The sequence below is a fragment of the Photobacterium sp. DNB23_23_1 genome (assembly GCF_052873815.1).
This window is the reverse complement of sequence record NZ_JBNNXT010000006.1, coordinates 115,343-173,013: the sequence shown is the minus strand read 5'-3', so window position 1 is coordinate 173,013 and position 57,671 is coordinate 115,343. Positions and strand designations below refer to the sequence as shown.

Genomic DNA, 57,671 nt, shown 5'->3' with positions numbered 1-57,671 from the left:
AAGAGATGTACGATGCAGCCCAGAACCTGGAGTTTGAAAAAGCAGCTGAGCTGAGGGATAAAATTCACACCTATAGAGAGCAATTTATTGCCAATAGCTAGCTTTCGAGAGAACAGGGGCAGTAAAAAATAGGCAAAAAAAAGCCAACCGATAATGAGTTCGGTTGGCGTCATTGTTTTAGTGAAATAATTCCACAAACAACGTCAGTTGGCTAGGTTGACTCTCAGGAAGAGTCATATTTATTAAAGCAGTATGCGTGCCAACTTTTTATAGTCCTCTTTGATTGCACTTTTTTAAGGGCTTAACAGCAAAATTAGCCGTATATAGTAATTATTTGTGGATGTAATTCGCATTTTGCAAAGCAATATGCGATTCATAATGCTAAAATCTTTGTGTTAGCTATATTTGAGTAATAACAAAAGAAAAAGTCTCATCGTTTTTTTTCTTTTGTTTACAATTAGTAAAGATTGATAGGACTTGGAGGGGCAATGGAAAGCAGATCACATCAACGCTGTATTCTGATGGTTGAAGATACAGCATCAGTTGCAGCGTTATATAAGTCATATCTCAATCCTTTGGGTGTCTCCGTGACTATCGTTGGTACGGGGACTGAGGCACTAGAGTTCGTCAAAGAGGTCACGCCAGATCTTATCCTACTCGACTTGCGCTTGCCCGATATGGCAGGCATGGAAGTACTTGAGGTCGTTAAACAGGATAATCCGAGTATCCCCGTGGTGATTATGACGGCACACGGCTCGATTGATGTCGCGGTCGAGGCCATGCGCTATGGGGCAAAAGACTTTCTCATCAAGCCTTGTGAGGCTGATCGTCTTAGGGTTACCGTCAATAATGCTTTGAAAGACGAAGATAGAAAAGCAAAAGGCGAAACGACTCAGTCTGACTCAAAACAGTCTGGTGCCCAGTACCAAGGCTTTATTGGTAATAGTTTACCTATGCAGGCGGTTTACCGTGTTATTGAATCGGCAGCATCAAGTAAAGCGACGGTGTTTATTACTGGCGAGAGCGGTACCGGTAAGGAAGTGTGTGCTGAGGCGGTTCATGCCGCCAGTCCGAGAAATAATAAACCCTTTGTTGCACTTAACTGTGCAGCTATTCCGAAAGAGCTGATCGAAAGTGAATTGTTCGGCCACGTGAAGGGAGCCTTTACTGGCGCATCGACCGAGCGGCAGGGGGCGGTTGAGCTTGCTAATAAAGGCACGCTATTTCTCGATGAGCTTTGCGAAATGGATTTGGATTTGCAAAGCAAACTGCTCAGGTTTATCCAAACCGGGACGTATCAAAAGGTCGGCTCTTCCAAAACCAGTACGGTCGATGTCCGATTTGTGTGTGCGACCAACCGTAATCCATGGTTGGAAGTCCAGGAAGGGCGTTTCCGTGAAGACCTCTATTATCGTCTGCATGTCATTCCAGTGACTTTGCCGCCATTGCGTGAGCGAGGTGGTGATGTGTTAGAGATAGCCCATGCCTTATTGGCATTGATGTCTGTTGAAGAGGGTAAAGATTTCACTCGCTTTTCACCGGAAGTGAAAGCCCTGTTCGAGCAATACCATTGGCAAGGTAACGTTCGTGAGCTGCAAAACGTTATTCGAAATATTGTTGTGCTAAATTCTGGTCAAGAAGTCTCATTGGAGATGGTACCTCCACCAATTAACCAAGGTGGCGTTAAAATTGCATCACATCAACCTGTTGTTGCTGGAAATCCGGTGGGAGAGTTTCCTTCACAAGAGTCCAGCGTAACACCAATAACAGATAAGTCGCAGGTTGAGCCACTATGGATTGTTGAAAAGCGCGCAATTCAGGCTGCTATTGATGCTTGTGATGGCAATATTCCACGTGCTGCGGGTTTGTTGGAAGTTAGCCCGTCAACAATTTACCGTAAATTACAGACCTGGCAGGAAGCACAAGGTTAGTTGTAGGGAGAGAAATACATGACAACGACAATTAATGCTGAGACCATCAAGCGTATGGAAGATGAGGTCGGGCAGGAAACTCTGACATTACTCCTCAATGTATTTAGCGATGAATTGGAACAGTACCAGCGTCAGCTTTCAGAGCAACCGTCAATAAAACAGGTACGAGAGATCAGCCATGCGATCAAGAGTAGCGCTGCCAGCTTTGGCGCTGATGATCTCGCTGATATGGCACAGGAATGTGAATCCCGTGTCCGACAAGGACAAGATCAATGGATTCTAGACCACCTGCCTGAATTTAGGCAGATGGTAGAAGGTATGGCGATTGAGTATAAGCGCCTAGCCAGCCATGACAATCCTGTGAATTGCTTGTTTTAATTTTTCCCTGTCATGTCGCCATTGGTGGTTGTTTGATGCAAGTGAGGTAATATGCTGGTTGTATTTTTCATCCAGCTCTTCGCATTGTGTGTCAGCAAGCACGGTATCAATCTGTCGCCCTCCCATGGAGCGCTCACACCAAGTGAGCATCTGCGTTAGACTCATCATCCCTGCAGGACCTTTTTCTTTATCCAAGTTGGTCACGAACACAATTCGTGCTTGACTCTTTTTTAGGGCTTGCTCAATTTCCTTGAGCAGCAGTGGCGGCATAACACTGGTTAGAAAGCTGCCGGGGCCAAGAAAAATAATATCAGCTTGCTGTATGGCGATAACGGCTTCCTTGGTCGCTGGTACTGCCGGTTCGATATAAAGCCGCTGCGGCACATTAGCCAATTCGTCAACACTGGTTTCCCCACAGATGATCTCTCCGTTTGTTGTCATTGCAGACAAATCGGCTGGGTGCTCGGTCATCGGTACGATATGGGTTTTGACCTGGAGCATATCACGGATCAAGTTGATGGCTTCAAGTGGACGAACTGAGAGGTTGTCCAGTGCTTTAAGCATTAGGTTACCCAAGTTATGGCCGTTCAACTCGCCATTGCCACGAAAGCGGTATTCGAAAATCATCGACCCGACAGATGGTTCAGTAATGAGCTGATTGACACAGTTCCGGGTGTCTCCCCAAGCTATACCGCCTTGGCAAGCACGGATCCGACCGGTTGAGCCACCGTTGTCGGTTGTCGTTACAATTCCGGTTACATTCTCGCCAAATTCGGAGAGGGCAGAGAGTATACGGCCAAGGCCGTGGCCGCCACCAATGGCGACAATTTTGGCGTCTGTAATATTTTTCACTGTACTGGGATGTATCATCGGCTGAAAAATGTGAGCTAAATAGATACTTCGAAGTGTATCGCGTTAGTTGTAATGAATACAAACTATGTGCCTATGATGGTATATATGTCACGGAATGTGGGCGTAGAGAGGGTGAAGAAACGCCCTCAAGCATGTTGAGGGCCAATAGGTTAGTAGGCAGTTGAAGCGGTAAAAACGGTTAATGTGGTTGTTTCATTATGCTGATCAGGTAATCATAAGTGTCTGAACAACTAGGCGCACTGAGCAGCATTTGCTTTTCACTGGCTGGAACAGGAAGCAGTTCTAGCCAGCGCTGACACAGCCAGCTCAGATTATTAAACTGCTTGTTGTGGTGAAGGTCACCAAGTTCCGGGTGTTTATTGAACATTTGTTTGAGCTTTTCAGCAAGGATTTGCTGATCTTGACGAACTTCGGTTTCAGGCCAAGGCGGAATGAACTGGCAATCACCACAGAAAAAGCCTTCGTCATTTTCTTCCATATGATCTATCGTGAAATTTTCGTGTCCTGCCACAGTAACGATTAAACAACCGTTATTGGGTGAAATATCAAAGTCTTCAACAGTGACACGGGTACCAATTTGAAAGAAATGGTGGCCATGCTCATCTTGGTCAAACATACAAACACCAAAGCTATTACCTTCATGCATTGCGGCTTTGAATGCTGCCATTTGTGGCCCGGGAGCAATACGAAGAGGGATGCGTCCACCGGGTAAGACGTGGCGTTTTTGGAATAGTAGCGGTATGTAAGTTTTCATAGTCTAATCCGGTTGCTGATTGTCTGATGAAATAGACATTGCAAATGGGATACCAAAATTACATACCGCTTAAAATAGGTTTTCAGCGCGTTTGACTCTATTTATCTTTTTAAAATGCAAAAAAATACCAATAAGGCATTTGCATTTTGCGAATTATTTTTGATTCGCAATTATTTTCATCGCGTTATCGCTTGGTAGTAACTCTAAGTGGCTCTGCTCATCAAAGTACCAGCCTTTGATTAATCCTTTCTCCTGCATGTCAATAAAGCCACTGATCACAAGCTTGGCTTGCTCATGGGCATGGGTCGAATCGAGCCCTTCTTCACGTTGTAAGTAGAGGGCAATATCATCGATTGTCGCTGATTCAATAATATTGGACATAATGTCCTCACTTTATAGTCAGAAAATTTACGGGTATTACCTTTAGTAGTATTGTCGTGAAATCGGCTGAAAGGTAGAATGCAGCACGAAAAAAAACGAGAGTTTGCCTGTATGGCTATTCCTCTGATATTTTTATAACTTATACGCTGTTGTGCGCATTTTGGTTTTATCCTGTGCGGTACAATTGCCATGCTCCGAGCTTTTTTCACTAAGTGCCTCATTGTGGGGGATATGTGACTCAAGCCAGTGACTAGTTGTCACCAGGGTCGATAAAGAAATGAATCGGCCTCCCGTACTTGGAAAGGTGTTCCGTGGCGAAACAATTTGAAGATAATCACCATCGCAAGTTCTATTACTTGCGTTTGTCGGTTACAGACGTCTGTAACTTTAAATGTACCTATTGCCTGCCTGATGGCTATCACCCTCAACAGAAGAGAAGGCCATCCTTCCTGACGCTGGATGAGATTCAGCGTGTGACAGGCGCGTTTGCTGAGTGTGGCACGTCAAAAGTACGCATTACTGGCGGTGAGCCAAGCTTGCGCCGTGACTTTACCGATATCATCCGCACGGTTGCCCAACAACCAGGTATACGTAAAGTCGCTACGACGACCAATGGCTACCGTATGGCCAAACATGTTCATGAGTGGCGTGAAGCCGGTCTGACCCATATCAACGTGAGTGTTGATAGCCTTGATCCTAAAATGTTCTACCAGATCACCGGTGAGAACATGTTTAATCAGGTCATGGAAGGCATTGATGCGGCGTTTGATGCTGGCTTTGAACAAGTCAAGGTCAACACCGTATTGTTAAAAGATCTTAATTCCCAGCAGCTGCCGCAGTTCCTTGATTGGATCAAGACTCGGCCAATCCAGCTGCGCTTCATCGAACTGATGCAAACTGGTGAAATGGACGACTTGTTCAATAATCATCATGTCTCCGGTGTCAGTATTCGCAATTACCTGATTGCCAATGGCTGGGTGCTTAAGCTGAAAAGTAATAATGACGGTCCGGCACAAGTATTCTGTCATCCTGATTACAAGGGTGAAATTGGTCTGATCATGCCTTACGAGAAAGATTTCTGTAAGAGCTGTAATCGCCTGCGTGTTTCTGCATTGGGTAAACTGCACCTGTGCCTGTTTGGTGATCATGGTGTGGAGTTGCGCGATCTGCTTCAGCGTGATGAACAACGTGATGAGCTGATCGCCCGTATCCAAGGTGGTTTGGCAGAAAAAGCGGTCAGTCACTTTCTTGATGATGGCAATACTGGCATGACACCAAACCTTGCTTCTATTGGTGGCTGATCGCCACCTTTTCAAATTTTCTTTTTTGGGACAGACGGATGAACCAATTTACGCATATTAATGCTTCAGGTGAAGCAAACATGGTTGACGTGTCAGCAAAAAGTGATTCGGTCCGAGAAGCGCGTGCCGAAGCATTTGTGCATATGGCACCGGAAACTCTTGAGCTGATCGTCTCTGGCCAGCACCACAAAGGTGATGTATTTGCCACCGCTCGTATTGCCGGTATTCAGGCTGCTAAAAAGACATGGGATTTGATCCCGCTGTGTCATCCACTGCTGCTGTCGAAAGTTGAAGTTCAGCTTGAAGCAATTGAAGCAGAAAACATGGTTCGTATTGAGTCTTGTTGTAAACTGGCGGGTAAAACGGGTGTAGAAATGGAAGCGCTGACCGCAGCCTCTGTTGCGGCATTGACCATTTATGACATGTGTAAGGCTGTCCAAAAAGATATGGTGATAGGGCAAGTACGTCTGCTGGAAAAAACGGGCGGCAAATCTGGACATTTCAAGGTGGAATCATGATTAACGTATTATTTTTCGCACAAGTTAAAGAGCTTGTTGGTGTTGATCGTCTGGAAGTCTCCGCTGAATTTGCTACCGCTGAAGCGTTGCGTCAGCATCTGGTCGCAAAAGGTGACAAGTGGCCGTTAGCGTTGGAGCAGGGCAAGCTGTTGGTAGCGATTAACCAGACAATCAGTTCTCTGAATAGCGAAATTAAAGATGGCGATGAAGTGGCCTTTTTCCCACCAGTGACCGGGGGCTAGTCATGATTTCTGTTCAGTTTGACGATTTCTCCGTAGCTGATGAATATGAGCAATTATCCCAAGGGACAGATGCCGGCGCGGTAGTCACGTTTGTCGGTAAAGTGCGTGATTTCAATCAAGGTGATGCTGTCACCGGTCTATCACTGGAGCATTATCCAGGAATGACTGAAAAGTCCTTGGCTGCCATCGTAGAGCAAGCTGGCGAACGTTGGCCGTTGCTGAAGACGCGCGTGATCCACCGTGTTGGTGATCTAGCATTGGGCGATCAGATAGTGTTTGTTGGCGTGACCAGTGCCCACCGTGGTGCGGCATTCGAAGCCTGCGAGTTTATTATGGATTTCCTCAAAACCCGCGCACCGTTCTGGAAGAAAGAGCAAACACCTGACGATTCTCGTTGGGTAGATGCCCGCGAGACTGATACCAGCGCAGCCGATCGCTGGCAACAAAAATAGTTATGTAATACTGGCACCTGTATCATGCAGGTGCCAATATGCTCAAGCCTCAAGCCTCAAGCCTCAAGCCTCAAGCCTCAAGCCTCAAGCCTCAAGCCTCAAGCCTCAAGCCTCAAGCCCGCATAATCTTTCTTTATTATTCATCTATTTTTTCACCAAGCTCTGTGCTACTTTGAATTTAAGGGTATAAATAACCATTAAAAGTGAATGGTTATGGTGGCCGATTGGAATCGGTCTAAGGCAATATCAAGCAACAGAGGAGTATGCTTATGATCAGGAGCGATCGACTACTCTATGAACTAGAACCCGATGGTTTTGGCGGCCGCCACTGTGAGTCTTGGGAGGAGTGGCTGCCAAAAGCCAGTCAGGCCCTGCCTAATTTTCCTGAAGATGTGCTAAAACAGTGGCTTTTTAGGCATTGGAAAGGGGTACTTTGTAACTGGGGTTGGTTGGATTTTCAGTCAATGCGATTTGAACTTGAGTCTTGGACCAGTGAGCAAATTCAGTCACAAATTCATACGCCTCACCAAGACGTTGTTGATAAATTATCGCGCCGCATGACCAACCCAATATTTCAGCGCAGTTGGTTGGTGCAGCAGATGCAGGAAACCGGTACTTGGCCACAAGCTCCCATTGTGCTTCGCTATGATCGAGATATACCGATGACAAACGGTAAGTCGCTTAAAGCCCCATACAATTTACTGGAAGGGCACCATCGTATGGCGTATTTAAATAAAATTATTGAGCAAGGTGCATATCACCAAGAACAGCACCAAATTTGGATAATTAGCCTTCCGTTGCACTAGCCGCTTAAACTACCTTTCAATTACGTCCACCTTAAAAAGGGAAATGATAGAGATCATTTCCCTTTTCTGTGAGCTAAGTTTCTTATTGTATTTTTTTGCTGTGGCTCGTGGAAAATGTATCACTTGTTGCGGTTTTGTTTCTTGTTGCGTTCAAAAAGTAACCTGTTGGTTGTTTTTCTTATACCGTTTTCGGTTTTTTTGTAACGTTCTTATTCGGTTTAGTTATTGATAATTATGGTAATTTAGACTCCTGGTTGCTGAATAAATCCTGAACGGCTCATGGTGAAAAGTGAATATTAATGAGGTTATTTGGGTTTTTTGTGGTTATTTATGTTTTTGTTTTATGTTTTTTTGTGTGATGCAAAGTGCTGTGATATTTTTTTATGTCAGTTTTTTGCTCTGTTGATGATTTTTTTTGTTGTTGATATGTTTCATTTCGGCTCTGGATGAGCCTAAGCAAAAATATAAAATCATTACAGGTAAGTAATAATGAAAAAAACACTTCTAGCAGTAGCAATCCCAGCAGTACTTTTCGCTCACTCGGCATCCGCCGTGGAAATCCTAAAAACCGATGAAGCTCTTGTCGATTTTTACGGCCAACTTCGTACCCAGCTTGAAAAATCAGAGGATGATGATGTTACTTTGAATGCTGGCTCTTCACGTGCAGGTGTACAGGCACAGTATGCAGTTACAGATTCGGTAGATATTTTCGGTCAGGTTGAGTTCGGTCTTCAAGGGAATGGTGGTGAACTGAACAACCGTTTACATTTCGCCGGTGTAGACACTGATTATGGTAAGATCGCTTTTGGTCGCCAATGGCTAGTTTCGGATGACATCTATGGCGCGGATTATTCATATTTCTTCGGTGGTACTGCTCTACGTTACTCAACCCTTTCAGGCGCTCTCCATGACTCGCTGATCAAATATAACTATGAAGGTGAAAATTTCATTGTTGCAGCTAACTACGGTCTATCGGAAGATGACTCTAATCAAGAGCTAGCTGAGCTTTACGTTGCCTCTAGTTATGGTGGTTTCAACTTCCACGTTGGTGGTGGTGTGAATCGTGATAAAGCATTCAAAGTAGGTACTCAAACTATTGAGATTACACCTGATTACGAAGTTTCTAAGGCTATTCCAGCTGATTTAGAAAATACTTATTTTGAAGGTACAGTTGAATACACATTCGGTGCTGCACTTGTCGGTTTCACCTACTACAACGCTGAGCTGAAGAACAAAGCAAATGGTGACACTATAGATGAAGATGGCTACAGCCTTGCAGGCACTTATAGCTGGGCTGAAAATGCAACTGCATACGCTGGTTTCGAGTATGTAGAACAAGAATCAAAAGCATTGAATGTTGATGGTGACGGCAAGCTGTTCTACATCGGTACCGACTACCACTTCAATAGCTGGTCACGAATCTACTTCGAGTACGGCTATGGTGATGGTACTACTTTGGGCTACAACAACAAAAACAGCGACAATCAGATTGAAGCACAATCTGTTGATAGCGAAAGCTTCTACGCAATCGGTGCCCGCGTCTACTGGTAATCCTCTCAACGTTCATTGTCTTATTTATTTTTTGCCCGGCCATGTGCCGGGCCTTTTTGTCTTTGGGAGATGGAAAGAAGGGGAAGTGCCAAGTCTGTAGAATACCAACCTACATAAATATTTGATCAACGACTTATCCAGATTGGTATCAGGAGGAAAATTACTCAAATTGTTTCAGGTGTTGGGTCGCATTTTCTTTTTGCTGCATTGAATTCCATCATCAAGCGGTTGATATCGGCTTGTTGCTGTTTAAGCTTCTGTTGGCGTGATTATGGTTTTGAACATATGTAGTACCTGAGAGGGTTTCTGTGCGTCAGACTTATAAAGCTGGAATAGCTCCTGCAGGCTGAAACCGAGACGCTTGCCACACCAGATCAAAATCAACCGTTTCCGGTTATACCGCGTTAACGAAAAAAGCCCCTCATTAAGGGGCTTGAAGACTTGTCTATCAAGGTTTAGTTGATACGCTATTCTGCTTTTGGCTTGCGCGATGGTGGCACATAGCCGTGGCGAACGCGGGAAGGACTTGGACGCGAAAAACAACCAGCTGGTCTCATACTTTCTGACTCTCAATGATAACGGAACGGGAACGGAATGTAGGTTAAACCAAAGATTTACCCTACAAAACGATAGTAGCGTTAATCAGTGGTGAGATAAATGTGTCAAAGTTGAAAAGTTCAGGTATGTGACAACTTAATCTATTGAGGTTTTTTTATATACGGTTTGGTTATTATATCGGCGGTGCTGTTGTGGAGAGAGGAAGGAAAAAATGCGGATCCTGTGCCATAGTTATGCTGTGCCAGAAGTACATAACCTAACAGCGGCAGCGTATTTCAAAGGCATAAATTACATTATTTATGGGTCAAAATTGCTGTGGTTAACAGCGGAGGGTTCCATGAAGCACAAAAGAATGTCTAATCGTCGAATCAAGCAAATGATGGAAGATATCAACCACGATGGTTTGTTCGATGAAGCTATAAGCAACGATCGCAATTCCACGGTTGAGGGTAAAGAACAATCAATAAATGAAGTCCCCCCAAATATCAACATGGATAGCGAGAATAAATAGTAAGCGCCGAAAGGCGCTTTTTTTATAGCTAGATGTCATGATTTTGCGTAAATGTTGTTGACTTATTGCGTTGGTGTAAACCCTTTAAGACGTTTCTGCTATATATTTATTCATCCCTACAATTAATTATTCGATTATTACTTTTTTTTGGCGTATTTGGCGGATTTTTCTCTATATATTGGGTTTTGTGACACATCCGGCTGCAACAAAACTGTCAACTAGTTGCTTGTACTGGTTATTCGGCTTCCATTAAGAATTATGTCTGTTTTTGTAATCAAAATGTGGCAAATTACTTCAATGCCTGATAATGTTTTGACCAATTCTTCGGTTTGCTTTGTATTGTTTAGGATTAATGATGCAAATATTGTGAGATGGCACCGACTGGAGAACGCAAGGACGTATTTAACGATGTATTGGAGCTAATGCATGTATAAGAATAAAATTACCCAGGCGATTCTTCTGGGTGCTGGTATGGCTGTAGCAGCCACTTCTTTTTCCACACTTGCTGCTGATGTACCTGAAGGGGTAAAGCTTGCTGCCAAGCAAGAATTGGTTCGTGGTAATGGCACTGAAGTTGCTTCCCTTGACCCACATAAAACTGAAGGTGTGCCTGAGTCACACGTCATCCGCGACCTGCTTGAAGGTTTGGTTAACCAAGATGAAAACGGTAACACGGTTCCTGGTGTTGCAGAATCTTGGGAAACAACAGACAACCGCACTTTCACATTTCACCTACGCAAAGATGCTAAATGGTCAAACGGCGACCCTGTGACTGCACACGACTTCGTGTACAGCTTCAAGCGTGCTGTTGATCCAGCGACAGCGTCTCCATACTCATGGTATCTAGAAATGACCACCATGAAGAATGCAGATGAAATTATCGCGGGTAAAGCAGACAAGAACACGCTAGGTGTTTCGGCGACAGATGACAACACTCTGGTTATCGAACTTGAGCAGGCTGTACCGTACTTCGTTAAGATGATGGGTCACACCACCGTTAAGCCAGTAAACCGCAAGGTTGTTGAAAAATTTGGCGATAACTGGACCAAACCAGAAAACTTCGTGGGTAACGGTGCTTACACGCTAGACAATTGGGTTGTCAACGAGCGTATCGTATTAACTCGCAACGAAAACTACTGGGATAACGACAAAACCGTTATCAACAAGGTTACGTTCCTACCAATCGAAAACCAAGTTGCTGAAATGAACCGCTTCCTAGCAGGCGAGATTGATATCACCAACGAACTACCAAACGAGCACTTCCGTCGCCTTGAGAAGCAGCACGCTGATTCAGTGTCTATCTCCGGTAACCTGTGTTCTTACTACTACGGCTTTAATAACCAAAAAGCGCCTTTTGACGACGTACGTGTCCGTAAAGCCCTGTCTTACGCTATTGACCGTGACATCGTTACCAAAGCGCTGCTTGGCCAAGGCCAGAAGTCGGGCTATTTCCTAACACCTGAAATTACAGCTAACTTCAACCCAGTGACGCCTGAGTACGGTCAAATGACTCAGAAAGAGCGTAACGCGAAAGCGAAAGAGCTGCTAGAAGAAGCCGGTTTCGGTCCAGGTAACCCTCTGAATTTCACTCTGCTTTATAACACATCGGAAAACCACAAGAAGATTGCAGTTGCGATTGCTTCTATGTGGAAAAAGAATCTAGATGTTACCGCTAACTTGGAAAACCAGGAGTGGAAGACTTACCTAGATACTCGTCGTCAGGGTGACTTTGACGTAACGCGTGCTGGCTGGTGTGGTGATTACAATGAAGCATCAAGCTTCCTGTCTTTAATGCAGAGCAACAACAGCTCAAATGACCCTCGTTACAACAGCAAGGCATACGATGCGATCATGGCGAAAGCGCTGGACTCTACTTCAGATGCCGAGCGTGAGCAGCTATACATCCAGGCTGAGCAGCTGCTAGCCGAAGATATGCCAATTGCACCTATCTACCAATATGTGAAAGCGCGTCTGGTTAACCCACAAGTGGGTGGCTACCCTGCAAACAACGCAGAAGACAAGCTGTTTTCCAAAGATATGTACATCATTGCTGAATAATAACCAGCAAGAAGCATGATAATAAGCGCTGCTCTCTGGATGAGAGCAGTGCCCTTTCTGGCATTTCAAGCCAGTAGATTTTTACTGTCACAGACTAAAAAGAACGGTGGAGTTTATGATTAAATTCATCGCAAAACGGATTTTTGAAGCAATACCAACCCTGTTGGTACTAATTACAATATCCTTTTTCCTGATGCGCTTTGCACCAGGCAATCCATTTTCCAGCGAGCGTCCACTTCCTCCAGAAGTGATGGCTAACATCGAGGCCAAGTATGGCCTAGATAAACCTGTATTTGAGCAATACACCACGTACCTTGGCAACATCGTGCAAGGTGATTTTGGCCCATCCTTTAAATATAAAGATTTCACCGTGAATGAGCTGGTTTCCAAAGCCTTGCCTGTTTCGGCAAAAATCGGCTTCTTTGCGTTTATCTTTGCATTGGTGATGGGGGTCACCGTCGGCACCATTGCCGCGTTGAAGCAAAACAGTTGGATAGATTACTGCATAATGTCGACGGCCATGGCCGGGGTGGTAATGCCGTCGTTTATTCTCGCCCCGGTACTGATCTATATCTTCTCTATCAATTTAGGCTGGCTACCTGCTGGTGGCTGGAACGACGGTGGCATGAAATACATGCTGTTGCCAATGATGGGCATGTCTTTGTTGTACGTGGCTACTTTTGCCCGTATTACCCGTGGCAGCATGATTGAAACCCTTAACAGTAACTTTATTCGTACCGCACGAGCGAAAGGTTTGGGTTACGGCTACATCATCATCAAGCATGCTCTGAAGCCAGCTTTGCTGCCGGTGGTTTCTTATATGGGGCCAGCTTTCGTCGGTATCATCACCGGCTCGGTTGTTATCGAAACCATCTTCGGCCTGCCGGGGATAGGTAAGTTGTTTGTCAACGCCGCTTTCAACCGTGACTACTCTCTAGTATTGGGTATCACTATTCTGATTGGTTCTTTGACCATTATCTTCAACGCCATTGTCGACATTGTTCTGGCGTACATTGATCCAAAAATCCGTTACTAAGGGGCTCAACCGATGATGCTGACAAAAAAAGAAAATGTAGAAGCGGTTGAAAACTTTTCCGAGCAATTGGAAATTGAAGGCCGTAGTTTGTGGCAAGATGCCCGTATCCGTTTTATGCGAAATAAAGCGGCGATGGTGAGCTTGACGATTCTGTCTTTGATCACCTTGGCGGTTATTTTTGGCCCGATGTTTAGTAACTATGCATTTGATGATACCGACTGGTACGCACTGCATTCCGCGCCAAGCTTCGGTGCCGAAGGCCACTTCTTTGGCACTGACAGTTTAGGTCGTGATCTGTTTACCCGTACGTTGGTCGGGGGGCGGATCTCACTGATGGTGGGGATCATGGGCGCATTGGTTGCGGTCCTGATCGGTACTCTTTACGGGGCAACCTCGGGTTTTATTGGTGGCCGTACCGACCGGGTGATGATGCGTATTCTGGAAATTCTCTACTCGATCCCGTTCATGTTCTTCGTGATCGTACTGGTGACTTTCTTTGGTCGTAACATCATGCTGATCTTTGTGGCGATTGGTGCAATTTCATGGCTCGATATGGCACGTATCGTTCGTGGCCAAACTCTGTCATTGCGCAGTAAAGAGTTCATTGAAGCCGCGCGCGTATCTGGCGTTAGTCAGTGGCGTATCATTACCCGCCATATCGTACCGAATGTACTGGGTATTGTAGCGGTTTACTCAACCTTGCTAGTGCCGTCTATGATCCTGACCGAGTCGTTCCTTAGTTTCCTAGGCTTGGGTGTTCAGGAGCCGATGACCAGTTGGGGTGCTCTGCTGCAAGAAGGCTCCCAGACCATGGAAGTGGCTATCTGGCAATTGATGTTCCCAGCGGCCTTTATGGTAGTGACGCTGTTCTGCTTTAACTATGTGGGTGACGGTTTGCGTGACGCACTGGATCCAAAAGACAGATAACAAGAAGACCTTTGGTCTGCAATAGCTGGAACGGTGGGCAGGCCAAAGGTAGATAGATTATAAGGAAGTACTATGAGCTTATTAGATGTCAAAGATCTACGCGTAGAATTCAAAACTCAAGACGGTATTGTCACCGCGGTTAACGATCTAAACTTTTCGCTCAACCAGGGTGAGACCCTGGGCATTGTTGGTGAATCCGGCTCAGGTAAGAGCCAGACGGTTTTCGCCATCATGGGCCTGTTGGCCAAAAACGGCATTATTGGCGGTAGCGCCAAGTTTGAAGGCCGAGAAATTCTTAACCTGCCGGAAAAAGAACTGAACCGGATCCGTGCCGAACAAATCGCGATGATTTTCCAGGATCCGATGACCTCTCTGAACCCCTACATGAAAGTAAGTGATCAGCTGATGGAAGTACTGATGCTGCACAAAGGCATGGGGAAATCCGAAGCGTTCGAAGAAAGTGTTCGCATGTTGGATGCGGTAAAAATCCCGGAAGCACGTAAGCGTATTACTATGTACCCACACGAGTTCTCTGGCGGTATGCGTCAGCGTGTGATGATTGCAATGGCGTTGCTGTGCAGCCCTAAGTTGCTGATTGCCGATGAGCCGACGACAGCACTGGATGTGACTGTACAGGCACAGATCATGGAGTTGTTAAACGAGCTGAAAACTGATTTCAACACGGCGATCATCATGATCACTCACGATCTTGGTGTGGTAGCCGGTAGTTGTGACAAGGTACTGGTGATGTACGCTGGCCGTACTATGGAATACGGCAAAATCAATGAGATATTCTACAAGCCATCGCATCCGTATACCGAGGGGCTGCTCAGAGCGATCCCACGTTTAGATACCGACGGTGAAGAGCTTCCAACGATTCCGGGTAACCCGCCTAACTTACTGCGCCTGCCTGTCGGCTGTCCTTATCAGGAACGATGCCACCGTGTATCTAGCCGCTGTTCGCAAGAAGCGCCTCAATTGAAGGCATTTACTGAAGGTCGCTTACGCGCGTGTTTTTCTGATGTGGGGACGTGGTAATGGAAGCTCAAAAGAAAGTATTACTCGATATTCATGATCTGAAGGTTCACTTCAGCATTGCTCAGAAATCAGCGTGGCCATGGACAAAGCCATTGAGCCTAAAAGCGGTTGATGGTGTTGATATCCGCCTATATGAAGGTGAAACACTGGGGGTCGTTGGTGAGTCAGGTTGCGGTAAATCGACTTTTGCCCGTGCTGTGATCGGTTTGGTAGAAGCGACAGATGGAAAGGTGGTTTGGCTCGGTCAGGATCTGACTAAGCTTGATCACAAAGCGATGCGTGAAAAGCGTAAAGATATCCAGATGATTTTCCAGGATCCGCTGGCATCATTGAACCCACGTATGACGGTAGGTGAGATCATTGCCGAGCCTTTGAAAGCTTATTTCCCAGAGCTTTCTGCTGAAGATATTAAAGCTCAAGTTAAAGCGATGATGTCCAAAGTGGGTCTTCTGCCGAACGTGATTAACCGTTACCCACATGAATTTTCAGGGGGCCAGTGTCAGCGCATCGGTATTGCCCGTGCTTTGATCCTCAAACCTAAAATGATCATTTGTGATGAGCCTGTTTCAGCGCTAGATGTATCAATTCAGGCGCAGGTGGTGAATTTGCTGAAATCATTGCAGCAAGAAATGGGCCTGAGCCTAATTTTTATCGCTCACGATTTGTCGGTGGTTAAGCACATTTCTGATCGAGTGTTGGTGATGTATCTCGGCAATGCGGTTGAGATGGGTGAATCCGATGCATTATTTAGTGAGCCAAAGCATCCTTATACCAAAGCGCTGATGTCAGCAGTGCCTATTCCTGATCCGGATTTGGAGCGGGCCAAGCACATTGAGTTGCTGGAAGGGGATTTACCTTCGCCGATGAACCCGCCATCAGGCTGCGTATTCCGAACTCGTTGCCCTGTTGCAACTGTGGAGTGTGCCAATAAGAAGCCAACATTGACTGGCGATGAAGTTCACGCGGTTTCTTGTCTAAACGTTCAATAATTCAAGCCTGTGACAGGCTTTGGGCGCGGTGTAAAAGCCGCGCCTTTTTTATGTCTAATCTTGCGTGATAACTCTAAGAAATCAAATTAAAACAAACTGTTAAATCATTGATGTTATTATAAGTAAAATGTAATAATGAGTTATCTCCAATCATTTTTTCCATTGATGGTAATAAAGTTGCTTGGGGATAGTGAAATAGCAGTAGAACAAGGATTGTTGTATGCGGTCATTATCCGTTAAATGGAAAATAGCCCTGATGGCCGGGCTAGGGTTACTGGCAACAGTAACGGTATTAACAGGCCTCTCTTTTTATTTTGCCTCCCAGAACCAGCAGCTCGTCAGCCAGCAGGTGTTTTCTACCCTCAGGACAAAATCACAACTTGTGGTGCAGGCTCAAGCTGAAAAGCAAAGCACCACGGTTCAGCAGTATCTTGATGAAGCCGCATACCGCGCCGAGATGCTGGCGCAAAGTGTACTGTTTCTAAAACTCAATGCTGAAGAAAACTACACTAACAGCTCTGAGTTGCGTGGTTCAATAAGTGAACTTCTTCGTCGAACCGTCAATGAGTTCGATAATATTCATGGCGCATTTGTGGTGTTCAATCCCGATGCACTCGACGATGAAGACCGCAACTATGTGAATGCCGAATACGTTGGTGCCAATGAGCAGGGACGTTTTTCACCGTACTGGGCTAAGTCACCATTAGGCGAAGCCGAGCAATTTATATTCTCTGAACAGCAATTGTTTTCTAGCCAAGCTGTTTGGTCGCAATGCCTCGAGAGCTCCACTGGACTGTGTGTATCCAACCCCCAGTTGGCAATATTTGGCCAGCAAGCGCCAGTGGTGAGTACGATAACTGTTCCATTAGATGTGAATGGTGAAGTTGTTGGTGTGATGGGGATTGATATCCGACTAGCACCGTTACAACCCTTGGTGCAAGCCGTTGATCAAGCTTTGTTTGACGGTATCGGTCATGTCAGCCTGATCAGCCAGGACAATACTATTGTCGCTTGGGATCAGGGCCAAAGTCGAATAGGTTTCAAGGTTAATCAATCCGACGGGTTGCCTGGTGAATTGACACAGTGGTTGCAGAGCAGTAAAGAGCAAATACTTTGGACTGCCGATCAGCAGTGGCTGTATGCCTACACGCCGGTAAGGTTGGGGCAGATTAGCTGGGGGATAGTTATCCAGTTACCTGTTGAACGGGTGCTGGCCGAAGCTATCCTATTGGACTCGGATATTTCACAGCAGCGTGAGCAGTCGACATGGGTACAGCTGGTGACTAGTTTGGTGGTTGCTATTGCTGGTTTACTGTTAGTGGTATTTGGGGCTTCTCGTTTGGTCGCGCCCATTCGCCATGTCGCTGAGCGACTTGAAGATATAGCGACTGGGGAAGGGGATCTGACTCAGCGTCTACATGTCGAACAGAATGACGAGGTTGGCCAGCTTGCACTGTGGTTCAACCGCTTCCTGGATAAACTTCAGGCGACAATCGGCGATGTTGTTGTTGCCGTTAATGATGTTGGTACCACGTCAAAAGAAGCGGCACAGGTGGCTAACCACACTCGAGATGGTAGCCAAGCTCAGTTCCGTGAAGTGGATATGGTGGCAACAGCCTCAGAGGAAATGGCCCAGACCGCTGAACAGGTGGTGGGGTATACCGAAACGGCAGTGGTTGCGGCTGGGCAGGCTGAAAGCGCAGTACGCGATGGCCATCAGGTGATCAAGCAATCTGCCACCTCGATGGATAACTTGGTGGTTAGAATGGAAAATGCCGTCCCTGTAGCCAAGGAACTGGAAACTAACAGCGAAGACATTAACCAGATCCTCCAGGTTATAGAGGGGATATCTGAACAGACCAATTTACTGGCATTGAACGCGGCGATTGAAGCTGCCCGTGCCGGAGAACAAGGTCGTGGTTTTGCGGTTGTCGCCGATGAAGTGCGACAGTTAGCCAGTCGTACCCATGATTCGGTCGGACAGATCCGCACTGTTATTGAAATACTGCAGCAGGGAACGCGCGATGTGGTTGCAGCGATTGAAGAAGGTAATCAACTGGCTGGGGAGACATCCTCTCAAGTGGGGCAAGCCGTTGTGAGTCTGGGGCAGATCACCGAGGCGGTGATCTCTATCCAGTCGATGAACGAACAGATCATGCACGCTGCTCAAGAACAACAGTCGGTTTCTGCCGAGGTTAATCGCAACGTCTCGAATATACGCGGCTTAAGTGAAAGTATTCTTGATGAGGCTGAAAAGTCGGCAGGGATAGGCGAACGGTTGGCTGAGCTGTCCCAGCACCAACAAGCTCTAGCTAGTCAGTTTAAGGTCTAATACCAACCTACATAAATACTTGCTCAACGACTTAGCCAGATTGGTATAATTAAGCACTTGATGTCAGCCGTGCGCGCTTAGACAAATAAAAACACCGGATAATCACCCGGTGTTTTTATTTCAAAAGGTTAGATCTTACTCATTTGGGTACCAGTAACCATGATTAACCAGCTGTGTCAGCAAGGCGACAAAAGCGGGGTGATCAATGAGCTTGCCCAGCACGTCTTGGCTGATATCTTCAGCATCACACAGATAGCTAGCGGCAGTGCCACATTCTTCTGGTAGTTCGTAGGTTTCACCGTTGATATACAGCTGGTGGGGCTTTTCTGGATAGTAGAAGGCACGAAGACCTCCCAGCCGCTTGAGGGTTTCACCATTTTCGAGGAACTGGTAGATCTCGGCCTGTTGCCATGGTGGCTCGGCGGCAATCACATCTAATTCGTGTCGGCTTTGGCTCAAGTGTTCACCCATCCACTTTTTCATCATGTCTGGGTGATCCAGCAGGCTACGCATCATGGCTTCCATATCGGCAAACTCGCTGGACAAAATAGCCCCGGGTGTCTTGCGAGCTGGTAGTTCTGGGTTGTGGTAGTGGACATCACCCACCTCGTTAGCAATCACAAAGTCAGCAAAGCTGCTGAGCAATTCCTGTTTCTTCGGCGAGCGGAAGCCAATAGAGAAGCTCATCGAGGTATCGATAGCGTAGCCGTCATGCGGGAACCCGGGTGGAATGTAAAGAATATCACCCGGCTCAAGGATATCGTCAATGATAGGATCGAAGCTTTTGATCTGGCGAAGTGCCGGATGACCAAATTCCTCTTCATAATCGTCTTTTTTCGGGCCGACCCGCCAGTGGCGTTTCCCCGATCCTTGAACGATAAAGACATCATATTGGTCGATGTGAGCGCCAACACCGCCACCTGAAGTTGAGTAACTGATCATCAAGTCATCGAACAGCCAATTGGGCATTTGACGAAATGGTGTGATTAGACGAGCGGCACCTTCGTGCCAATGGTTAGCCGCTTGGACGATGAATGACCAGTTATCTTCCGGTACGTTATCGAAGGAAAGAGGGCCGTGTTTTACATCCCACTTGTCGCCATGCTTGGCGACATAGCGGGAGTCTACTTCTTCTTCCATAGCAAGGCCTGCCAGCTCATCTGGGCTGATAGGGTCGATAAAATCTTTGAAGCCACCTTTGATGATGGTTGGTTTCTTTTGCCAGAACTCTGCAAGAAACTCTTCGAAAGAGAAGGTGAGTTGATACATATGGTTGCTTTTATAGGCTGACTATTGTGTTGGGATTATACTCATAATTATGTCTTGGCTTCGGCTTATTTGCGAGCCGGAACTGATACCGGTGACCCTTGTTACTGAATGGACCGTCTTAAAGCTGCTCTCGCGATCTCACCCAAAAACAGAAAAAATGTGCTCGCGTAAAACGGAGAGAGTCATTACCATGTACGGCGGACTCATTGATAATAGTAGTAATTTATGTCTCTTCCTCCTTGCCCTATGTGCAATTCTGAATACGTCTACCCCGATCAAAATCACCTTATTTGTCCCGAGTGTTCACACGAATGGAACCCGTCGGAAGCTTCTAGTGAAGAGGACACATTGACCGTAAAAGATGCCAACGGCACGTTGCTGGAAGAAGGGGATAAAGTCACGCTAGCCAAAGATCTCAAAGTCAAAGGCAGCTCGATGGTGATGAAGATTGGTACTAAGGCCGTTATTCGTCGGATCGTCGAAGGCAAGGATCACCAACTGGATTGCAAGGTCGACGGTGCTGGCGAAATGATGGTAACGGCGAAGTTCGTGAAAAAAGCTTGAATAGATAACTAATACCAGCCTACATAAATACTTGATCAACTACTTATCCAGATTGGTATAACAAAAAGGCCAGCAAATGCTGGCCTTGTATTAAGCGGTAAATAACGTTGCGATTAAAGCTGGTCAGTTAGTTTAACTGCGTCACCGATGTAGTTCGCTGGCGTCATTTCTTTCAGGCGTGCTTTCTCGTGCTCTGGTAGTTCCAGACCGTCGATGAAGCTGCGCATGCCTTCGCCGTCAACACGCTTGCCGCGAGTTAGCTCTTTTAGCTTCTCGTAAGGTTTTTCGATACCGTAGCGACGCATTACTGTTTGTACAGGCTCAGCCAGTACTTCCCAGTTTCGGTCTAGTTCAGCTTCTAGTGCAGCTTGGTTAACTTCTAGTTTGCTGATACCTTTTAGCGTTGATGTGTATGCAATGATTGCATAACCACAACCTACACCCAAGTTACGTAGAACAGTCGAGTCAGTCAGGTCACGCTGCCAGCGAGAAACAGGTAGTTTCTGTGCTAGGTGGCTGAAGATAGCGTTCGCTAGGCCAAGGTTACCTTCTGAGTTTTCGAAGTCGATTGGGTTAACTTTATGCGGCATTGTAGAAGAGCCGATCTCGCCCGCAATAGTCTTCTGCTTGAAGTGGCCTAGTGCGATGTAGCCCCAAACGTCACGATCGAAGTCCAGTAGGATAGTGTTGAAGCGAGCGATAGCATCGAATAGTTCTGCGATGTAATCGTGCGGCTCAATCTGAGTTGTGTACGGGTTCCACGTTACGCCAAGAGATTCAGTGATGAACTCTTCGCTGAACTGGTGCCAGTCAACTTCAGGGTAAGCAGAGATGTGGGCGTTGTAGTTACCTACAGCACCGTTGATTTTCGCTAGAATTTCAACGTTAGCAATCTGCTTGTATTGGCGTTCCATACGGTATGCAACGTTAGCCATTTCTTTACCCATTGTTGATGGAGAAGCTGGCTGGCCGTGGGTACGAGAAAGAAGTGGTACTTCACGGTATTCGTTGGCAAGGCCTTTGATCGCATCGATAACGTTGCGAATTTCAGGCAGGATAACTTGCTCGCGCGCTTCGTGTAGCATAAGGGCGTGAGACGTGTTGTTGATATCTTCAGAGGTACATGCAAAGTGAATGAATTCATTCACTGCGTGTAGCTCTGGTACTTCAGCGACTTTTTCTTTCAGGAAGTATTCAACAGCTTTTACATCGTGGTTAGTTGTGCGCTCAATGGTCTTGATACGCATAGCGTCTTCTTCGCTGAACTCAGCAGCAACGCGATCTAGGAACGCATTGGCTTCAGCACTAAACGCAGGTACTTCCACGATAGCATCAGTAGCGGCAAGTTTCTGTAACCAGCGGATCTCAACGATTGTGCGGTACTTTAGCAGACCATATTCACTGAAAATGCTGCGAAGTGAAATCGTTTTACTTCCGTAACGGCCATCTACTGGGGAAACAGCAGTCAATGCTGACAGTTCCATGTTGCTCTCTCCTGAATCAATTAAGATTTAAACAAGTGTAACTTCCGCCCTTGCTAAGACATAGCAAGGGGATGAAAAAGTGCCAGCAACGCTGGCACTAAATATTTATTAGCAGCGGGCGAGTAGGATTTTTGCCTGCTCGACCATCTGTTTGCGTCCGAAGATCAAATGGCGGCGTTTGCCGCCTACTTGGCGCCATAGTACCGCGGAGCGAATCGCGGCGAGGAGTAGGGCACGCACCTTGTGCTGCACACTCTGTTGCTGAAGCTGGGCGGGTGTGCCTGTTACTTGGATTCGAGGGCCTAGCGGGCTAATGATATCCAAGTAAATGCTTGCCAAATTACTGATCATTTGGTCTTCCAGCAATTCGAAATGATCCGTCTGGCGTTGAGCCGTACTGATACGATCACCCAGTTGCGCCATGCTGTCTCGGCGGCTGTCCAGCTTACGCTCCAGCGCCATAACACTGACTAAGTAGCGAGTCATTTCATTACCCGAAGGCGTGTTATCAATCTCGGCTGCCAACGCTTCTAGACCGACTTTCAAATTGGCTTCGTTGCCAAAGATCTCAATGGTGTTCGACGGGTTGGTTGCCATGATACTTCTTAGGCTGGCTTCCAGTACGTCATGGTCACAATGGCCGTCTCGGGCAATTTTTTGAACCAGTTTTACTGCCTGGCAAATACCGGCAAAAGCAATGGTACGGTCATATACAGTGTGTGCCACGTGCCTCAACTCCCTTAGATACGCTTCTCAATAATACCGCCGCCTAGACAGATTTCACCGCTATAGAATACGGCAGACTGTCCTGGCGTTACCGCAATTTGCGGCTCGTCGAAGATGACCTTGATAGTTTCATCATCAACGGGGATGACAGTACAAGGGATATCTTGCTGACGGTAGCGTGTTTTAACCGTGCACTTGAACGGTTCGCGAATAGGCTGGCGGTCAACCCAATGTAGCTGAGCGGCAACCAAGCCGTCTGACTTCAAGCGAGGGTGATCTTTACCTTGCCCAACAATCAGAACGTTACGTTCTACATCTTTGTCGACAACGAACCATGGCTCTTCATTACCACCGCCACCTTTTTGGCCGCCGATCAATAGACCTTTACGCTGGCCTAGGGTGTGGTACATCAGACCCTGGTGTTCGCCAATCACTTTGCCTTCGTCGGCTGTTTCAATATTACCTGGCTGTGCAGGTAGGTATTTGCTCAAAAAGTCCGTGAACTTACGTTCACCAATAAAACAGATACCTGTTGAATCTTTTTTCTTTGCGGTGATCAGATCCTGCTCTTCTGCAATGCGGCGAACTTCTGGTTTTTCCAGTTCACCGACAGGGAATAGGCTGCGGCTAATTTGCTCGTGGCTCAAGGTGTACAGGAAGTAGCTCTGATCTTTGTTATTGTCGACACCGCGTAGCATTTTTGGCAGTTCACCTTCAGCGGTTGGGAAGCTGCGACGAGTATAGTGACCCATAGCAATGTAATCGGCTTCCAGCACTTCGTCAGCGAAGTCCAAAAATGCTTTGAATTTAATTTCTTTGTTACAAAGAATGTCTGGGTTTGGTGTACGGCCTGCTTTGTACTCTGCTAGGAAGTACTCGAAGACATTGTCCCAGTACTCGGCCGCAAAGTTGATGGTGTGCAGGTGGATACCCAGTTTGTCACATACAGCTTGTGCGTCAGCGAGATCTTCGGCTGCAGAGCAGTACTCATCGTTGTCGTCTTCTTCCCAGTTTTTCATAAACAGGCCTTCAACTTGGTAACCCTGTTGAAGAAGAAGGTACGCGGATACCGAGGAATCTACACCGCCGGACATGCCGACAATGACTTTTTTCTGGCTGTTATCTGACATTTTACTCTTCAGTCGTTAATAAAAGTTAAGGTCGCGATTCTAACAGAAAGCTACAGGCCGAAACAGACCGAGAGCGGAATCACACTTTAATAATTTTATCGACTTCATTTCTTTATTTGCGCAAACGTTTGCTTGTGGTGGCAATGATAGATGAGGGCGAGACAAAAGTGTAGTGTTTTTAATGTTAAATTCGTAAAAATGCAGCGTCAAAATGTGAAGTGTTTACCAGCAGCGAGATACTGCCAGTAAACCGGATCAAGAGGTGCTTATTTGGACTTCTTTCCACTCGCCCGGGGCGAGGTCGTTGACTGTCCAATCTGCCACCTGATAACGAATAAGGCGCAGGGTCGGATAGCCCAGATGGGCGGTCATTCTACGTACTTGCCGATTACGACCTTCTTTGAGGGTAATCGCTAACCAAGTGGTCGGTATGTTTTTGCGTTCGCGGATTGGCGGAACACGCTCCCAAACCTCGGGACTGTCGATGACTTCGACGCCAGCCGGTAGAGTCGGGCCATCTTTTAAGGTAACACCTCGGCGCAGCTGTTCGAGTTCTTCCTCGCTAGGGGCTCCTTCAACCTGAACCCAGTAGGTTTTTGGTTGCTTGGATTTAGGTTGGGTCAACTGCGCTTGCAACACGCCGTCGTTAGTCAGCACTAACAACCCTTCACTGTCTTTATCCAGTCTACCTGCGGGATAGACGTCTTTGACCGGAACAAAATCCGACAGAGTTTTATCTCCAGGCTCACCGGTAAACTGGGTGAGAACGTTAAAAGGTTTGTTAAATAAAATGATCTTTGTGGGACCGCGTGGACGTCTTGGTTTATTGCGCATTCTTGATGCTCTGCGCTCATTATTGGTACGCTTGGGTTGACGTGAAGAGGTATTTGGCTTCATAAATAGCGAGTTGTACAAGGGAAAAGAAAATTGACATGCCTATTATACTCGAAAAATTCCATGAGTGGCGTATTGATAAAAATTCGAGTATGATTTGCGCGCATCTTACAAAAAGATAACAAATGGACGCTAGGAGATTTAAATGGATAGTAAAGTAGTTGTACCAGCTGAAGGTCAGAAAATCACTCTGGATTCTGAAGGTAAACTGGTCGTTCCTAACAACCCTGTCATTCCTTACATTGAAGGTGACGGTATTGGGGTTGATGTAAGCCCTGCTATGATTAAAGTCGTTGATGCCGCTATCGATAAAGCGTACGGCGGTGACCGCAAGATTGCCTGGATGGAAATCTACACCGGTGAAAAATCAACGCAAGTATACGGTGAAGATGCTTGGTTACCGCAAGAAACCCTTGATTATATCCGCGACTACAAAGTTGCAATCAAAGGTCCTCTGACGACTCCAGTTGGTGGCGGTATCCGTTCACTTAACGTTGCGCTTCGTCAAGAGCTAGACCTGTACATCTGTGCTCGTCCAGTGCGCTATTTCGAGGGTGTACCAAGCCCACTCAAGCAGCCTGAACTGACAGACATGGTTATTTACCGTGAAAACTCAGAAGATATCTACGCAGGTGTTGAGTTCCAGGCGGGTACTGCAGAAGCAGATAAAGTCATCAAGTTCTTGCAAGATGAAATGGGCGCCACGAAAATCCGTTTCCCACAGCAATGTGGTGTCGGTATTAAGCCTGTATCTGAAGAAGGTACTAAGCGACTTGTTCGTGCTGCCATCCAGTACACTATCGACAACGACCGTGACTCGCTAACGTTGGTCCACAAAGGTAACATCATGAAGTTCACCGAAGGTGCCTTCAAAGATTGGGGTTACGAAGTGGCAGCGAAGGAATACGGTGCTGAGCTGCTAGACGGTGGTCCATGGATGACACTGAAAAACCCGAATACGGGTAAAGAAATCATCATTAAAGACAGCATTGCTGATGCATTCCTACAGCAAATCCTGCTACGCCCTGCAGAGTATGATGTGATTGCGACAATGAACCTGAACGGTGACTATGTGTCTGATGCACTAGCTGCACAGGTTGGTGGTATTGGTATTGCACCAGGTGCAAACATCGGTGATGGTGTGGCGCTGTTTGAAGCAACACACGGTACGGCACCTAAGTATGCAGGCCAAGACAAAGTGAACCCTGGCTCATTGATCCTATCGGCTGAGATGATGCTTCGCCACTTAGGCTGGACTGAAGCGGCAGATTTGATCATCAGCTCGATGGAAGCGGCAATCAGCAACAAGACTGTGACTTATGATTTTGAGCGCCAAATGGAAGGTGCAACACTGCGTAGGTGTTCCGAGTTTGCTGATGATATGATTGAGCAGATGTAATTCTGTGTCATTAATGCGATAAAGTAAGAAAAAGCTCAGCCAAGTGCTGGGCTTTTTTGTGCCTGTTTAATGCTAGAAAGTGAGACGACAAGAACACTTTGTAGTGGTTATGTTAAAATGGTCTGTTGGTTTTTAATGGTGGATTATGCATAAATTATGCAGTTTTATTTGAGGGTGAAGAGGGATATTTGCAAGGCTAATATCGCGTTTTACAGTGAAAAGGCAGAAGGTAATAAAAGACGAGCAGCTGCTCGCCTTCAGAAAGAATCGTAAAGATGAAAGTGACTATTTAACAGCTTCACCTTCAAAAGGAACGATTTCCTTGGCATGGAACCCTTTTGGACCAGTTTCAACTGTATAGTTGACCTGCTGGCCTGCTTTTAGTGTACGGTAACCATCCATCTGAATAGTTGAATAATGGGCGAAAATATCGCCTTCGCCTGTCTCAGGGCAGATAAAACCAAATCCCTTAGCGTTATTAAACCATTTAACTGTACCTGTTGCCATGCTTACTTCCTTCTGTGCATTCAAGTTCCATTTTGCATTAGTCTGCTAACTCCTTTTTATCACGACTTGCATACTAATGCTAATTTGATGCAGTTGATATCTACTACAAGTTACACTTTAGTAAAAGGAAGTGGGCAGTCAAGCTAGTTGCATAACATTTTGTTAAAATATGATGCTACATTAAGTTTTTGACGTTTTACTGAATTTTCTTGCTTTTCTGGTACGGATCTTATGCAACTTGTAGCTTTGTGGCTGTATCTCCCAGTTTGACTCAAAACGACGGCTATTAGCTCGGATTGTCGGCTTAGTCATAGTCATCTCTGATTTGCTGGAATACAATGTGTGCATTAGTCTGAATATAGAGGTAGGGAAAAGTTAGTCGAGTAAACCATGAAAACACTATTGAGTAGTAACTCATTGTTTCTTGGTAGACTATTCCTACTGTATTGGTAAGTTAAGTTTATGAGTAAGTTATACGAGTGGATAATTCCTGACTCTGATGTATTGGAGGAAGAGGAAGTCCAGGCCAAACCACCATCGATGTATAAAGTAATTTTAAATAATGATGATTACACACCGATGGATTTTGTGATAGAAGTGTTACAGAAGTTCTTCTCCATGGATCTGGAGAAATCAACACAGTTGATGCTAACTGTACATTACGAGGGGAAAGCGGTGTGTGGAACCTTCACCGCCGAGGTTGCCGAAACGAAGGTGGCCCAGGTGATGATGTATGCGAGGGAGCATGAACATCCGCTACTGTGTACGAAGGAAAAGGCTTAGTCTTTTTCCGGCACGCCATCATCGAGTGGTATTTAGGGGAGGTGCCTTATGCTAAACAAAGAACTTGAAGCGAGCTTGAATGCTGCTTTTGCGCGAGCTAGAGAGAAACGTCATGAGTTTATGACGGTTGAACATCTGCTGTTGGCATTATTGGAAAATCCAGCAGCCCAAGAGGCCTTGCTGGCCTGCCGAGCTAATTTGGATACGCTGCGCAAAGAGCTTGATTCGTTTATTGAACAAACGACGCCATTGATCCCAGTGGATGATGAAAGCAGGGAAACTCAGCCTACACTCAGCTTCCAGCGTGTATTACAGCGCGCAGTATTTCACGTTCAATCTTCTGGTCGCAGCGAAGTGACTGGTGCAAACGTACTGGTCGCTATTTTCAGCGAGCAGGAATCACATGCGGCTTACTTGCTCAAGAAGAGTGATATTAGCCGTCTGGATGTCGTTAATTTTATTTCACATGGCACTGTTAAAGACAGTGACAACGACGATATCAATGGTCCAGAAGTCGGGGGTGAAGAAACTCGCGCAGAGCAGGGCTCTGAAGATAAACTCGAGAATTTTGCCACTAACCTTAACCAACTTGCCCGTGCGGGTGGGGTTGACCCACTAATTGGCCGTGATACTGAGCTTGAGCGAACGGTACAGGTGTTGTGCCGCCGCCGTAAGAATAATCCATTATTGGTCGGTGAAGCCGGTGTAGGTAAGACCGCGATTGCTGAAGGTCTGGCATGGCGTATTGTTGAAGGCCAAGTACCTGATGTCATCAAAGATTGTGTGATTTATTCTCTGGATATCGGTTCACTATTGGCCGGTACCAAGTACCGTGGTGATTTCGAGAAGCGTTTCAAAGCAATCCTGAAGCAGCTTGAGAAGGAAGATCAGGCTATTCTGTTCATTGATGAGATCCACACCATTATTGGTGCGGGTGCGGCATCCGGTGGCCAGGTCGATGCGGCTAACTTGATTAAGCCTTTGTTGAGCAACGGTAAGTTGCGTTGCATGGGTTCAACGACGTATCAGGAATACAGTAACATTTTCGAGAAAGAGCGTGCCTTGTCACGTCGCTTCCAGAAAATTGATATTATCGAGCCATCGCTCGACGATACGACCAAGATCTTGATGGGCTTGAAGCCGAAGTATGAAGCACACCATGAAGTGCGTTTCACCAACAAAGCTATCCGTGCGGCTGTCGAGTTGTCGGCTAAGTATATCAATGAGCGTCACCTGCCAGATAAAGCTATTGACGTGATCGATGAAGCGGGTGCCCGCTGCCGTTTGGCACCGGCCAGCCGTCGTAAGAAAACCGTTAATGTCAGCGATATCGAGGCGATGATTGCCAAGATGGCACGTATCCCTGAAAAGTCGGTTTCTTCCAGTGATCGTGATGTGCTGCAGAAGCTGGATAACAAGCTCAAGATGCTGGTGTTCGGTCAGGATCCGGCGATCGATGTCCTTACCGAGGCCATTAAGCTAAGCCGTGCAGGGCTGGGTGCCGAGAATAAACCTGTGGGTTCATTCCTGTTTGCCGGTCCAACGGGCGTAGGTAAGACAGAGGTGACGGTACAGCTAGCTCGTACGCTGGGTATTGAACTGCTTCGCTTTGATATGTCCGAGTACATGGAGCGTCATACGGTGAGCCGTTTGATTGGTGCGCCTCCGGGCTATGTGGGCTACGATCAGGGCGGTTTGTTAACTGATGCCGTGATCAAAAATCCACATTCGGTTGTACTTCTGGATGAAATCGAGAAAGCCCACCCGGATGTATTTAACTTGCTACTCCAGGTGATGGATAACGGTACGCTAACGGATAATAACGGTCGCAAGGCGGATTTCCGCAATGTGATTTTGGTGATGACTACCAATGCCGGTGTTACCGAGACGGTCCGCAAGTCAATTGGTTTGATCCAGCAGGATCACAGCCTTGATGCTATGGGCGAAATCAAACGTGTCTTCACACCTGAATTCCGTAACCGCCTAGATGGCATTATTTGGTTTAACCACCTTGAGAAAGATGTGATTTCTCTGGTGGTCGATAAATTCATTGTCGAACTGCAGGCCCAGTTGGATGCCCGCGGTGTATCGATGGAAGTGTCCTCGAAAGCCCGTGAGTGGTTGGCCAATAAAGGGTATGACAAGGCAATGGGCGCGCGCCCAATGGCCCGCGTGATTCAGGATAACCTGAAGAAGCCAATGGCAAACGAGTTGTTATTTGGTAGCTTGGTCAATGGTGGTTCGGTGCGCGTCAATATCGTTAACGATGAATTGGACTTCCAGTTCAGTAGCGATCTCGAACCTGCCCACTAAATCACAGCATATTTTGCTCTGATATAAAATAACCGCCTGCTGGCGGTTATTTTTTTATTTGACCTCAGGAAGAGTTGGTCTTAGGTACTATTTTCCACTCGCGTACAAATGCAACAAATCCGTTGCAATGGTCGCTGCGGCCAATGCCGTCATATCAGCATGATCGTAGGCAGGTGCAACTTCAACGACGTCCATACCGACCAGATTTATACCCTGCAAACCGCGGATGATTTTCAGTGCCTTATCTGATGTCAGCCCGCCACATACTGGGGTACCCGTGCCTGGGGCAAAGGCAGGATCTAAGCAGTCGATATCGAAGGTGAGGTAAACCGGCATGTCACCCACGGTCAGTTTGATTTTTTCGACAATCTGCTCGACCGACCAGTCGTTGGCCGTGCCGGCATCCAATACACTGAAACCAAGTTTGTTGTTGTAATCGGTACGGATCCCAATCTGAACAGAGTGCTCTGGGTCAATCAAGCCTTCGTTTGGTGCATGGTAGAACATGGTACCATGGTCAAATTGGCTGCCCATATCATAGGTATCGGTATGGGCATCAAAATGGATCAGGGCCATCTTGCCGAATTTCTTGCCGTGGGCGCGCAATAGCGGCAAGGTGACAAAATGATCGCCGCCGAATGTCAGTAGCGTTTTGCCTGCTTCAAGCAGTGACGTCGCATGGTGCTCAAGGCGCTCGCACATCTGGGCTGCATCTCCGCAGTCAAACACCAAATCGCCGCAATCAGCAATACTGAGTTTGTTTTTTAGCTCGAATGTCCATGGCCAGCGTTTTCCTTCCCAGGCAAGATGAGTGGATACTTGGCGAATGGCATTAGGTCCCATGCGACTGCCTGAGCGCCCTGTGGTCGCCATATCGAACGGGACACCAGTAATGATGACATCGGCATCGGTCGCGAGTGGGTTGAATTCTAGCGGCTGGCGCAGAAAGCCGAAAGCATTCGCCGTTAGCGAATAATCAGGATGAGTGGCAAGCGTGGCCATAGTTGGCTCCTAGAGTCGGTAAACGGCCACCCGTGGGCTGGTGGCCAGTTATGTTTATAATCTGCTGGTTAACGTATTAACGCTGGCTTTGGACATCTTCCAGGTAGGTGTAGCCGTTTAGCCCTTCTTCAAGTTCGGCCAAAATAGTGCGATGCTCGCTTTCAGGCAGATGTTGTTTGACCATCTGCTCGTATTGTGCCAAGAAGTTGGCAGAGTCAAGATGGACACTGCGTAGGACATCTTTAACGCTGTCGCCATGATCAATTCGCTCAATCTCATAACCGCCTTCTTGTTGGGCGCGGACTATCGCCGTATCGGTATCACCAAACAGGTTATGCAAATCTCCCAAAATCTCCTGATAAGCGCCGACAAGGAAGAACCCCATACGATATGGCGACTCATCACTCCAAGCCGGCACCGCCAACGTTTTTTCGATCCCCTGTCCTTCGACGTATTGCTCAATAGCACCGTCGGAGTCGCAGGTGATGTCCAAGATCACCGCGCGGCGTTCAGGCTCCTTGTCGAGATTGCTCAGCGGCAGGATAGGGAAAATTTGGTCAATCCCCCATGCATCAGGCAATGACTGGAACAGCGAAAAGTTGACAAAAAATTTGTCAGCAAGGCGCTCATGCTGTTCATCCAGCAGCGGGCGGTGGGCCCGGTTTTTTGCTGACAGCATTTTTTCCAGCTCGTAGCATAGCCGCAGGCTAATTTGCTCCGCCCAAGCTCGCTCGGTAAAGCTGAGTATGCCTAGGGCAAACTGAGTATGTACTTCCGCCAAATCGCTCTGGTTGTCATGGTAAATCTCAATCAGAGAGCGGGCATCGGTAAGAGTCATTAGCTCCCGCCAAGAGTGCCACATATTGTGTAGGATCTGCGGTGCTGCAGCCTCTGGCGGATTGACCTGCTCTTGTTTATACCTTTCTACCCCGATGACGTCAGTGATCAGTACCGCATGGTGAGCGGTTAGATTACGGCCGGACTCCGAGATAATTCTCGGCATAGGGATACTGTACTCTTTACAGATATCGCCCAGGGTGTAGACAATATTGTTAGCATACTCGCGTAGGCTGTAGTTCATCGAACAGCTGCTCTGGCTGCGGGTACCTTCATAGTCGATAGCCAGACCACCGCCCACATCGACAGTGGTGATCCCTGCACCGAGTTTTTTCAGCTCGGCATAGACGCGTCCCGCTTCACCTACAGCACTTCGCACATCACGAATGTTGGCGATTTGTGAGCCGAGGTGGAAGTGCAACAGCTGCAAACAATCGAGCATATCGTTATCACGTAACTGATTGACTACCGATAGTACTTGTGAGGCTGACAGCCCGAACTTGGATTTCTCACCGCCACTGGCTTGCCACTTACCTTTGCCCTGAGAAGCAAGGCGAGCACGCAGACCGAGGCGTGGCCTGACACCAAGCTCAATCGCTTCTTGCATCACGGTTTTAAGCTCGGACAGCTTTTCCAGCACGATATAAACGTCATGGCCGAGTTTTTCGCCGATAAGCGCTAAGCGGATATACTCTCTGTCTTTGTAACCGTTGCAAACAATCACTGAGCTGGCTTGTTGGGCCATGGCAAGTACTGCCATTAGCTCTGGCTTACTACCGGCTTCCAAACCTAGCTGACGCTGCTGCTTGGCATATTGGCTAGCGAGGATCTCACTGACAACGGCTTCTTGCTGGTTAACCTTGATTGGGTAGACCGCCAAATACTCGCCTTGGTATTGGTAGTGGTCGATCGCCTGGTTGAATACCGTACAAAGGGTATCGACCCGGTGGTGGAGAATATCGGGAAATCGCACCAGCACCGGCAAAGACGCGCCCTTGGCAATTAACTGATCAGCCAACAGGGAAAGGGCTATCGTATTGAATGGGTTTTGGCTATCGGGTCTGACAACCACCTCACCCTGAGGGTTGATGTCAAAGTAGCCTTGTCCCCAGTAAGGGATGTTGTAAACGTCACGCGCATTTTGGATAGGCCAATCACTCATTAATTTGTCCTCGAACAGTGATTGGGCACAGACAGTTTTTTGATAGCTGTGGCAAGGCCCAGCCTCAGGACTGTATGCACCAGGTTAGTTAAAACTCATCAGGCAGATGTGCGAAGTGCAGGAAATGCTATGGGCCTCAGCAACATCATCGGTGAACTAAGTTGGTCTAAACGCAGCTAGATAGCGTCTTTTGCGTTCGCCTTTGTGACATACGCTTTTTACGACGGCCAAGGTGTGGCGGTGTGTTAAGCGGTCGGTCTTTGGGGTGAATGGTGGCTGCGATGTCACAAACGTCCACTAGGCTTAGTTGCACCAGTGCATCATGCATTGCGATAGGTTTCATTGTCATTCCTAAACGGCCGTGCTGCTGACAGATTTCACGGTATGACAGAGTAAGGTGAGGGCGGTTCCCTCGCATACACCTCGTTCGCTTATGGCCTTTGGGTGCAGGGGGGATTAGACAACTGAATGCGGAACGAGGCAAATAAAATAATTTTGCGGCATCGATGAGGATTATTTATCGAATCTGTATGGTAATACCAATCTGGATAAGTCGTTGATCAAATATTTATGTAGGTTGGTATAAACCTTGTTTTCAAATTTACTGCTAGCGAGTGGACGGAAGCTGGTTTGCGAGAGCCTAGAAAAATAAAACCCGGCAATAGGCCGGGTTTTATTTGTATTCTGTAATCTTATTTTAAGATTAACGGGCGCGGAAGACGATGCGGCCTTTGGTTAGGTCGTATGGAGTCAATTCCACAGTTACCTTGTCACCAGTAAGAATACGGATGTAGTTTTTACGCATTTTGCCAGAAATGTGAGCGGTAACAACGTGACCGTTCTCAAGCTCTACGCGGAACATGGTGTTAGGTAGTGTATCAAGTACAGTACCTTGCATTTCAATTACGTCTTCTTTTGCCATTGAATCCTCTTAGGCTACCAGCCATTCATCTGATCGGGCTGGATAATGCCTTGAAACTGTTTGAGTGTAAAGTTTAGGCCGCAATTTTACATCTGCGGGTGTACTTTGTCAGCTACTCTAACGCATTAATACGTATTTTATCGTATTTAGCTCAGGTAGCGGTGAAAAATGCAGCTTAGTTTTCATCAAAATGTTGCCATCCCTCAGCAGTCAGCTTTTCGTATGGCTTGAAACGAGTTTTATAGTTCATGGCTTTGCACTGATCGATCTGGTACCCGGGGTAAAGCCAGCGACGACCAGAGCGTTGGCAATACTGGATTTGATACAGGACACAAAGCGTGCCAAGCGACCACGTGCTATCAGGGTCAAAAAAGCTGTACACAGCGCTCATGGCATCGTCGAACACATCGGTGACCGCAATGGCTATCAGCTTTTCTTCCTCATAAACATGGAGGAATAAGGTATCCATCCAGGGGGCAGTACAAAATTCAAAAAATTGCGCTTTATTGGGTGGGTACATACTGCCATCGGCATGACGCTCGGTAATATAGCGTTCGTACAGCGGGTACCAGCCTGGATCCAGCTCAGTCTTGAATTCCCATTGTAGTTTAGTCATTTGGTTGAGTTGACGTTTTTGGCTTTTCGATGGGCGAAAAGCGGCACAATCTACTCGCAGCGGTACGCAGGCGCTACACAGTTGGCACATTGGCTTATAGACAGCACTGCCGCTGCGGCGGTAGCCTGAGGCCAGCAAAAGGGCATAGCCTGGCGGTGACAGCCAGTGTTGATCCATCACCACGCCTAGTTGCTCATCTTGGCCGGGAAGGTAGCTGCACTGCGATTCCGGCGTCAAACCAATGCGTAGAGGGAGCTTGTTAATACTGGTCATGACGGTGAGTAGATTAACTCCTGACGTTGGTAACAGGTTTCATTGAGTATGGCATCTCTTTGCTGGTGGAGAAAATGGGTGAACAGGTTTCGCTCCATTTCGGCGGCTCCCAGCGAGGCAAGGTGGTCATTCATTATTTGGCAATCAATCAGTTGGCCACCATGGGCATTGAAGTGTTCGCAAAACAGCCATAGCGCGATTTTGGACGCATTGTCGGCCAGGGAAAACATGGATTCGCCGCAGAACATGCCGCCGATACTGATACCATATAGCCCACCAACAAGTTGACCTTGCTGCCACACTTCTACGGAGTGACAATACCCAAGATCGTGCAGATGCTGATAAGCTTGGATCATTTCGGCGGTGATCCAAGTTTCCTCTGCTTTGCGGGTGCTGGCACAGAGTTCGATAATATCGTGACAGGCGTGGTTCAATGTGACTTGGTAGCCAGATTTTCGGTAGTATTTCCGTAAGCTCTTACTCGGCTGGAATTGATCTGGCAGGAATACGGCCCTAGGAGCCGGACTCCACCATAGTAAGGGCTCACCTTCGGAAAACCATGGGAAAATCCCTTGGCGGTAAGCGCTGACAAGGCGTTCAGGACGCAGATCACCGCCAAAGGCAAGCAGACCATTGGGGTCTGCCAGTGCCGTTTCTGGGGCGGGAAAATCAGTATTGACCGGATCAAGCTCCGGAAGATAAATTGCCATAATTACACTAAATGTAGCTGATATATCTCTAAGTACTTTATCGTTACTTGGGGATAGAGCTGATGGTTGCCGGGAAAGAGGATTATATGATGAGAAAATGGTTAGTGTTATTGTTAATTTTACCTTTGGCACTTTCTGCGGCGCCGTACAACAGAAATCAGGCGAGAACGGTTAACAAAGTGGTCTTTGGTGATGTCGACAGCGTTCGCTATATAACTCACCAAGATGTGATTGAATCTCAGCGTAATGGCTGGGAAACCCTGCTGGGAGGGGTTATTGGCGGCTTGATCGGCAATCAGTTTGGAGACGGGACGGGGCGAGAAGTTGCGACTGCGGTTGGTGTTGTGGCGGGGGCGGGTATTGCTCATCAGCGCCAGACAACTCAGCAGGTAGTCCAGTACCGGTTCGTTGAGTTACTGATTAAAGCAGATGACGGAACCTTGATTGATGTTATTCAAGATGTCGATAGCACTATGCTATTCCAGCCAAAGGATAAAGTGAGGATCCTCTACTTCGCTAACGGGGTGAGGGTTGATAAAACCTATCCGTAAGTGTGGATATCATTGATAAAGGTATAGAAAAAAAGCGTGATGGCGAACACCGTCACGCTTTATGTATTCAGGCTGTAGATTACTCTACGCTTAGGATTCGCATGTTGTTGGTGCTGCCTACCGTGTCCATGACATCACCCTGAGTGACGATGACCAAGTCACCAGTAGAAAGAAAACCCTTTTCTTTCAGGGTTTCAATAGCGTGCTTCGCGGCGTCCAGGCCAGCATCGCTATCGCGGTTGAAGTAAACTGGCGTAACTCCGCGAAATAACGCAGCACGATTTAGGGTGCTCTCGTTGCGTGACATGGCAAAGATAGGTTTGCCAGACGAAATACGAGACATCATCAGTGGCGTACGGCCAGACTCGGTCATCGCGATCATCGCTTTTACGCCTTCCATGTGGTTTGCTGCATACATGGTAGACATTGCAATGGTTTCTTCAGGTGACTCGAAAGTACGCGCCAAGCGGTGGTTAGACACGTTGATGCTCGGCTCTTTTTCTGCACCCAGACAAACATTAGCCATCGCAGTAACCGTTTCTACTGGGAAGCTACCTGCAGCTGTTTCAGCAGAAAGCATTACAGCGTCAGTACCATCAAGCACAGCATTTGCCACGTCCATGACTTCTGCACGTGTCGGCATAGGGCTGGTGATCATGGTTTCCATCATCTGGGTTGCCGTGATCACGGTACGGTTTAGGCTACGAGCACGACGGATAAGCTTTTTCTGAACGCCGACTAGCTCTGGATCACCGATTTCAACACCTAGGTCACCACGGGCAACCATAACGGCATCTGAAGCCATAATGATATCGTCCATGGCTTCTGTCGTTGCTACCGCCTCAGCTCGCTCGACTTTAGAGACTAGCTTAGCCTCTAACCCTGCATCCATTGCCAGACGACGAGCATATTTCATGTCTTCGCCGTTACGTGGGAAAGAAACAGCAAGGTAATCCACGCCCATTTGAGCAGCGGTAATGATGTCGGCTTTGTCTTTGTCTGTTAGTGCTTCAGCAGAAAGGCCACCGCCTTTCTTGTTGATACCTTTGTTGTTTGACAGTGGGCCAGCAACAGTGACTTCGGTGTGAACCTTGTTGCCATTAACAGCCGTGACTTTGAGTTGAACACGACCATCGTCCAGCAGTAGGACATCACCAGTCTCAACGTCTTTTGGTAGTTCTTTGTAGTCAAGACCGACAGCATGTTGATCACCTTCACCTTTTGCTAGATCGCTGTCTAGGGTGAATTTGTCGCCGATCGCTAGTTGAATCTTGTCATCTTTGAAAGTCGATACACGGATTTTCGGGCCTTGGAGGTCACCTAGGATTGCAACATGCTTGCCTAGTTTAGCGGCGATTTCACGTACAGCCTTGGTGCGCTGGATGTGATCCTCTGGGCTGCCGTGAGAGAAATTCATTCGTACAACATTTGCACCAGCAGCAATAATCTTTTCTAGATTGTTGTCGCGATCGGTTGCAGGACCCAAAGTAGTAACGATTTTAGTACGTCTTAGCCTTTCAGACATCGGAAACTCCATCTGTATCATTGTTTGCCAATGAAACGATTGCTTGTAGAAATCTGCTTCACTGAATTGTGTGAAATATTACTACACATAGAGGGAGAAAGACGCTGCTCTTTATCAACAAACTGTAAGGAAAAAACATATTGTAGGACAAGTTTTGCGTATTTCTTCATCATGGTGTAGAAATATTGCAGGGTTTTAATGTGCAACGCCGCTTATAGTAGCGGTGGGCCGGTTGGATTAAGTGTAGTTGACGGAAGTCGGCTGAGAGCGGCTATTCGAAAGGGCAAATACTAAAAAGGCGCAGCCAAAGCCGCGCCTGTACGCTTAAGTGATTTTATTATGCCGCGTGTAAATGGCTTAAAATCACAAGCAGGTTAGATAGTCCCTTCTTTGGTGAAGCGAGAGTCTTTTAGTGACTCTTTAACCCGCTTTAGATTTTCGCGAAAACCTGCACCTCGGCGTAAGGTAAAGCCAGTTGCAAGCACGTCGATTACGGTCATCTGCACCACACGGCTCGCCATTGGCATGTAGACATCAGTATCTTCTGGTACGTCTAAGCAGATAGAGATGGAACACTCGCGATCCAATGGTGAATCTTTTGCTGTAATGCCGATCACCGTGGCGCCGTTCTCGCGTGCCATACGAGCAACGTCGACTAAGCTTTTGGTACGTCCTGTGTGGGAAATCATCACCACCACATCACCGTCGCTACAATTAATCACGCTCATGCGCTGCATCACAATGTCATCAAAGCATACAACCGGAATATTGAAGCGGAAGAACTTATTTTGAGCATCGTGAGCGACAGATGCCGATGCACCAAGGCCAAAGAAGGAGATTTTTTTTGCTTGGGTCAACAGATCAACAGAACGATTGACCTGCATTGGGTCAAGACTATTTTTCGCTACATCAAGGCATGCCATGGTCGATTCGAAGATTTTCGACGTGTACGCATCCGGCCCGTCATCTTCTTCGACGTTGCGGTTCACATAAGGCGTACCGTTGGCTAGGCTCTGGGCAAGGTGCAGTTTAAAATCTGGAAAGCCCTTAGTATCTAAGCGACGACAGAAGCGGTTTACTGTAGGCTCACTGACGTCCGCCATTTTAGCCAGTGTTGCGATGCTTGAGTGAATGGCTGTCTGTGGCGATGCAAGGATTACTTCAGCGACTTTACGCTCTGATTTACTGAAGTTATCAAGATTCTTTTGAATTTTCTCTAGAGTATTCATGGCGGTTACCGCTCGTTACTGAATTTCGTTATTGGCTTTCTTATCGCATAAAGTGCTTAAAGCCATTTTGATGAAACTATACTACTTTTCATGGATCTGCTCCTAGTAAATCCATGAATATCGCTTTCTCTTTTTATTATAGTTTGACAGGGATCGAATTTTTTCTTTCAAAACTGAAATTTTTTTTAGCCAAAATTACGACTTTTAGGGCTGATATCTGCTTTTTATGTAGCTAATTTTCAATCTTCAGGAATTAATTTACAGGATGAAATAAATCAAGGTGAAAGAATAAGCAGTAAAATGAAACCGGCTTTCAGAGTTATGTGATCGGTGAGGTCTATGAAACACAGAAAAATAAACAAGATAAGCATTTGTGGTTGTGGTTGGCTGGGTTTGCCATTGGCGATGCACTTTGTGTCGTCAGGGGTAGAAACATGGGGTAGCAAGCAAGATCCTGAGAAGGCAAAAACCTTGGCCGAAAGTGGTATTCGAGGTGTAGCTTTATCTCTCCCCCAATCGCTGAATGAGCCTGCCATTCTTTCGCCGCAAATAAAGCAGTTCTTTAATACCGATTTGTTAGTCATAAATGTTCCGCCCGGTCGTAACGAGGGAGCAGCTGATGATCTGATAACTAAAATTAAGCAACTTTCGGAGACAGCCAGAGCGCTTGGTTGCCAGAAGGTGTTGTTCATTAGTACAACTGCGGTTTACGGTGCTTGCGAGGGAGTGGTTGAGGAGGTGACTGAGCCATGCCCTAATACGCTGTCAGGGAAAGCCCACCTTGAGATAGAGCAGTATTTGTTGGCGGAGTGGGGGCGTGAAGTGGTGGTGTTACGTTTGGCTGGGCTTATCGGGCCAAATAGGCACCCTGTTCGTTTTTTATCGGGGCGTCAAGGTATAGAAAATGGACAGGACCGGGTAAACCTCATCCACCTGGATGATTGTATTGCGGCGATATCCCAATTGGTTCATCAATGGTCGCCACATCAGGTGCTGCATCTTGCCTCATCACAACATCCGACCCGAGAAGAGTACTACAGCAAAATGGCGCAGTTAGCGGGTTTGCCTTTGCCGGTGTTTACAGCCTCTCTTGACCGCAATAGTAAAGTGATTAATGCGGAGAAAACGTGTCAATGGCTATCGATTGAACTTGCCCATGACAGTCTACTTTCAGCCCCTCCTGAGCTATGAGACTTCTTATACCAACGTACATAAATATTTTTTCAGTGCAAATACTTGATCAACTACTTATCCAGGTTGATATTATTTGTTCACAGGAAATTTAGCGATCAGCAAGGCAAAAAACCAACACCTGATGTTGTTTGATCGATTTACAGGTTGTATGAGTTGGGTGGATTATTGCTTTGCACAAAAAAAAGCCCACTGAAAGTCAGTGGGCAAAAACCTATACACAATTAGGAGTTAAGCAGCAGTGGCATCATAATTAAAGAAGGGAAGGATAAACCTGTATGAACCGCATCTTTAATCTGAATCATGTAAAGTAAGACTGGCTGAAAATCGAATAGTTCAAAAAAAATTAAATTTTCTTCAGATAAAAAAATGCCCACTGAAGTTCAGTGGGCGAAAGCTCTATATACAATTAGGATTTTAGCAGCAGTGGCATCTTAAATTAAAACCGCAAATTCTTATGATTAACTGAGAAAAGCGCCTTTAATATGAATGTCACTATATATGACTGAAATAAATTCAATTGGTTCCCACAAGTTAAAAAAAAATTGGTAATGACGATAAAATCAGCAAATTGTCTACGGGCAGGGACTAATGATGAATTGTCTGCAGCTTTAGGTAAAAAAAAGCCCACTGAAAGTCAGTGGGCAAAAATCCATATACACAATTAGGAGTTTAGCAGCAGTGGCATTTTAAATTAAAACCGCGTAATTAAAGAGTTAATGGTTAACTAAGAAACGCGCTTTTAATATGAATGACACTATATATGACTAGCCGAAATTCAATTGGTTCAAAAAATTTAAAAATTTTTGCAATGGTGAAAAAATGGGCTGTGGTGATATGTTATTGGCGCGGTATGAGCATGAGAGCCCGGGTAATGCGGGTAAGCTGTCGATAAAAAAAAGCCCACTGAAAGTCAGTGGGCGAAAGCTCTATATACAATTAGGAGTTTAGCAGCAGTGGCATTAGTAGATTAAAGAGTAAATGCAATTTGCGGCCAGCAATGTTGATAAGTCTTTAATCTAAATGTCACTATATAGGACTGGCGGTTTTCATTTTGGTTCATAAAAAACAGAAAAAAGGAGTCATTTTTTTATAACTGTTTGATTTTAAATCGAGAGGGATAAGCAAAAACAAAAAGAATATGACCAAATAAAGAAAACCCATCTCCATGGGTGGGGATGGGTTTCGAAGAATGTCTTCTAAGAAAAAGCAGTGGCATTAATTAGGACCCGTGAATGTGCACTTTGTTCCAAAAATTTTCCACTTTCTCAGATTTTTTTTATTTGCTTAGATCTCAACCCTTTTGCATGAGACACAGGTAAGACACTATTAGCCCAGTACCTTGCTGGTGCGCTATAACGCAAAAGATTGATCACCTTCACGACTTGCACATTAAACATCGAAAATATCAACGTGTTACAACATGGTGTATATTTGCGACTTGTTAAAAATGTTTCTTAGATGTAAAGTTTAAACGAGTGTTTAATACAGGTGAATGAATATGGCAGGAAAGGGAGAAACCAAGGCACGTATCTTAGATGCCGCCGAGCTACTCTTTGCCGAACATGGCTTCAAAGACACGTCACTGCGAACTATCACCAGCAAAGCTGGGGTTAATCTGGCGTCTGTCAATTATCACTATGGCGATAAGAAAACCTTGGTCAGGGCGGTACTGGGCCGTTACCTCGATGCCTTCATGCCTCGCTTGCAGTCAGAACTGGAAGCGCTGCTGACCCGCGATGATTTCTCAATGGAAGATGTTTTCCGTTGTATCAAAGAACCGTTGTTAGTTCTCAATGATCACCGCACCAACGGGGCTACTGTTTTTATGTCATTGATCGGCAGGGGATATACTGATGTTCAAGGCCATTTGCGTTGGTTCATCATGACCCGGTACGAGCAAATTCTGACTTTATTTACTACCGCAGTGTGCAGAGCTAACCCTTCTTTGGATCCCGAAACCTTATTCTGGCGTCTGCATTTTACTCTCGGGGCATCCGTTTTCACCATGGCATCGTCAACGGCGTTGTGCGAGATCGCCGAGAATGACTTTTCCCGTAAGGTTAAACCTGAAGATTTGATTGAGCGTTTGGTGCCTTACTTGGCGGCAGGCGTTGCAGCTCCGATAGAACAATCGCTTTCGCTGATTGGCGAACAGCAAACAGGAACACGATAACAGTATGTAATACCAATAACGATAAAAGTGACAAAAGGACCTGAAACATGAGTACGTTAACCAAGATAAGAAAACGCTATCTCAGTGATCCCGCATTCAAGATGTTTAAAAAAGTGTTGCCACCACTTTCCGATACTGAACGAGAGGCCATGGAGGCTGGCAGCGTTTGGTGGGATGGTGAGTTGTTTGGCGGGAATCCAAACTGGAATACCTTGCTGACTTACCCGCAGCCGATATTGAGTGCTGAGGAGCAGGCGTTCATCGACAATAAGCTAGAGCCATTGTTGGATATGTTGAACGACTATCAGATTGTCCAGGAAGATAAAGATCTGCCACCTGAAGTGTGGGAGTATCTGCGCAAAGAAAAATTCTTCTCGCTGATTATTGGTAAGGAATACGGTGGCTTGGATTTTTCAGCTCATGCTAACTCGACCATTGTAACCCGCATTGCAACCAAGAGCTTGAGTGCGGCCGTTTCGGTGATGGTTCCTAACTCATTGGGCCCAGGTGAGCTGCTGACCCACTATGGTACCCAAGAGCAGAAAGATTACTGGCTGCCACGCTTGGCGCACGGCGAAGATGTGCCGTGTTTCGCACTTACCGGACCGGAAGCGGGCTCTGATGCTGGTGGTATTCCCGATCAGGGGGTGGTGTGTTACGACGAGTACCAAGGCGAGCAAGTCTTGGGTATCCGTGTTAGTTGGAATAAGCGCTATATTACGCTCGCACCTGTTGCCACCGTACTTGGCTTAGCCTTTAAATTACAAGATCCTGACGGACTTATTGGCGAGAAGAAAGAGCTAGGTATTACCTGTGCCCTGATCCCGTCTGATCACCCGGGTGTCGAAATCGGTGAGCGCCATGATCCACTAAACCTTGCCTTTATGAATGGCCCAACCCGAGGCAGTGATGTCTTTATTCCTATGGATTGGGTTATTGGTGGTCAGGATTATGTCGGCCGAGGTTGGCGTATGCTGGTGGAGTGCCTGTCGGCTGGCCGAGGAATATCTTTGCCAGCACTTGGTACCGCGGTCGGACACCTGACGGCGAGAACGACAGGTGCCTACGCTTATGTCCGTAAGCAGTTCGGCATGTCGATTGGTAACTTTGAAGGTGTCGCGCAGGCGATGGGGCGCATTGGTGGCTTTACCTATATGTTAGAGGCGTCCAGAACCCTGACAACGACGTCGCTGGATATGGGGGAAACGCCGGGAATCGTCACTGCGATAGCGAAGTACCATATGACGGAGATGGCCCGTACCATCCTTAATGATTCGATGGATGTGCACGCTGGCCGCGCAATTCAACTTGGGCCAATGAACTATATTGGCCACCACTATTTTGGTATGCCGGTTGCTATCACTGTCGAAGGGGCCAACATTTTGACCCGCAACCTGATGATCTTTGGTCAGGGGGCGACCCGATGTCATCCATATGTACTTAGTGAAATGGAAGCGGCGGCTAACCCTGACAGCAGGGAAGGGGCCAAGGATTTCGATAAACTGTTGTCCAGCCACATTGGTTTTGCTGTTGGTAATGTGAGTAAATCACTGCTTAATGCCTTTAGTGGTTCACGTTTCAACAACTCGCCGGTCAGTGGTGAAACCGCTAAGTACTATAAACAGCTATCTAGAATGAGCCGGGCATTGGCAGTCGCGGCTGACTTTGCCATGCTGAGCTTGGGCGGTGAGTTGAAGCGACGCGAAATGGTATCTGCACGTTTGGGTGATATATTGAGCCACTTGTATCTGGCCTCTGCAGTGCTTAAGCGTTATGAAGATGAAGGCCGTCAGCAGCAGGATTTACCTTTTGTACACTATGGCTTGCAGCATTGTCTGCACCAATGTGGCGTGGCCTTTGATGAGGTGTTGGCGAATTTTCCGCGTAAAGGGGTTGGCCGCCTACTGCGTACTTTGCTGTTCCCGCTAGGTATTCATTATGCCGCTCCGAAGGATGAGCTTGCAGTGAAGATCGCCGAGCTGTTGATGCGTCCAGGTAAGCAGCGTGACCGTCTGACTCACCTTTGTTATGTCGGTAAACACGAAGATGATCCGGTTGGACTGATGGAGCGGGCATTTATTGCCATGTACGGGGTGAAAGATCTTGAGCGTAAAATTGCTAAGGCGGTTAAAGCCGGTGAGATCCCACGCAAGGTTTCATTAACAGAGAAGTTACAAATTGCCCTCGATGCGGGGATCGTCACAGAAGCAGAAGTAGAAAAAATGCAAAATGCCGATCAGCTAAGACAGAAAGCGATTCAGGTGGATCACTTCTCTGCCGCACACTTTAAAAAAGGCGGCTTACAACCGGGGAAAGCAGCCTAAGGCTCAGGCCTTGTGAACAATAAACCTGGTGTCTCCCATGTGCCACGCAATCGCGTGGCACTTTTTTTATTATTTTTTGTGACTTTCCGCGCGGAACACCTCCAACCACTGTCGAATTTAGCGTTTTCGCTCATAAATTTAATGCGATTTTGTCATTTACCTTTTATCCTACTGTCAATTGTGTAAGGGAAGTTGAAAATGATCATCAAACCTAGAATTCGTGGATTTATTTGTACAACGACTCACCCAGTGGGTTGTGAGGAAAACGTCAAAGAGCAGATTGCATACACTAAGGCGCAGGGCCCAATTGCCGATGCCCCTAAGCGTGTGCTAGTTGTAGGTTCATCAAGCGGCTACGGTTTGTCTTCACGTATTGCGGCTGCATTCGGTGGCGGTGCTGCAACAATTGGTGTGTTCTTCGAAAAACCGGGAACTGAAAAGAAACCGGGTACAGCAGGCTGGTACAACTCTGCCGCATTCGATAAGTTTGCTAAAGAAGAAGGTCTGTACTCCAAGAGCTTGAATGGTGATGCTTTCTCTCACGAAGCAAAACAAAAAGTGATTGATCTGATCAAAGAAGATCTGGGTCAGATTGATATGGTTGTTTACTCACTGGCTTCTCCTGTGCGTAAAATGCCTGATTCAGGTGAAGTGGTTCGCTCTACCCTGAAGCCGATGGGTGAAACCTATACGGCGACAGCTGTTGATACAAATAAAGACGTATTGATTGAAGCAAGCATTGAGCCTGCGACAGAGCAGGAGATTGAAGATACTGTTACTGTGATGGGCGGCCAGGACTGGGAGCTATGGATCAATGCACTGTCTGACGCTGGTGTCTTGGCTGATGGCTGCAAAACGGTGGCCTATAGCTACATCGGTACTGAGATCACTTGGCCTATTTACTGGCACGGTGCTCTGGGCAAGGCGAAAATGGACCTTGACCGTGCGGCTTCTGAGCTTAACGATAAGCTATCAGCGAAGGGGGGGGCCGCTAACGTTGCCGTGCTTAAGAGCGTCGTGACTCAGGCGAGCTCTGCAATCCCGGTCATGCCTCTATACATCGCTATGGTCTTTAAAAAGATGCGTGAAGAAGGTGTTCATGAAGGTTGTATGGAGCAGATCCACCGTATGTTCACCCAGCGCTTATTCAAGGCTGACGGTAGCGCTGCCGAAGTTGACAGTGAAAACCGTTTACGCCTAGATGACTGGGAACTACGTGAAGATATTCAAAAGCACTGTCGTGACCTATGGCCTACCGTAACCAATGAGAACCTATTTGATGTTGCTGACTACCAGCAATACAAAGATGAGTTCTTGAAACTATTTGGTTTTGGCATCGAAACGGTTGATTACAGTGCTGACGTAAGCCCTATTGCAGAGTTTGATGTTAAAGACATTTAATTTCGCTCAGAAAGCCTAAATAAAAAACCGCCGAAAGGCTAACTCCTATCAATTAAGATGTTTGGAGTGAACCACATAGCGGTTTTACTGATACGAACGGTCCTTGATTTGGGCCGCTTTTTTCGTTCAGGCAATATATAATACCAACCTACATAAATATTTGATCAGTCTTGCAGGTTAAAATCGCTGTTCTCTGCGTTAGATATTTTGTAATTAGAGCCACTAGTTACTGCAATATCTGCCTTGATAACAACGATTTTTCCAGTGCAAATACTTGATCAACGACGTATCCAGATTGGTATAACGTTTCACTCGTTCTCGCATTGCCCTTAACTTCTTGGGTGTTGAGGGCAATGCGATTACACACCACATTAACTCATCTTGGATATCCCTAAAGCCATCATAAAACTGATCAATGGCTTAGCTGATCGGTGTTACCTTATAGGGCGTCTGTATATGGGAAGGTGTTATCTGATTTTAGTTCTTACTTCGGGACAAAGAGCAAAGACGACACTTGCTGGCGTGGAGCTGTGGTCGATGATTAAAAATGGGCAGCTCGATAACCCTGAGGACTTCAAACTCCAACAAAAAATATATGACATTGCTTCCATATGGGTCGGATATCTCGGATTCATTTAGTTTTACGGTCTACTTTAGATTCGGTTATTACGCTAGAGGATGTAATCATGAACAAGGAAATTCAAAAAATATCATGCGTAAATTCGGCTGCATTTGTAATGCATTTTGAAGTTAAAACTCACATGGCTGCTCAAGACATATCGCTTGGCTCAACAGGTAATTATCCGGTTGGTCAGGAACGAACTATTGACCTTTCGGCGGTTGATGGATTAGAGCCAGGGATGGAAGTGTTTGTAGTTGTTAAAGCGGTTCTCGGGAAAACGGAAAAGTACAAAGAAAAATATACATATCAGAAAAATGGTTTAACTCAAGCGTTTAGAGTACATGGAACCACACTGAATTATACAATCCAAGAGCTTTAAAAAAGGGTGTTGTAAAACCCCGCTTTTAAACGGGATAAGCACAGGAAGGTCGCCTTGGCGGCCTTTTTTCTTTATGAAAGTCCAGAGTTAACGCGATTAATTCACGGCTCTGTGGATTAAAAATAAAATAATGATTGACCTATTATGGACAATCATTGGCTTGAGCGGGGCACATCTCCCCTCAACTATGCGTTGTGCGAGGGGAGGAGCTCTTCGTACGATTAGTTACTCGACGAGCTATGGAAGATGGTTGTAGAAGCGACAGACTGTCCCATATCAGATGCTTCGACTTTAACTGAACGACTACTATTTAAGGTTAGAGGGATAAAGACTCTGCCACGTTCATCGGTTGTAAATGAAGCGTCATTGAGTTGAGGAACATTAGCAACATTAACGGTTAGTCCTGATGCGGGTTCAGATTGCTCTGTTGCTTTTACATAGATGCCATTCTGGGTATCACGTAGTTGTAATTCGACAGCAGAAGCAGACATAGACGCGACAAGTAATGTTGATAGTGCAATTGATTTAAGCATGTTGATTTCCCTTTTATTGGCTGAATTGTTATTTTTCTTTTTTGAAACTAAACTGTTTCGTTTTGTTGATTAAACAATAGCCTTGTAAATTACCCCTGTCAAGAGTATAAAACTAATTAGTTTCGTTTTATTTTGTGTTGTTGATTGAGGGGAAGGTGATGAGCCGTCAGGAAGAAAATAAACGTCGTGCGATTGAAGCGACATTGGCGTTGTGTGTGAAGCATAGCTATCACGGTACCAGTATGGATACGATTACCGCGGCGACAGGTATGTCCAAGGCGACGATTTACCGACACTTTGGCTCAAAAGAGGTGTTGATTGCGGAAGCCTTAGCACTGCATAGTCAGCAGACACTGTCTCAGTTAGCACAACTGTTTAATGACCCAGATTTGACGCTTGAAGATAAGTTAACAGCTCGATTTTCGACATTGGAAAGGTTGGTTGAAGCCAGTGAATTTCATGGTTGTATCTATCAGCAGGCATTCAATGAGTTCCGTCATGAAGATGAAGATATTGCAGGCGTTTGTATCTCGTATAAACAAGAGCGTATTCGTTTGGTTACCGAGCTCTTACTGGCTAACGACATTAAGCAGGCTAAAGAAAAAGCAACTCGGGCTGAATTGATTTTCAACGGGCTATTGGCATCGCTAGAAATGGGGTTAGACCCTGAGTTAATCACGTTGGCCAAGCGTATGTACTTTGAGCAGTTGCAGTTAATCACCTCATGATTGATACCAACCTACATAAATACTTGATCAACTACTTATCCAGATTGGTATAAATACCTGCTACTAAATGATTTAAATAAAAAACCGCCAATTTGGCGGTTTTTTTATTTATCTAAGCAGCTAAAGAACTGAGGTGCTTAGTTTTTAGGTAACTCAACCACAAAGGCGGCACCTTCAATTGATGCGGATTCAACATGAATTGTGCCCTTATAACTCATGACTATCTCGTGGCAAACTGACAGGCCGATACCTTGTCCGGGGTTGAGCTGATCAGCTCGAACACCGCGCTGGAAAATAGCTTCTCGTACGTCTTCTTGCACACCGGGACCGTCGTCTTCAATAACGATGATAAACCGATCAGGCTTTTCCTTTACTGTAATCCGAACCTCGCTAATACAGAAGCGGTAGGCATTTTCCAGCAAGTTACCAAGTAGTTCCATTAAATCACTACGGTTGACGGGTAACGTCAACTTGTCATTGAAGAAACAGCGCAACGAGACGTTTTTCTCGTTATACACCTTGCTAAGTAAACGGCTGAAGCTATCTATTAGTGGTTTTAATTCGGTCTTGTCTTTTTGCAGCCCTTGCTGGCCCATCATGGCTCGCTTCAACTGGTACTGCACCAGTTCATCCATTTGGCTGATCTGTTCCATTACCCGTTGGTTAAGCTCAAAGCGCGCTATGTCTTTATCATCCAGTAGGGCATTGGTAGCAGCCAAACGGGTTTTTAGGCTATGTGCCAAGTCATCCATTGCATGGCGGTAACGTCCTTTCTGGGCGTTACTGATCTCAATCAGGCGGTTGAGTGCTAAAGTGATGTCCTGTAATTCCATTGGGAAATCATCATCAAGCTTGTCGCGCTTGGAGTCGGTCATCTGATCAAGCTGTGATGCCATTTTTCGCAGTGGTTGGAAGCTCCAGTGGAAAGCCGCAATCAAGAATGCGATAGCGATAAGGACAAAAAGCCCTAAGTAGAATGTTGTACGTTTGTGTAGTTGGTTGAGTGATGACACATAGGAATCGCCGGGGCGCAGCACCACAAGTTGGTAGATATTGCCGCCTTCTCGCTCTTGGCTCATGTTGTAGGCAATGTAGCTTTCGCCTTCCGGCGTTTCGACCAAGGTTGGTACCGGGATGCTGTCAGGGAGTTCGCTACAAATATTACCGATATTGGCCTCTTTAGCTTCATCGGAAAGCCAAATGGTGTGATCGGATTTGTCACAAACGACAGACATATAATCAGTGTCGGATGGGTCAACCGAGTCAATCCATTTATCAACATCTTTGATCAGGCCCGCCCGGTTTAGTTGGGCGACAACCATGGGCATTTGGGCAACAAGCTCAGACGAGTAAGCGGCCATATAACTTTGGCTATAAAGCTGGTTAATCACCCCTGCGAGTGCTGAGGTGATCAAAACGATAATAGCCACCGAGGTGACAAGGACCCGTCGGCGGAGCCTCGGTTGGATAATTCTCTTCATTATTGCGCTTGAAGCTCGAAAATATAGCCTTGGCCACGGATAGTAGAAATTGGGTTTTCTTGACCGTTATTGGTAAATTTCTTGCGCAGGCGGCTGATCATCACCTCAATGGTGTTTGGATCACCCTCCTGATCTTCGTAAAGTACATCAAGTAGTCGTTGCTTGGATACTACCTGTCGGCTGTGGCGCATCAAGTATTCCAGCAGGTCATACTCAAATGCGGTGAGTTCAAGCAGGTTCTCTTGGATAAAGACTTGCTTGGCCAGCAGGTCGACACGGATATCACCGGCGGTCATTTCTGGTTTGACAAAGCCAGCGCTGCGGCGGACTAGGGCACTGAGACGTGCGACCATTTCTTCTTTCTGGAATGGTTTCACCAGATAGTCATCGGCACCGGCCTCAAGCCCAGTGACTTTGTCCTGCCAGTTTGAGCGGGCAGTTAAAATCAGAATCGGTAGGCGTAGTCCTTTTTCACGCATATCTTTGATCAGGCTGATACCATCACGATCGGGAAGACCGATATCAACGATAGCCACATCGTTTGGGTAATCTTGGGCAAAGAATAGGCCTTCTTCGGCGGTTCCAGCACACTGGACCTGGTGCCCCATTTCACTCAGTTGGGATTTCAAGTGGTGGCTCAGAATCGGATCGTCTTCAACAATAAGGATGCGCATAGTTTTGATTACCAATAGTTTTTCATTCTATTCATACAATATACTGAATAGAGCATGAGGTGGCGAATATTTCCTAGCAATTTGTTGTGCTAATCAGGGATATACGGAGAATTTTATCTCTTTATAGCTTAGATGAAAGGGACTGAATCTGTGCTGACTCATAGCCTGTATGGTAAGCAAAAAAATGCCCCCGGCAGTGGGCCTGCTGGGGGCATCGCTTTTCGTTTTGTCTGTATAAGGCTGTAAAACCATAGGTTCTCATGCCTTAAGTCTTAACTGAGGATCACAAACAAAGTACCTGCAATGGTTAGTAGGACATTGGCAATGGCATAGGTGCCGGCATAGCCAAGTGCCGGAATGGTGCTGCGGGCATGTTCATTAATCATATCCATGGCCGGTGCACAGGTGCGGGCACCAATAATAGCGCCAAACAGTAAGGCGCGGTTCATCTTGAGCACATAGGCGCCAAACAGGTAAGCCAGTACGACTGGGATCACGCTTACCATCAGGCTTGCTGAGAACACTGCCAAACCGACCTGCGACAGCGAGTCGAACAAGTTGGACCCGGCACTCAAACCGATGCCGACCATGAAGACCATCAGGCCGAGATCTTTGGTCATATTCAGTGCGCCCTGAGGCACGTAACCGAAAGTCGGGTGGTTGGCCCGTAGGAACCCTAGGGTAATACCGGCCACTAGCAAACCGGCTGCATTACCCAGGCCGAAGGCGATCTGGCCGAAGGTCATAGTGATGGTACCGATCAGCAAGCCAATGATGAAGAAACAGCAGAATGCCAACAGGTCGGCAATCTGGCTATGTACCGAGATGAAACCAATCCGCTCGGCAAGCCCAAGAACACGACTTTTCTCGCCACTGACCTGAAGGATATCTCCTTTGCTCAACAGGATGTTGTGATCCATTGGCATTTCAATCTGGGCCCGGACTACGCGGTTGAGGAAGCAACCGTACTCAGAGAGGTTTAGCTCCGATAGACGCTTACCTGCAATACTGTCGTTTTTCACCACGATTTCTTCTTCAACAATACGCAAGTCGAGTAAGTCACGGTCGAAGACTTCTTTGCCGTTACGGAAGCTGGGATCCAAACGAGCATGGCTATCTGGGTAACCCACCAGCGCGATCTCATCCCCTTCCTGCAAGATAGCGTCACCGTCAGGGTTAGCTAAGATGCCGTTTCGTCGTATACGCTCTATGTAGCAACCGGTTTGACGGTAAATACCTAGCTCGCGCAAGTTACGGCCATCAATCCAGTTGATCAGCTCTGGTCCAACCCGGTAGGCGCGGATAATTGGCAGGTAGACCTTGCGCTGCGCACTTTCACCGATACCGCGTTCACGGGCAATCTGCTGTGATGATTCGGCCAGATTCTGCTTTTGCAGCTTTGGCATCAGTTTGGCTAGCACAATGACACTGACCAAACCAACCAAATAAGACATGGCATAGCCGACACTGATACTGTCGATGATCTGCTGAATATTGTTAGGGTCGGAGATGTTGGACAACCCGCTGGCCAAGGCATCTTTTGCCCCAACCAATATAGGTGTTGCTGTCAGTGAACCCGCCATTAAACCGGTACTTAGGCCCAGACCGAGTCCTAGGTAGTTACTCATGGTAACCGTAATAACAATCGCTGAAAGTATCACCACCAGCGCCAGCATTAAATAATGTTTACCATCACGGAAAAAGATACCGAAAAAGTTAGGCCCGGCTTCAATACCGACACAGAATATAAACAGCATAAAGCCGATATTTAGCGCTTCGGAATCAAAGGTAAAACCGGCGTTACCAAAAAGGAGGGCAGTAATGAGGACCCCGATAGAGTTCCCTAATTGCATATTCGCTATGCGAATTTTTCCGGCCGATAGGCCAACAGCAAGTACAACAAAGAGCAACAGAATATCATTCTGATGGAGAAGGGCGGCAACGTCGATGTTCACTACAGTTTTTTCCGGGACGAGGGACTAGCAACAAAAGTGATGAAATTCTAGCTGATTTTAGGTTGCTGGCATACCGAAAATGATCGTTATTAACAGAAAAATCGCGAAATAATTTGCTGGTAAATAAAGCATAAGATAATTAAAAAGGCTGATATCTCAGCCTTTTTAAGAAAATGTTACCAAACCTGTTGCTTAGCGCTTACTGGAACAAATTTAGGTTTTCTTTCGCGTATGCTTCGAATTCAGTACAGCCACCGATGTGCTCTTGGTCAACGAAGATTTGAGGCACTGTTTCTACTGGCTTACCAACGGTTTTTTCTAGATCAGCTTTGCTGATGCCTTCAGCGTGGATATCAACGTAACGGTAGTTAAAACCTTCGCGTTCTTCTTTCAGCTTATCAGCCAGATCTTTTGCACGAACACAGAATGGGCAACCAGGGCGGCCAAAAATAACAACGAACATAACGTCTCTCCTTAAATTTGATGGAGTTACTATAGCGTGACTGGCTGGGATGAGAAAGAGGGATTTATCTCTTGCTGTCATAGACAAAACCGATTGAAGAGAAATGCACTGGTAGTAGCGGGGCGCTCAGTCTAAAACGGGACCATTTTGCAGCTTGGGATGAAATGTGACAGCTAGCAGGTTATGGTCACGATACTGATATTCAATGGTAAAAAGTTGCTCAGAATCAAAAACAGGAATATGCATAGGGGCACACTCGATAATAATTAAATAAAAATATGTAATGGAGTGCCTATGTTTCAGTTTATGACGGCCACCCGGATTATATTCGGAGAAGGTGCACTGAATAACTCGCTGTCGACTTTAAATCAGTTCGGCTACAGTGTACTGCTTGTGACGGGGCGGGACAGTGTCCGGGCTGAGTCATTGATCAGTTACTTCAAGCAACAGGGAATGCGCTATCAGCAAGTGGCGGTGCATGGTGAACCTTTGATTGCAATGGTGGAAGAGATGGCGGCGATGGGACGGAAATTTCGGCCCGATATGGTGTTGGCGATTGGTGGGGGCAGCGTACTTGATGCCGGTAAGGCGCTTGCCGCGTTAATTCCCAACCAAGGCAGTGTCTACGATTATGTTGAGGTTGTTGGACGTAATGTACCGCTGCAAGCTAAGCCCATTCCGTTTATTGCTGTACCTACAACGGCAGGTACAGGTTCGGAAGTCAGTAAGAACGCGGTGCTCCGCTCGGCGCAGGAAAATGTCAAGGTGGGGCTGCGTAGCGCCGATATGCTTCCGGATTTGGCGATTGTTGATCCCACGTTGACATACGGCATGGATCCGATCATGTCAGGGTGTTGCGGAATGGATGCCTTTACCCACTTGATGGAATCCTATGTTTGCGGTGATCCCAACCCGTTAACCGATATGGTGTGTGAAGAAGGATTAAGGCGCTTGTCCGGTGCTATTCTGGCAGCCTGTGAAGATGACGATCCCCGTGCCCGTTCCGATATGGCCTTTGCAGCTATGCTGGGAGGGATGGCGCTAGCAAATGCCAAACTGGGCGCTGCCCATGGCTTAGCCTCTTCATTGGGGGGCCGACTCCAAGCGCCACATGGCTTGATCACCGCTCAATTGGCACCTTATGTCATGCAGGAAAATGTCTTGGCTGCGCGTGAGGCTGGCAGGGCCGATGTTCTTAACCGCTATCGCCAGCTGGCTTGTATCCTGACTGGTAGAATGAATGCCGAAATCATTGATGGCATTAATTGGACGAGACGGACACTCAAGCGATTGAATTTACCCTCTGTGGTTGATTATGGCTTCTGCAATGTAATGTTTGATGAGGTAGCAGAAGATGCCTTGCTTTCCAATTCCATTAAGGGGAATCCATTGCCGCTTAATAAAGAGCGGTTATTGAGTATTCTCAATCAAATTTGTCAGTGTCAGGTGGCTGATACCACCTCGACAGACGACCTCTACAGTCAGGAAAATTAAATGGTTTATACCTGATGCTCTGAACCCTGCGACGTGAAGCATTTGGGTATAATAGTGGGTCAATACGGGGGGGTATGATAGAGTTTATCGTTCCCCGTAAGGCTCACTGTTATAAGGTTATATATGAACCAGACGATTGAAACTATTCTGCAGCACCGCTCTATTCGCAAGTTTACAGCCGAACCAATGAGTGAACAGCTGCGTAATACTATTTTGGATTGTGCTATTGCGGCGTCTTCATCAACGTTCATCCAATGCGTTAGCATTATCCGGGTCACAGAGCATGACAAGCGGGTATTGTTAGCGGAATATGCTGGCGGGCAGGAATATGTGGCCAGTGCGGCTGAGTTTTTTGTTTTTTGCGTTGATTTTAATCGTCATCAACAAATCTGCCCTGAAGCGAAACTAGGCTTCGCTGAGCAAACCTTAATTGGTGCTGTCGATGCGGCTTTGATGGCTCAAAACGGCCTCTTGGCGGCGGAGTCTCTGGGGTTGGGAGGCGTATATATTGGTGGTTTGAGAAATAATCCAGATAAAGTCGCTTCTTTGCTGTCTTTGCCTAAACATGTTCTGCCATTATTTGGCCTGTGCCTTGGTTATCCGGCACAATCGCCAGACGTTAAGCCTCGCCTTCCTCGCTCTCTTATCGTGCATGAAAATAGTTATGCTCCGTTAGATAGAGAGAAACTCGCCAGTTATGATCAACATATACGAGAATATTACCGAAACCGCACCGGCGGCAGTAAAAATATGTCTTGGAGCGAGCAAATTTCAGGGACACTGAATAAAGAAGCTCGCCCATTTATGAAGCAGTTTATTGAAGGGCAGGGTTTTAGTCTAAAGTAAAACTGTTCTTAAAATACTCGAAAAAATTGACCTTATGTCAAGTTTCATCTAAAAATCGACAAAATGATTCAATGAACTTTTTATAAAACTGTGAGTCGGATAGAATATCGATAGAAAAGACAATAATAACCAGCCTGAACAATTATCCAGTCTGGAAAAAGAATCGGAACACATATCTATGAAGTATGTTGGGAAAGTAGCCAGCATGGCATTATTGGCTGCTTTGCTCGCTGGTTGTGCAAGCACACCAGACAATGACAACAGATTATCAACGGAAGTGAATGTTGAAAGCGTACTTCAGTCTGCTGATAAAATTCACCGCCATTGGCGAAATACTCTCGTCGAAGCAGAGGGGTTAATGCCTTATGCGCCTGAACGATATGCCACAATGATAGAGAGTTGGCAGCGTGCCGATAACTTATTCAAAGAGATTCAATCTTCGCCAGAACTGGCCAATCAAAGTTATTCACTGTTCTCGTCAATGACATACCTTGAACGCTTTTATAATGAGATTGAGGCGGTAAAGAGCAACCATACCGAATTGGTAGATCTTAAAAAAATTGCCGATAAAGTCTTGGAGCCGGCGATGACTCAATTAGCCTACCTGAATTCGATTGATGCGAATGCTCACTACCGCAGCGAGTTTGTCCGGCTCAACCGTTTTTACAGTAATTTATTTGCCTTTGTGGCCCGAGGTAATCTCAATCGGGCTCGCGAAGAGCAGACTGAATTTCTGTCACGCGCCCAGAGCTTGGAAGTGAGGGTGATAAAGCGCATCTATATCACTCCGCAAGAAGAAGCGCTGCGTCAGTTGCGCCGTGAAGATGTTCGCTATTATGCTCCGCTCAGCTATGCCAAGGTAGAAGAGGAAATTAAAGCCGGTAAGGATTTAATTGATAATTATCCCCGGGCCTTTGATGCCATCAATCAAGTCGTTTCTGCGATAGAGTTTGAACTTGCCCATGCCACGCATATCGCCGAAGAGGTTAAATACCTTCGTGATCGCAATCGTGATGAATATGAGGACTATATTCTTGCCATTGAAGGGAAATTGCTCAGCATTTCTAAAGCACTTAATGACTCTGACTTGCGTGATCACTCTTTAGTCGAACAAGCTCAGCGATTAAGTACGAATGCAGCAGATACGCGTAAGCAATATGAGCTGGTAAAACGTAAGACACAACCCAATCAGCAACAGCTTCAGCTTGACACCCTGAAGGGGTTAATTGAGAAGCAGAATCAACAAATCGCCAAGCTGCAAGCGCAGCTGTTGGCAACGGCGACAGTGCCAACGGTGTCGGTTCCGTCAAATGAGCAGCAAGCAACAACGCTGCAACACTCAGATATTGCTGAAGCGCTACCAACGCAGCTCAATGTTGACAAGCAAATCGTTGATACTGATGAGGTAGAGAATAATAGCAGTGCTGTTTCCGCGACAGTGAACGAAGAGGGCGAGGGTGAAGAGATTTAATTGCCTTTCATCTTTTATTTGAAAATGATTCGCCTGAAAAAGCAGCATTTATGCTGCTTTTTTTACGCCTATAGTCCAAACTTTTTCGAATTGGTGCTGTAATGCATAAATAGCGTGGTTCTATGACAAATTATGACAAGGTGTAATTTTTAGTGTTAAGTTAGTCTGTTGTTTTTAATGCGTTTTTCGGTTTGTGTATTTGTTTGCCACCCAATATTGAATTACATTTCCTAACATTTGTCCGTGCTTGGAAACCAAAAAATGCTTTACGTATGGGTGGTAAATTACAACTTTTTTTGAGTTTGGTTAAGTTTTGTCCGGATTGTGTCTTGATTTGCCCGTCTTCGTCCTTTAGAATTCGCCGCGCATTGATTGATGCATTCAAATTTTAATTTTTATCATTTTTGTTGAATTACTCCTATTTGAGGAAAACATGTCTACGAAACTAGCTAACCCAGCACCACTAGGTCTTATGGGCTTTGGTATGACTACCATCCTTCTAAACATCCACAATGCGGGCTTTTTCCCAATTGACTCGATGATCCTAGCTATGGGTATTTTTTACGGTGGCTTGAGCCAAGTTATCGTAGGCATGATGTGCTTCAAGCGTGGAGATACGTTTGGTACCACAGCATTCACTTCTTACGGTCTGTTCTGGCTGACACTGGTTGGTCTGATTGTTATGCCGTACATGGGGCTGCCTGCTAGCCCTGAGAGTTTCATGGGTTGGTACCTACTTCTATGGGGTATCTTCACCGGTTTCATGTTCATCGGTTCACTGTGCTACCCACGAGCTAAGCAATTTGTATTTGGTTCGCTAACCGTATTGTTCTTCCTATTAGCTGCACGTGATTTCACTGGCAGCACGCTAATCGGTACTATTGCGGGCTTTGAAGGTATCATCTGTGGTGCAAGTGCGATTTACTTCGCAATGGCGCAGGTACTGAACAACGAATATGGCCGTACTATCTTGCCTATTGGTGAGCTGAAAAAAGACAAAGCACTTAAAGCTGCTGCGTAATATTTAGCTAATCGCCGATTCTTAAAATTCTCGCTGAACCTACATCTTGAAGTAGCTTGGGTATATAACCCGCCTTTACGGCGGGTTTTTTATTTGTTGTTACTCAGCCAGAATATTGTTCAGTTTGGTATAAGCTTATTGCATCGCGTGTAGCTCATGAAAGGATGAGAATATGGCACAACGTTATGCAGCCTTGATGGGAGCACTGGTCGCAGATGCTGCCAGCATGGGTACCCATTGGATCTATTCACCGGAACGTATCCGCACCCTCCAGTCCTTACCGCACTTTCCTTTTATTGAACCCGATGCCCACCATTATGAAGGGGTAGATGGTTACTATGCCCATGATAAGCTCACCGCTGGCGAGCTGACGATTTACG

54 protein-coding genes and 1 riboswitch (2 of these 55 running past the window's edge) are annotated in these 57,671 nt (G+C 46.4%); of the genes, 32 read left to right on the top strand and 22 right to left on the bottom strand.

The features are described from left to right. The 3 genes from uvrB to ACVA53_RS06310 all read left to right on the top strand — a co-directional run. Positions 1 to 101 carry the final stretch of an excinuclease ABC subunit UvrB gene (uvrB, locus tag ACVA53_RS06320; RefSeq protein ID WP_446504722.1) on the top strand. The gene continues 1,936 nt to the left of window position 1, outside the view, so only the last 101 of its 2,037 coding nucleotides appear in the window; the start codon falls outside the window, past its left edge; its stop codon occupies positions 99 to 101. 387 nt (positions 102 to 488) lie between these two features. Beyond that, positions 489 to 1,931 (top strand): quorum-sensing sigma-54 dependent transcriptional regulator LuxO, encoded by a 1,443-nt coding sequence (gene luxO / locus ACVA53_RS06315; RefSeq protein WP_255042044.1) that lies wholly within the window; start codon positions 489 to 491, stop codon positions 1,929 to 1,931. Between the two features lie 18 nt (positions 1,932 to 1,949). Continuing rightward, positions 1,950 to 2,309: an Hpt domain-containing protein gene (locus ACVA53_RS06310; protein ID WP_255042045.1), complete on the top strand. Its 360-nt coding sequence runs from the start codon at positions 1,950 to 1,952 to the stop codon at positions 2,307 to 2,309. Here the strand turns inward: ACVA53_RS06310 and yvcK are convergent. The 3 genes from yvcK to ACVA53_RS06295 form a co-directional block, all read right to left on the bottom strand. Next, positions 2,271 to 3,161 carry a uridine diphosphate-N-acetylglucosamine-binding protein YvcK gene (yvcK, locus tag ACVA53_RS06305; RefSeq protein WP_373689556.1) on the bottom strand — a complete coding sequence of 297 codons (891 nt, stop codon included), beginning with the start codon at positions 3,159 to 3,161 and terminating at the stop codon, positions 2,271 to 2,273. The two genes, ACVA53_RS06310 and yvcK, sit on opposite strands and share 39 nt — an antisense overlap. A gap of 199 nt (positions 3,162 to 3,360) precedes the next feature. Beyond that, positions 3,361 to 3,936, bottom strand: a complete 576-nt coding sequence (locus tag ACVA53_RS06300; RefSeq protein WP_255042047.1) for an LON peptidase substrate-binding domain-containing protein — start codon at positions 3,934 to 3,936, stop codon at positions 3,361 to 3,363. Positions 3,937 to 4,089: 153 nt separating this feature from the next. Continuing rightward, positions 4,090 to 4,317: a hypothetical protein gene (locus tag ACVA53_RS06295; RefSeq protein ID WP_255042049.1), complete on the bottom strand. Its 228-nt coding sequence runs from the start codon at positions 4,315 to 4,317 to the stop codon at positions 4,090 to 4,092. A gap of 180 nt (positions 4,318 to 4,497) precedes the next feature. Continuing rightward, a riboswitch (molybdenum cofactor riboswitch) is annotated at positions 4,498 to 4,640 on the top strand. On the opposite strand from ACVA53_RS06295, the gene moaA reads away from it, so the two are divergent. From moaA to ACVA53_RS06230, 13 genes are all read left to right on the top strand, one after another. After that, positions 4,629 to 5,618, top strand: a complete 990-nt coding sequence (gene moaA, locus ACVA53_RS06290; RefSeq protein ID WP_255042050.1) for a GTP 3',8-cyclase MoaA — start codon at positions 4,629 to 4,631, stop codon at positions 5,616 to 5,618. (Overlaps the previous riboswitch by 12 nt.) Before the next feature lie 38 nt (positions 5,619 to 5,656). Next, positions 5,657 to 6,136, top strand: coding sequence for a cyclic pyranopterin monophosphate synthase MoaC (gene moaC / locus ACVA53_RS06285; RefSeq protein ID WP_255042051.1), 480 nt, complete (start codon positions 5,657 to 5,659; stop codon positions 6,134 to 6,136). After that, a complete protein-coding gene (gene moaD / locus ACVA53_RS06280; RefSeq protein ID WP_255042052.1) occupies positions 6,133 to 6,378 on the top strand; it encodes a molybdopterin synthase sulfur carrier subunit in 246 nt (81 codons plus the stop codon). The genes moaC and moaD overlap by 4 nt, the downstream gene beginning before the upstream one ends. A 2-nt stretch (positions 6,379 to 6,380) precedes the next feature. Further along, positions 6,381 to 6,830, top strand: a complete 450-nt coding sequence (gene moaE, locus ACVA53_RS06275; RefSeq protein ID WP_255042053.1) for a molybdopterin synthase catalytic subunit MoaE — start codon at positions 6,381 to 6,383, stop codon at positions 6,828 to 6,830. A 269-nt stretch (positions 6,831 to 7,099) separates the two neighbouring features. After that, on the top strand, positions 7,100 to 7,636 hold the full coding sequence (locus ACVA53_RS06270; protein ID WP_255042055.1) for a hypothetical protein: 537 nt from the start codon (positions 7,100 to 7,102) through the stop codon (positions 7,634 to 7,636). Positions 7,637 to 8,125: 489 nt separating this feature from the next. Further along, a complete protein-coding gene (locus ACVA53_RS06265; RefSeq protein WP_446504721.1) occupies positions 8,126 to 9,187 on the top strand; it encodes a porin in 1,062 nt (353 codons plus the stop codon). A 910-nt stretch (positions 9,188 to 10,097) separates the two neighbouring features. Beyond that, on the top strand, positions 10,098 to 10,256 hold the full coding sequence (locus tag ACVA53_RS06260; RefSeq protein ID WP_274127525.1) for a hypothetical protein: 159 nt from the start codon (positions 10,098 to 10,100) through the stop codon (positions 10,254 to 10,256). Between the two features lie 426 nt (positions 10,257 to 10,682). Beyond that, complete coding sequence (locus tag ACVA53_RS06255) at positions 10,683 to 12,314, top strand: ABC transporter substrate-binding protein (RefSeq protein WP_446504720.1); 1,632 nt, start codon at positions 10,683 to 10,685, stop codon at positions 12,312 to 12,314. A 115-nt stretch (positions 12,315 to 12,429) separates the two neighbouring features. Beyond that, on the top strand, positions 12,430 to 13,350 hold the full coding sequence (gene oppB / locus ACVA53_RS06250; protein ID WP_255042059.1) for an oligopeptide ABC transporter permease OppB: 921 nt from the start codon (positions 12,430 to 12,432) through the stop codon (positions 13,348 to 13,350). A gap of 15 nt (positions 13,351 to 13,365) precedes the next feature. Next, a complete protein-coding gene (gene oppC, locus ACVA53_RS06245; protein ID WP_255042102.1) occupies positions 13,366 to 14,277 on the top strand; it encodes an oligopeptide ABC transporter permease OppC in 912 nt (303 codons plus the stop codon). A gap of 72 nt (positions 14,278 to 14,349) precedes the next feature. Then, positions 14,350 to 15,315 (top strand): ABC transporter ATP-binding protein, encoded by a 966-nt coding sequence (gene oppD, locus ACVA53_RS06240; RefSeq protein ID WP_255042060.1) that lies wholly within the window; start codon positions 14,350 to 14,352, stop codon positions 15,313 to 15,315. Further along, entirely contained in the window at positions 15,315 to 16,304 is a 990-nt protein-coding gene (oppF, locus tag ACVA53_RS06235) for a murein tripeptide/oligopeptide ABC transporter ATP binding protein OppF (RefSeq protein ID WP_255042061.1), read from the top strand. Before oppD ends, oppF begins: the two co-directional genes overlap by 1 nt. Positions 16,305 to 16,524: 220 nt before the next feature. Further along, positions 16,525 to 18,636, top strand: a complete 2,112-nt coding sequence (locus ACVA53_RS06230) for a methyl-accepting chemotaxis protein (RefSeq protein ID WP_255042062.1) — start codon at positions 16,525 to 16,527, stop codon at positions 18,634 to 18,636. A gap of 135 nt (positions 18,637 to 18,771) precedes the next feature. Here ACVA53_RS06230 and ACVA53_RS06225 read toward each other — a convergent pair whose 3' ends face one another. Then, on the bottom strand, positions 18,772 to 19,905 hold the full coding sequence (locus tag ACVA53_RS06225; protein WP_255042063.1) for a ribosomal protein uL16 3-hydroxylase: 1,134 nt from the start codon (positions 19,903 to 19,905) through the stop codon (positions 18,772 to 18,774). A 225-nt stretch (positions 19,906 to 20,130) separates the two neighbouring features. On the opposite strand from ACVA53_RS06225, the gene ACVA53_RS06220 reads away from it, so the two are divergent. Then, positions 20,131 to 20,469, top strand: coding sequence for a zinc ribbon domain-containing protein YjdM (locus tag ACVA53_RS06220; protein WP_255042064.1), 339 nt, complete (start codon positions 20,131 to 20,133; stop codon positions 20,467 to 20,469). 113 nt (positions 20,470 to 20,582) lie between these two features. Here the strand turns inward: ACVA53_RS06220 and purB are convergent, their stop codons facing one another. The 4 genes from purB to ACVA53_RS06200 all read right to left on the bottom strand — a co-directional run bounded on the left by purB (position 20,583) and on the right by ACVA53_RS06200 (position 24,706). After that, positions 20,583 to 21,953, bottom strand: a complete 1,371-nt coding sequence (gene purB, locus ACVA53_RS06215; RefSeq protein ID WP_255042065.1) for an adenylosuccinate lyase — start codon at positions 21,951 to 21,953, stop codon at positions 20,583 to 20,585. A 108-nt stretch (positions 21,954 to 22,061) separates the two neighbouring features. Next, positions 22,062 to 22,679, bottom strand: a complete 618-nt coding sequence (hflD, locus tag ACVA53_RS06210) for a high frequency lysogenization protein HflD (protein ID WP_255042066.1) — start codon at positions 22,677 to 22,679, stop codon at positions 22,062 to 22,064. A 14-nt stretch (positions 22,680 to 22,693) separates the two neighbouring features. Beyond that, the gene (gene mnmA / locus ACVA53_RS06205; protein WP_255042067.1) at positions 22,694 to 23,809 is read right to left on the bottom strand and encodes a tRNA 2-thiouridine(34) synthase MnmA; all 1,116 of its coding nucleotides are present in this window, start codon (positions 23,807 to 23,809) and stop codon (positions 22,694 to 22,696) included. Between the two features lie 255 nt (positions 23,810 to 24,064). Beyond that, positions 24,065 to 24,706, bottom strand: coding sequence for a pseudouridine synthase (locus ACVA53_RS06200; RefSeq protein ID WP_446504719.1), 642 nt, complete (start codon positions 24,704 to 24,706; stop codon positions 24,065 to 24,067). Between the two features lie 142 nt (positions 24,707 to 24,848). Between ACVA53_RS06200 and icd the strand changes: the two genes are divergently transcribed. After that, positions 24,849 to 26,102: an NADP-dependent isocitrate dehydrogenase gene (icd, locus tag ACVA53_RS06195; RefSeq protein ID WP_446504718.1), complete on the top strand. Its 1,254-nt coding sequence runs from the start codon at positions 24,849 to 24,851 to the stop codon at positions 26,100 to 26,102. A gap of 285 nt (positions 26,103 to 26,387) precedes the next feature. Here the strand turns inward: icd and cspD are convergent, their stop codons facing one another. Beyond that, entirely contained in the window at positions 26,388 to 26,609 is a 222-nt protein-coding gene (cspD, locus tag ACVA53_RS06190; protein WP_255042070.1) for a cold shock domain-containing protein CspD, read from the bottom strand. A 462-nt stretch (positions 26,610 to 27,071) separates the two neighbouring features. Between cspD and clpS the strand changes: the two genes are divergently transcribed. Next, positions 27,072 to 27,392, top strand: a complete 321-nt coding sequence (clpS, locus tag ACVA53_RS06185; RefSeq protein ID WP_255042071.1) for an ATP-dependent Clp protease adapter ClpS — start codon at positions 27,072 to 27,074, stop codon at positions 27,390 to 27,392. 48 nt (positions 27,393 to 27,440) lie between these two features. Continuing rightward, positions 27,441 to 29,705, top strand: a complete 2,265-nt coding sequence (gene clpA, locus ACVA53_RS06180) for an ATP-dependent Clp protease ATP-binding subunit ClpA (RefSeq protein WP_255042072.1) — start codon at positions 27,441 to 27,443, stop codon at positions 29,703 to 29,705. Between the two features lie 87 nt (positions 29,706 to 29,792). Here clpA and speB read toward each other — a convergent pair whose 3' ends face one another. The 6 genes from speB to aat all read right to left on the bottom strand — a co-directional run bounded on the left by speB (position 29,793) and on the right by aat (position 35,227). Next, positions 29,793 to 30,707, bottom strand: coding sequence for an agmatinase (speB, locus tag ACVA53_RS06175; RefSeq protein ID WP_446504717.1), 915 nt, complete (start codon positions 30,705 to 30,707; stop codon positions 29,793 to 29,795). A 76-nt stretch (positions 30,708 to 30,783) separates the two neighbouring features. Next, a complete protein-coding gene (gene speA, locus ACVA53_RS06170; RefSeq protein ID WP_446504716.1) occupies positions 30,784 to 32,706 on the bottom strand; it encodes a biosynthetic arginine decarboxylase in 1,923 nt (640 codons plus the stop codon). A 166-nt stretch (positions 32,707 to 32,872) separates the two neighbouring features. Further along, complete coding sequence (locus ACVA53_RS06165; protein WP_255042076.1) at positions 32,873 to 33,124, bottom strand: hypothetical protein; 252 nt, start codon at positions 33,122 to 33,124, stop codon at positions 32,873 to 32,875. Positions 33,125 to 33,409: 285 nt separating this feature from the next. Beyond that, a complete protein-coding gene (gene infA, locus ACVA53_RS06160; RefSeq protein WP_005298441.1) occupies positions 33,410 to 33,628 on the bottom strand; it encodes a translation initiation factor IF-1 in 219 nt (72 codons plus the stop codon). A gap of 175 nt (positions 33,629 to 33,803) precedes the next feature. Beyond that, the gene (locus tag ACVA53_RS06155; protein ID WP_255042103.1) at positions 33,804 to 34,508 is read right to left on the bottom strand and encodes an arginyltransferase; all 705 of its coding nucleotides are present in this window, start codon (positions 34,506 to 34,508) and stop codon (positions 33,804 to 33,806) included. Between the two features lie 5 nt (positions 34,509 to 34,513). Next, the gene (gene aat / locus ACVA53_RS06150; RefSeq protein ID WP_255042085.1) at positions 34,514 to 35,227 is read right to left on the bottom strand and encodes a leucyl/phenylalanyl-tRNA--protein transferase; all 714 of its coding nucleotides are present in this window, start codon (positions 35,225 to 35,227) and stop codon (positions 34,514 to 34,516) included. Positions 35,228 to 35,316: 89 nt separating this feature from the next. Here aat and ACVA53_RS06145 point away from each other — a divergent pair, with 89 nt between their 5' ends. Continuing rightward, on the top strand, positions 35,317 to 35,778 hold the full coding sequence (locus ACVA53_RS06145) for a glycine zipper 2TM domain-containing protein (RefSeq protein ID WP_255042105.1): 462 nt from the start codon (positions 35,317 to 35,319) through the stop codon (positions 35,776 to 35,778). Positions 35,779 to 35,857: 79 nt separating this feature from the next. Here the strand turns inward: ACVA53_RS06145 and pyk are convergent, their stop codons facing one another. Then, positions 35,858 to 37,303, bottom strand: coding sequence for a pyruvate kinase (gene pyk, locus ACVA53_RS06140; protein WP_446504715.1), 1,446 nt, complete (start codon positions 37,301 to 37,303; stop codon positions 35,858 to 35,860). Between the two features lie 374 nt (positions 37,304 to 37,677). Continuing rightward, positions 37,678 to 38,532 carry a MurR/RpiR family transcriptional regulator gene (locus tag ACVA53_RS06135; protein WP_255042087.1) on the bottom strand — a complete coding sequence of 285 codons (855 nt, stop codon included), beginning with the start codon at positions 38,530 to 38,532 and terminating at the stop codon, positions 37,678 to 37,680. 339 nt (positions 38,533 to 38,871) lie between these two features. Here ACVA53_RS06135 and ACVA53_RS06130 point away from each other — a divergent pair, with 339 nt between their 5' ends. The 5 genes from ACVA53_RS06130 to ACVA53_RS06110 all read left to right on the top strand — a co-directional run bounded on the left by ACVA53_RS06130 (position 38,872) and on the right by ACVA53_RS06110 (position 46,625). Further along, complete coding sequence (locus ACVA53_RS06130) at positions 38,872 to 39,723, top strand: SDR family oxidoreductase (protein ID WP_446504714.1); 852 nt, start codon at positions 38,872 to 38,874, stop codon at positions 39,721 to 39,723. A 1,501-nt stretch (positions 39,724 to 41,224) separates the two neighbouring features. Beyond that, positions 41,225 to 41,899 carry a TetR/AcrR family transcriptional regulator gene (locus tag ACVA53_RS06125; protein ID WP_255042090.1) on the top strand — a complete coding sequence of 225 codons (675 nt, stop codon included), beginning with the start codon at positions 41,225 to 41,227 and terminating at the stop codon, positions 41,897 to 41,899. A gap of 47 nt (positions 41,900 to 41,946) precedes the next feature. Next, positions 41,947 to 44,223: an acyl-CoA dehydrogenase gene (locus ACVA53_RS06120; RefSeq protein WP_446504713.1), complete on the top strand. Its 2,277-nt coding sequence runs from the start codon at positions 41,947 to 41,949 to the stop codon at positions 44,221 to 44,223. Positions 44,224 to 44,421: 198 nt separating this feature from the next. Then, positions 44,422 to 45,624, top strand: coding sequence for an enoyl-ACP reductase FabV (fabV, locus tag ACVA53_RS06115; protein WP_255042094.1), 1,203 nt, complete (start codon positions 44,422 to 44,424; stop codon positions 45,622 to 45,624). 686 nt (positions 45,625 to 46,310) lie between these two features. Next, the gene (locus ACVA53_RS06110; protein WP_446504712.1) at positions 46,311 to 46,625 is read left to right on the top strand and encodes a hypothetical protein; all 315 of its coding nucleotides are present in this window, start codon (positions 46,311 to 46,313) and stop codon (positions 46,623 to 46,625) included. A 221-nt stretch (positions 46,626 to 46,846) separates the two neighbouring features. On the opposite strand, the gene ACVA53_RS06105 is transcribed toward ACVA53_RS06110, so the two are convergent. Then, positions 46,847 to 47,158 carry a hypothetical protein gene (locus ACVA53_RS06105; RefSeq protein ID WP_274138602.1) on the bottom strand — a complete coding sequence of 104 codons (312 nt, stop codon included), beginning with the start codon at positions 47,156 to 47,158 and terminating at the stop codon, positions 46,847 to 46,849. Positions 47,159 to 47,316: 158 nt separating this feature from the next. Here ACVA53_RS06105 and ACVA53_RS06100 point away from each other — a divergent pair, with 158 nt between their 5' ends. Then, on the top strand, positions 47,317 to 47,886 hold the full coding sequence (locus tag ACVA53_RS06100; protein WP_446504711.1) for a TetR/AcrR family transcriptional regulator: 570 nt from the start codon (positions 47,317 to 47,319) through the stop codon (positions 47,884 to 47,886). Between the two features lie 137 nt (positions 47,887 to 48,023). Here ACVA53_RS06100 and ACVA53_RS06095 read toward each other — a convergent pair whose 3' ends face one another. The 4 genes from ACVA53_RS06095 to ACVA53_RS06080 all read right to left on the bottom strand — a co-directional run bounded on the left by ACVA53_RS06095 (position 48,024) and on the right by ACVA53_RS06080 (position 52,459). Then, positions 48,024 to 49,367, bottom strand: a complete 1,344-nt coding sequence (locus ACVA53_RS06095) for an ATP-binding protein (RefSeq protein ID WP_255040949.1) — start codon at positions 49,365 to 49,367, stop codon at positions 48,024 to 48,026. Further along, positions 49,367 to 50,041 carry a response regulator gene (locus tag ACVA53_RS06090; RefSeq protein ID WP_107297463.1) on the bottom strand — a complete coding sequence of 225 codons (675 nt, stop codon included), beginning with the start codon at positions 50,039 to 50,041 and terminating at the stop codon, positions 49,367 to 49,369. Before ACVA53_RS06090 ends, ACVA53_RS06095 begins: the two co-directional genes overlap by 1 nt. Positions 50,042 to 50,313: 272 nt before the next feature. Beyond that, a complete protein-coding gene (locus ACVA53_RS06085; RefSeq protein WP_255040948.1) occupies positions 50,314 to 51,996 on the bottom strand; it encodes an aspartate:alanine antiporter in 1,683 nt (560 codons plus the stop codon). Positions 51,997 to 52,195: 199 nt separating this feature from the next. Next, positions 52,196 to 52,459, bottom strand: a complete 264-nt coding sequence (locus ACVA53_RS06080) for a GrxA family glutaredoxin (RefSeq protein ID WP_255040947.1) — start codon at positions 52,457 to 52,459, stop codon at positions 52,196 to 52,198. A gap of 294 nt (positions 52,460 to 52,753) precedes the next feature. Here ACVA53_RS06080 and ACVA53_RS06075 point away from each other — a divergent pair, with 294 nt between their 5' ends. From ACVA53_RS06075 to ACVA53_RS06055, 5 genes are all read left to right on the top strand, one after another. Next, positions 52,754 to 53,953: an iron-containing alcohol dehydrogenase gene (locus ACVA53_RS06075; protein WP_446504710.1), complete on the top strand. Its 1,200-nt coding sequence runs from the start codon at positions 52,754 to 52,756 to the stop codon at positions 53,951 to 53,953. Positions 53,954 to 54,076: 123 nt separating this feature from the next. Beyond that, positions 54,077 to 54,799, top strand: coding sequence for an oxygen-insensitive NADPH nitroreductase (gene nfsA, locus ACVA53_RS06070; protein WP_255040945.1), 723 nt, complete (start codon positions 54,077 to 54,079; stop codon positions 54,797 to 54,799). 178 nt (positions 54,800 to 54,977) lie between these two features. Next, on the top strand, positions 54,978 to 56,270 hold the full coding sequence (locus tag ACVA53_RS06065; RefSeq protein WP_255040944.1) for a hypothetical protein: 1,293 nt from the start codon (positions 54,978 to 54,980) through the stop codon (positions 56,268 to 56,270). A 433-nt stretch (positions 56,271 to 56,703) separates the two neighbouring features. Next, positions 56,704 to 57,291 carry an acetate uptake transporter gene (locus ACVA53_RS06060; protein WP_255040943.1) on the top strand — a complete coding sequence of 196 codons (588 nt, stop codon included), beginning with the start codon at positions 56,704 to 56,706 and terminating at the stop codon, positions 57,289 to 57,291. 172 nt (positions 57,292 to 57,463) lie between these two features. Further along, positions 57,464 to 57,671: the start of an ADP-ribosylglycohydrolase family protein gene (locus ACVA53_RS06055; RefSeq protein ID WP_255040942.1), read on the top strand. Its footprint extends 761 nt past the window's final position; the window shows 208 of its 969 coding nt (coding positions 1–208); the start codon lies at positions 57,464 to 57,466; its stop codon lies off the right edge, out of view.

Bases quoted from the DNA above. Each gene is read 5' to 3' on its own strand.
- luxO (WP_255042044.1), top strand. From the start codon at position 489: ATGGAAAGCAGATCACATCAACGCTGTATTCTGATGGTTGAAGATACA.
- ACVA53_RS06310 (WP_255042045.1), top strand. From the start codon at position 1,950: ATGACAACGACAATTAATGCTGAGACCATCAAGCGTATGGAAGATGAG.
- ACVA53_RS06300 (WP_255042047.1), bottom strand. From the start codon at position 3,936: ATGAAAACTTACATACCGCTACTATTCCAAAAACGCCACGTCTTACCC.
- ACVA53_RS06295 (WP_255042049.1), bottom strand. From the start codon at position 4,317: ATGTCCAATATTATTGAATCAGCGACAATCGATGATATTGCCCTCTAC.
- moaC (WP_255042051.1), top strand. From the start codon at position 5,657: ATGAACCAATTTACGCATATTAATGCTTCAGGTGAAGCAAACATGGTT.
- moaD (WP_255042052.1), top strand. From the start codon at position 6,133: ATGATTAACGTATTATTTTTCGCACAAGTTAAAGAGCTTGTTGGTGTT.
- moaE (WP_255042053.1), top strand. From the start codon at position 6,381: ATGATTTCTGTTCAGTTTGACGATTTCTCCGTAGCTGATGAATATGAG.
- ACVA53_RS06270 (WP_255042055.1), top strand. From the start codon at position 7,100: ATGATCAGGAGCGATCGACTACTCTATGAACTAGAACCCGATGGTTTT.
- ACVA53_RS06265 (WP_446504721.1), top strand. From the start codon at position 8,126: ATGAAAAAAACACTTCTAGCAGTAGCAATCCCAGCAGTACTTTTCGCT.
- ACVA53_RS06260 (WP_274127525.1), top strand. From the start codon at position 10,098: ATGTCTAATCGTCGAATCAAGCAAATGATGGAAGATATCAACCACGAT.
- ACVA53_RS06255 (WP_446504720.1), top strand. From the start codon at position 10,683: ATGTATAAGAATAAAATTACCCAGGCGATTCTTCTGGGTGCTGGTATG.
- oppB (WP_255042059.1), top strand. From the start codon at position 12,430: ATGATTAAATTCATCGCAAAACGGATTTTTGAAGCAATACCAACCCTG.
- oppC (WP_255042102.1), top strand. From the start codon at position 13,366: ATGCTGACAAAAAAAGAAAATGTAGAAGCGGTTGAAAACTTTTCCGAG.
- oppD (WP_255042060.1), top strand. From the start codon at position 14,350: ATGAGCTTATTAGATGTCAAAGATCTACGCGTAGAATTCAAAACTCAA.
- oppF (WP_255042061.1), top strand. From the start codon at position 15,315: ATGGAAGCTCAAAAGAAAGTATTACTCGATATTCATGATCTGAAGGTT.
- ACVA53_RS06230 (WP_255042062.1), top strand. From the start codon at position 16,525: ATGCGGTCATTATCCGTTAAATGGAAAATAGCCCTGATGGCCGGGCTA.
- ACVA53_RS06225 (WP_255042063.1), bottom strand. From the start codon at position 19,905: ATGTATCAACTCACCTTCTCTTTCGAAGAGTTTCTTGCAGAGTTCTGG.
- ACVA53_RS06220 (WP_255042064.1), top strand. From the start codon at position 20,131: ATGTCTCTTCCTCCTTGCCCTATGTGCAATTCTGAATACGTCTACCCC.
- purB (WP_255042065.1), bottom strand. From the start codon at position 21,953: ATGGAACTGTCAGCATTGACTGCTGTTTCCCCAGTAGATGGCCGTTAC.
- mnmA (WP_255042067.1), bottom strand. From the start codon at position 23,809: ATGTCAGATAACAGCCAGAAAAAAGTCATTGTCGGCATGTCCGGCGGT.
- ACVA53_RS06200 (WP_446504719.1), bottom strand. From the start codon at position 24,706: ATGAAGCCAAATACCTCTTCACGTCAACCCAAGCGTACCAATAATGAG.
- icd (WP_446504718.1), top strand. From the start codon at position 24,849: ATGGATAGTAAAGTAGTTGTACCAGCTGAAGGTCAGAAAATCACTCTG.
- cspD (WP_255042070.1), bottom strand. From the start codon at position 26,609: ATGGCAACAGGTACAGTTAAATGGTTTAATAACGCTAAGGGATTTGGT.
- clpS (WP_255042071.1), top strand. From the start codon at position 27,072: ATGAGTAAGTTATACGAGTGGATAATTCCTGACTCTGATGTATTGGAG.
- clpA (WP_255042072.1), top strand. From the start codon at position 27,441: ATGCTAAACAAAGAACTTGAAGCGAGCTTGAATGCTGCTTTTGCGCGA.
- speB (WP_446504717.1), bottom strand. From the start codon at position 30,707: ATGGCCACGCTTGCCACTCATCCTGATTATTCGCTAACGGCGAATGCT.
- speA (WP_446504716.1), bottom strand. From the start codon at position 32,706: ATGAGTGATTGGCCTATCCAAAATGCGCGTGACGTTTACAACATCCCT.
- ACVA53_RS06165 (WP_255042076.1), bottom strand. From the start codon at position 33,124: ATGCGAGGGAACCGCCCTCACCTTACTCTGTCATACCGTGAAATCTGT.
- infA (WP_005298441.1), bottom strand. From the start codon at position 33,628: ATGGCAAAAGAAGACGTAATTGAAATGCAAGGTACTGTACTTGATACA.
- aat (WP_255042085.1), bottom strand. From the start codon at position 35,227: ATGGCAATTTATCTTCCGGAGCTTGATCCGGTCAATACTGATTTTCCC.
- ACVA53_RS06145 (WP_255042105.1), top strand. From the start codon at position 35,317: ATGAGAAAATGGTTAGTGTTATTGTTAATTTTACCTTTGGCACTTTCT.
- pyk (WP_446504715.1), bottom strand. From the start codon at position 37,303: ATGTCTGAAAGGCTAAGACGTACTAAAATCGTTACTACTTTGGGTCCT.
- ACVA53_RS06135 (WP_255042087.1), bottom strand. From the start codon at position 38,532: ATGAATACTCTAGAGAAAATTCAAAAGAATCTTGATAACTTCAGTAAA.
- ACVA53_RS06130 (WP_446504714.1), top strand. From the start codon at position 38,872: ATGAAACACAGAAAAATAAACAAGATAAGCATTTGTGGTTGTGGTTGG.
- ACVA53_RS06125 (WP_255042090.1), top strand. From the start codon at position 41,225: ATGGCAGGAAAGGGAGAAACCAAGGCACGTATCTTAGATGCCGCCGAG.
- ACVA53_RS06120 (WP_446504713.1), top strand. From the start codon at position 41,947: ATGAGTACGTTAACCAAGATAAGAAAACGCTATCTCAGTGATCCCGCA.
- fabV (WP_255042094.1), top strand. From the start codon at position 44,422: ATGATCATCAAACCTAGAATTCGTGGATTTATTTGTACAACGACTCAC.
- ACVA53_RS06110 (WP_446504712.1), top strand. From the start codon at position 46,311: ATGAACAAGGAAATTCAAAAAATATCATGCGTAAATTCGGCTGCATTT.
- ACVA53_RS06105 (WP_274138602.1), bottom strand. From the start codon at position 47,158: ATGCTTAAATCAATTGCACTATCAACATTACTTGTCGCGTCTATGTCT.
- ACVA53_RS06100 (WP_446504711.1), top strand. From the start codon at position 47,317: ATGAGCCGTCAGGAAGAAAATAAACGTCGTGCGATTGAAGCGACATTG.
- ACVA53_RS06095 (WP_255040949.1), bottom strand. From the start codon at position 49,367: ATGAAGAGAATTATCCAACCGAGGCTCCGCCGACGGGTCCTTGTCACC.
- ACVA53_RS06090 (WP_107297463.1), bottom strand. From the start codon at position 50,041: ATGCGCATCCTTATTGTTGAAGACGATCCGATTCTGAGCCACCACTTG.
- ACVA53_RS06080 (WP_255040947.1), bottom strand. From the start codon at position 52,459: ATGTTCGTTGTTATTTTTGGCCGCCCTGGTTGCCCATTCTGTGTTCGT.
- ACVA53_RS06075 (WP_446504710.1), top strand. From the start codon at position 52,754: ATGTTTCAGTTTATGACGGCCACCCGGATTATATTCGGAGAAGGTGCA.
- nfsA (WP_255040945.1), top strand. From the start codon at position 54,077: ATGAACCAGACGATTGAAACTATTCTGCAGCACCGCTCTATTCGCAAG.
- ACVA53_RS06065 (WP_255040944.1), top strand. From the start codon at position 54,978: ATGAAGTATGTTGGGAAAGTAGCCAGCATGGCATTATTGGCTGCTTTG.
- ACVA53_RS06060 (WP_255040943.1), top strand. From the start codon at position 56,704: ATGTCTACGAAACTAGCTAACCCAGCACCACTAGGTCTTATGGGCTTT.